The organism is Actinomadura mexicana (assembly GCF_900188105.1).
In the GTDB taxonomy this organism is placed as follows: domain Bacteria; phylum Actinomycetota; class Actinomycetes; order Streptosporangiales; family Streptosporangiaceae; genus Spirillospora; species Spirillospora mexicana.
Genome location: NZ_FZNP01000005.1, coordinates 1 through 55,437 on the forward strand (window position 1 = coordinate 1; position 55,437 = coordinate 55,437).

Consider the following 55,437-nt stretch of genomic DNA (forward strand, 5'->3'; position numbering starts at 1 on the left):
CAACGCCTCCTGCGGGAACCGCGACTCCTCATCCACCTCCGCCGCGAAAGGAGCGATCTTGGCCTCGGCCAGCTCACGCACCGAACGCCGCAGCAGCTCATGCTCCTCAGACGGCGCGTAGGCGGGGAAGTCGCTCATCGTTCCTCCAGGATGCCGGGGGTGCCGGCCGTTATTTTGACGGCCAATATTTGGACGCCAAATTAAGCGAGCGGGCGTGCGCCGTCAAGGCGGCCGCAGCTGGTCACAGGTGGCGCAGCAGCAGGGTGAGCGCCGGGTTGTCGTTGCCGCGCCGCCAGGCCAGGCTCAGCTCCACGGGGGCCGGATCGGGCAGGTCGACGGGCCGGAACACCACGCCCGCGTAGCGCAGCCGGGACGCCGCCGCGGGCACGAGCGCCAGGCCCCAGCCGCAGCCGACCAGCGCGAGGATGCTGTGCACCTGGCTGAGGTACTGCGCGTACACGGGCGAGACACGGGCCTGCCGGAACAGGCTGACCAGCAGTTCGTGGAAGTAGCGGGCCTCGACGGGCGAGTACATGAGGAACCGCCGCCCGTCGAAGTCGGCGAGGGGGACCGGTCCGTCCCGCTCCGCCAGGGGATGGCCGCGCGGAACCGCGGCGAGCAGAGGCTCGCGGTCGGCGGGGCGCTCCGCCAGGTCGGGATCGCTCACCGGCGGCCGGACGAGCCCGAGGTCGAGTCCGCCCTCGGCGAGGGCGCGCACCTGATCGCGGGTGACCATCTCCCGCAGCACGATCTCCACGTCCGGCAGCGCCGTCCGGGCGGCCTCCAGCACCCGGCCGAGCGTCGCGTGGGCGCTCGCGGCGGTGAAGCCGAGCGTGATCGTCCCGGCCTCCCCGGCCGACACCTGCCGGACGGACATCGCGGCGTGGTCGGCCTGCTGGAGCAGCCGGCGGGCCTCGACGAGGAACGCGCGCCCGGCCGGGGTGAGGCGCACCGAGCGGTTCGTCCGGTCGAACAGCCGCACCTTCAACTCGTTCTCCAGCAGCTGGATCTGGCGGCTGAGCGGCGGCTGCGTCATGCGCAGGCGCCGGGCCGCGCGGCCGAAGTGCAGCTCCTCGGCGACGGCCACGAAGTTCGCGAGCTGGGTGAGCGTGAACATCGATTCACTTCGGGTATCAGTGGATGCGTTTTCTGTGTTGGACCTGGATCGATCGACCATCCTAGCCTCGGGGCATGAAGCAGACCGCGCCCGACGAGATCGCCCGGCGGCTCGGGTCCGGGCTCCTGTCGTTCCCCGTCACCCACTTCCGCGACGACCTGTCGTTCGACGAGGACGCCTACCGCGAGAACATCGCCCGCCTCGGCGGGTACGACGTGGCGGGCCTGTTCGCGGCGGGCGGGACGGGCGAGTTCTTCTCGCTGACGCCGGACGAGGTCGGCCGGGTCGTGCGCGCGGCGGCCGCGGAGGCGCCGGACGGCGTCCCGGTGGTCGCGCCCGCCGGGCACGGGACGGCGGCGGCCGTGCGGATGGCCGAGGACGCCGAGCGCGCGGGCGCCGACGGGGTGCTGCTGTTCCCGCCCTACCTGACCGAGGCGCCGCAGGAGGGCCTGGCCGCGCACGTCAGGGCGGTGTGCCGGGCCACCCGCCTCGGCGTGACGATCTACAGCCGCGCCAACGCCGTCTACCAGGACGCGACGGTCGCCGAGCTGGCCGACGCGTGCCCGAACCTCGTCGGGTTCAAGGACGGCGTCGGCGATCTGGAGCTGATGACGCGGATCCGGTCCCGGCTCGGCGACCGCCTCGTCTACGTCGGCGGGCTGCCGACCGCCGAGACGTTCGCCCTCCCGTACCGGGAGATGGGCGTCACGACGTACTCTTCGGCGGTCTTTAACTTCGTCCCGGAGTTCGCGCTGGCCTTCCACGCCGCCGTCCGCGCCGGCGACCGGGAGGGGGTGCACCGGCGGCTGGCGGAGTTCGTCCTGCCGTACTGCGAGATCCGCAACCGCCGCAAGGGCTACGCGGTGGGCATCGTCAAGGCGGGCATGCGGGTCACCGGCCGGTCCGCCGGACCCGTCCGCCCGCCGCTGACGGACCTGACCGGGGACGAGACCGCACAGCTCGCGGAGCTCGTGAAGCGGGTGCGCTGAGGTGGCGGGCTCCCCCGCCGGTGAGGCGACCCCTGACCGGGTCGCCTGGATCGAACTGTCGTCGGTCACGCTGCCGCTCGCCGCCCCCGTCAGTGACGCGAAGGTGCTCACCGGGCGGCAGCGCCCGATGACCGAGGTGGTGTTCCTGTTCGCCGAGATCGGCACCGAGGAGGGCCACGAGGGCATCGGCTTCGGGTACTCCAAGCGCGCCGGCGGGCCCGGCCAGTTCGCGCACGCCGCCGAGATCGCCCCCGCCGTCGTCGGCGAGGATCCGAGCGACATCGGCAGGATCGGGACGAAGCTGGCGTGGGCGGGGGCGTCGGTCGGGCGCGGCGGCCTCGCCGCGCAGGCGATCGCCGCCATCGACATCGCGCTGTGGGACCTGAAGGCCAGGCGCGCGGGCCTGCCGCTCGCCAAGCTCCTCGGCGCGCACCGAGACTCCGTCCGCTGCTACGACACCACGGGCGGGTTCCTCGGCGCGCCGCTGGAGGAGGTGCTCGACAACGCGGCCGCGGCGGCGCGGGCCGGGATCGGCGGCGTCAAGATCAAGGTCGGGCATCCCGACCACGCCGAGGACCTGCGCCGCGTCGCGGCCGTCCGGGAGCGGCTCGGCGACGGGTTCCCCCTCATGGTGGACGCCAACCAGCAGTGGGACCGGCCGGCCGCGCGCCGGATGGGACGCGCGCTGGAGGAGTTCGGCCTCACCTGGATCGAGGAGCCACTGGACGCCCACGACGCCGAGGGGCATGCCGCGCTGGTGCGCGCGCTCGACACCCCGGTCGCGACCGGCGAGATGCTGACCAGCGTCGCCGAGCTTTGCGAGCTCATCGACAGGGGCGCCGCCGACGTCCTCCAGCCGGACGCCCCGCGCATCGGCGGCATCACCGGCTTCCTGAAGGTCGCCGCGCTCGCCGACCACCGGCACCTCCAGCTCGCCCCGCACTTCGCGATGGAGATCCACCTTCATCTGGCCGCCGCGTACCCGTCCGAGCCGTGGGTGGAGCACTTCGACTGGCTCGGCCCGCTGTTCGAGGAGCGGCTCGCCATCGAGGACGGGCGGATGCGCGTCCCGGCCCGTCCCGGTCTCGGCATCACGCTCAGCGAGCAGGCCCGCGAGTGGACCACGCGGCGCACCCTCGTGGGCGCCCGCCCCTGACACGCTGCCGCCGAACGCGCTGCGGGAGCAGGGGGCGAATCGAACCCGGTCCCGCTGGGTGGAAGCCAGCCGCCTCACCATTCAGGCCTGTGCGACGCGCGGAGCCGGAAGGCTCCGCCCGGTGGCCGTCCGAGGAGTCGAACCCCGTCCTCCCGGGTTTCGACCGGGCGCTCATCCCCATGAGCCAGAAGGCCGTGGATCGGGCCGGACTCGAACCGGCATCCTCCCGCTTGCAAGGCGGGCGCTCTTCCCATTGAGCTACTGACCCTTGAGGAACACGAAAGGCCGCCGGGATCTCTCCCTGGCGGCCTCCGGCGGAGCCTGACGGCTCTATCCAGAGGCGTTTCCGATAAAGGCGGGACCCTGACCCGCCCCGAACCCGGAGGGCTGCCGGGCGATGGTCGTGACCATGGCCGCTGCTCCCTCCCGCTCGCTTCCGATCATTTCCGTGCTCCCATGGTGCGGGACACCGTTCGGGCGCGCAACGCTTTTTCCATGCGACCGCCCCGGGCCCGTTCGGAGGGAATCGGGCCCGGGGCGAGCCGGATATGCGTCACGCCGCCCCGCGGCGGCTGCGGCCGCGACCGGGGGTCAGCAACCGTCCAAGAACACGGAACGGCAGGGTCACGACGCTGACGATCGTCCCGACAATGGCGCTGATCGCTGCGCTGATGCGGCGCATCTGGCTTCACTCCTTCAGCTCGGTCCTGAACGACCGATACCCGCCTGCGGAGTTTTACACCGGCTTTGCTCCGACGATTACGGTGGCATAGAAATCGTCGGACGCCGCGACCGTGGCCGCGAGGCCGCCGCCCTGCACGGCGGCGACGGCGGCGGCGACCTGCCGCTCGCTCGTCTCGAACAACAGGCGGCCGCCCGGGGCGAGCCACCGCGACGCCTCCGCGGTGACGCGGCGCAGCACGTCGAGGCCGTCCGGCCCGCCGTCGAGCGCCGAGCGCGGCTCGTGGTCGCGCGCCTCCGCCGGCATCAGCGCGACGTCCCCGGTCGGGACGTAGGGGACGTTGGCCAGAAGCACGTCGACCCGCCCGCGCAGCTCGCCCGGGACGGGATCGAAAAGGTCGCCCTGGTGGGCCGTGCCGCCGTACGGCGCGATGTTGCCGCGGGCGCAGCGCACCGCCGCGGGTTCGATGTCGGCCGCGTGCAGGGTGCACTCGTCCGTGCCGGAGGCGAGCGCGGCCCCGAGCGCGCCCGACCCGCAGCACAGGTCGAGGATCACCGGCCGGGGAGGCGCGAGGGCGTGGGCCCGCCGGACGAGGAACTCGGTGCGGGGCCGGGGCACGAACACCCCGGGTTCGACGGCGATCCGCAGCCCGCAGAACATCGCCCAGCCGAGGACGTGTTCGAGCGGCTCGCCTGCCGAGCGCCGCTCCACCATGGCGGCGGCTTCGCCGGGGGTGCGGGCGGTGGACAGGATGAGGCGCGCCTCGTCCTCGGCGAACACGCAGCCGGCGGCGCGGAGCGTGGAGACGATGGCAGGCTCGGTGAGGGGTGCTGTCATAGGAGTCCGCAACTTTATCCCGCACCGCGACTACCGCGCGTTCGCGGCATGGCCTGCCCGGCGCGACAATGGAGGCTTCGTCCAGGGAGCCGGGGGCAGGGGTGTCGGACAGATCGGATTTGAGGGCCGACTGCGCCAGCTGTTTCGGCCTGTGCTGCGTGGCGCTGCCGTTCGCCAGGTCCGCCGACTTCGCCATGGACAAGGACGCGGGCGAGCCCTGCCGCAACCTCCTGGCCGACTTCCGCTGCGGCATCCACGCCGACCTCCGGCGGCGCGGCTTCCCGGGCTGCACGGTCTTCGACTGCTTCGGCGCCGGCCAGAAGGTGTCGCGCGAGACCTTCTCGGGCCGCGACTGGCGCGGGGATCCGGAGGTCGCGCGCCACATGTTCGCGGTGTTCCCCGTCATGCGGCAGCTCCATGAGCTGCTGTGGTATTTGGACCAGGCCGCGGCGATGCCGTCCTCCGGCCCGATCCGCGACGAGCTGCTGCGGGCGTCCGACGAGGTCGAACGCCTCACCGGGGGCGGCCCCGGCGAGCTCGCCGAGGTGGACGTCCAAGGCGTCCGGGAGAGGGTGAACGGCCTGCTGTCGCGGGCGGGAGAGCTCGCCAGGGCCGGGGTCCCCGGACGCGGGAAGAGCCGGCGGGGGGCGGATCTGATGGGGGCGAGGCTCAAGGGGGCCGACCTGCGCGGCGCCGACCTGCGCGGCGCGTACCTGATCGCCGCCGACCTGCGGGGCGCGGACCTGCGGGTCGCGGACGTGACCGGTGCGGACCTTCGGGACGCCGATCTGCGCGGCGCCGACCTCAGCGGGTGCCTCTTCCTGACCCAGGCGCAGCTCGACTCGGCGCGCGGCGACGGTGCGACGCGCCTGCCGCCGGCCCTGGCGCGGCCCGCGCACTGGATGACTCCCGCGGCCTGATCTTGTTTAGTCGCCCTGTCAAGGGGCATTTCCGCCTCTCAAAGGGCATTTTCCGCAGCGCACGTCGTCGGGGGGTCGCGTGGTGCGGGTCACATGGTGGGGCACCGGCGCCGTGGCGCTCGTGCTGCTGGTCCTCGGCGCCGGGCTTCCCCTGCTCGACCGGGCCCTCGGGACCCGCGGGCAGCCGCTGGCGCCGGGCACGGTGGTGTCGGTCGGGACGCGGCGCGGCGGCGTCCGTCCCGTGACGTTCCTGGTCACCTCTCCCGGCTGGGTCCTGAATCGTGGCGCCACGTCCCTCGCCAGCAGCGCCGAACTGCTCAGCGGCGACGTGGTCTTCGACCTCAGCGTGGTGGTCCCGCTGGGCTCGGCGGACGCGCGGGCGCTGTGGGGCGGCCTCGGGCGCATCGTCGCAGCGGGCGGGCACGCGCGCCTCGGGACGGGGCCCGTCCCGTTCACGACGGCGCAGGGACTGACCGGGCTGACGGGACGGCTCGCCGGGCGCGAGCGCGTCGGCACGGCGACCGTCTTCGCCAAGGGGACGCTCGGCGCGGCGGTCACGGCGACGGGCCCGCCGCACGCCTTCGCGGACGCGGCCCCGCAGGTCGAGGCGATGGTGCGGACGATCAGGATCGCGGCGCCATGGGGATGACCCGCGGCATGGCACGCCGTCCCGCGTTCTGGCTGTGGGCGGCGGCGTGCCTGCTCGGCGTCTGGATCGCTCTGCGCGGGATCGGCGCGCACGTCGCGGCGTTCCCCGGCGGCGCCGTCGCCGGGGTGATGCTGCTCGCGCCGGCGCTGGCCGGCGGGGTGTGGCTGCTGCGGCGGCTGCACCCCGTCCGCTCGCCGCCGCTCGGCTACGCGCTGATCGCGGTGGCCTGGGGCGGACTGGCCGCGTTCGGGACGGCGCTGCCCGCCAACGCGGCGTTCCAGTCGATCGTCGGGAAGACGGCGGGGCCGGGCTTCAACGCGGCGTGGGGCGCGTCGATCGCCGCGCCGGTGGACGAGGAGATCCTGAAGCTGCTCGGCGTCGCGGCGCTGGCGCTGATGGCGCCGTCCGCGGTCCGCGGGCCGCTGGACGGCTGGGGCTACGGCGCGCTGTCGGGCCTGGGCTTCCAGTTCGCGGAGAACTTCCTGTACGTCCTGAACACGATCGTCCTGACGGGCGCCACGCACGACGCGAACGCGGCGTTCTTCTCGTTCGGCACCCGGGTGGTCTGCGGGGCGTGGTGGAGCCACTGGGCGATGACCGCGGTCGGCGGCGCGGGCCTCGGCTGCCTGATCGGGCGGGCCTCCAAGGCGCACGTGACCGTGGCGGCGGGCGCGTTCCTCCTGGCGATGGCGCTGCACTCGTGGTGGGACGCGCCCGTCCTGTCCGGGCTGGCGCTGATGCCGGTGAAGGGCGCGCCGATCCTGCTGGCGGCGGTCGTCGCCTACCGCCTGGCCCGGCGCCGCTACCTCTCGCACTTCCGGCGCACGGTGCACGCCGAGACGAGGGGCGGCGTCCTCGTGCCGGGCGAGGGCCACGTGCTCGCGTTCCGCAAGTGGCGCAGGAAGGAGCAGTGGGGCGTGCCGGCCGGGGAGTCGCGCCGGCTCCTCGACCGGCTCCGGGCCGCCGAGCTCGCCCTCATCGAGGACGCCCTCGGCGGCCTGGAACCGGATCCGCTGGCCGCCGACCGGCTGCGCACCGACATCCGCGCCCTCCGGGGCGACCTCAAGGCGTCCGGCGCGAACGTGCGCGTGGCCTGACGGCCAGGACGCAGGCGCCGACCGCCGCGCAGACGGCGGCCGCGACGAACAGCGCGTAGGCCGGGTCGCGGGAGCCGTCCCCGGCACCGACCGGCGCGAACGCCCCCATGATCGCGACACCGAGGGCGGCGCCGAACTGCCGGACGGCGTTCAGCAGGCCGCCCGCCGCACCCGCCGCACCCTCGGGGGCCCCGGCGACGACCATCGTCGCGAGCGCGGGCAGCGCGAACGACACGCCGAAGCCGGTGCACAGCAGGCCCGCGACGAGCGGCGGGTAGGACGCGCCGCCCAGCAGCACGGCGCCGAACAGCACTCCCCCGGCGGTCAGCAGTCCAAGGCCTGCGAGGACGGGGCGGCGCGGACCGGTCCGCGCGACGATGCGCCCGGTGAGCAGCGGGTTGAACGCGAACGGCAGGGTCATCGGCAGGAACGCCAGGCCGGTCTGGAGCGGCGTCAGGCCGAGGGTCTGCCGGAACACCAGCGGCAGCACGAAGAGCACGCCGGTCATGACGAAGTTGACCGCGGCGCCGGCGGCCAGCGCGGCGGGCATCCCGGGCGCCCGGAGCACCGCCGGGACCAGGACCGGCGCCTCGCTCCGGCGCTCGCGGACCGCGAACGCCGCGCCGGCCGCGACGGCTCCGGCCGCCGAGGCGGCCGCGTGGACGCCCGACCCGGCTCCCAGAGCGATGAGAGCGTCGGTCAGGAGTCCCAGCGCCGCGCACGCGAGGAGCTGTGCCGCCGCGTCGAGGCGGCGGGTTCCGCGCGGGCAGCGCACGGCACGTCCCGCCGCGAGCGCGAGGACGGCGGCGGTGAGCGGGACGTTGACCAGGAAGATCGCGCGCCAGCCGGCGAGCCCGACCAGGGCGCCGCCCGCGACGGGCCCGGCCGCGAGGGCGGCGCCGCTGGTCGCCGCCCACGTGGCCACGGCCCGGGCGCGCTCGGCGGGCGCGGGGTACAGGCGGGCGATCATCGCCATGGACGCGGGCACGCAGGCCGCGGCGGCGGCGCCGAGGAGCGCGCGCAGCGCGACGAGCGTCCACAGGTCCGGCGCCGCGGCGCACAGCAGCGATCCGGCGCCGAAGGCCGCGACGCCCGCGCGGAAGACGCGGTGCGCGCCGTACCGGTCGGCGACGGCGCCCGCCGACAGCAGCAGCGCCCCGAATACGACGGTGTAGCCGGTGACGGCCCACTGCAGGCCCGCGACCGTCCCGTGCAGGGAGTCGGCCAGGTCGGGTTCGGCCACCGACAGGACCGTCGTGTCGAGCAGCACCATGAAGTAGCCGAGTGAGATGCCGAGCAGGGCGGCGCCGCGCCTCCTGGGGGCCGCGTCCGCCGGCGCGGGTGAGAGAACCGAGGTCATGGCGCCCCAGTCTGGGATTCGGGGCCGCCGGGCTCCACCGGCGGAGCCGCACGCCGCGTTCGGAATATCCGAACGGACGCCCGAGGTTGCCACCGGCATGGAACTGCGCCAGCTGCGGACGTTCGAGGCCGTCCTCGCCCACCGGACCGTCACCGACGCCGCCAACGCGCTCGGCCTCGCGCCGTCGTCGGTGTCGGAGCAGATCCGCATGCTGGAGGCGTCGCTGGGCGTCCCGCTGTTCCACCGCGGCCCGAAGGGCATGCGGCCGACCGAGGCGGGCGAGCGGATGCGCGGATGGGCGCGGCGCCTGCTGCGGCAGGCCGAGGAGGCCCGCCGCGAGGTGACCGGGGAGCAGCCGGTGCTGCGGCTCGGGGCGCTGGAGTCGATCGCCGCCGCGCACGTTCCCGGCGTTCTGGCCAGGCTGGCCGAGCGGCGGCCGGGCCTGCGGGTCGAGGTCCGGTCGGACGCGGCCCGCGACCAGCTCCTGGACGCGGTCGCCGCCGGGGACCTGGAGGCCGCGCTGCTGCTGGACGCCGGCGAGGACGTGGGCGGCCTCGGTTTCACACCGCCGCCGGCGCCGCTGGACTTCGTCGACGTGGAGCCGGTGCCGCTCGCGCTCGTCGCCGCGCCGGACCACCGTCTCGCCGGGGCGCCGCGCCTGGCCGCCGGCGACCTGCGCGGCGAGAGGCTGCTGGTCAACGTGCCGGCGTGCTCGTTCTGGATGGCCGGCGAGCGGCTCCTCGGCTCCGCCGTCGAGCGGGTCAGGGCGGGCAGCGTCACCGTGATGGCGTCCTGGGCCGAGCAGGGCCTCGGCCTCGCGCTGCTCCCCGAGTTCGCCGTCCGCGACCGGCTGGCGGCCGGGACCCTCGCCCGGCTCGCGTTCGACGCCCCCGACCTCGGCCTCCGCCTCGTCTGGCGGGCCGACCGGGAGGCTGTTCCCGGCATGCGGGAGGTCCTCTACGCGGCCGGCGCCTGACCGGTCCGCGCGGCCGTCACGCAGCGTTTGCCCCCATCCACCCCGGGTAGCCGCCCCAGGGGGATGCCGCTCGGCAGGGGAGAACGCTATGGCAGGACGGAACGGGAGCGGAACCGCGAAGGCCGAGCGGGCGCAGAAGCTCTTCTGGGGGGTCAACGACCGGCTCGGGTCGACCGAGTTCCTGGACAGGAACCTCCGCAAGGCGTTCCCCAAGCACTGGTCGTTCCTGCTCGGCGAGATCGCCCTCTACTCGTTCGTCGTCCTCGTGCTCACCGGCGTCTACCTGACGCTGTTCTTCCACCCGAGCGGCACGGAGATCGTCTACGACGGCTCGTACGGCCCGCTGAAGGGCGTCAGGGTGAGCGAGGCGTACGCCTCCACCCTGCACCTGTCGTTCGACGTGCGGGGCGGGCTGCTGATGCGGCAGATCCACCACTGGGGGGCGAACGTCTTCGTCGCGGCGATCTGCGTCCACCTCATGCGGATCTTCTTCACCGGCGCGTTCCGCAAGCCGCGGGAGATCAACTGGGTGATCGGCACGACGCTGTTCGTGCTGGCCGTCGCCGAGGGGTTCGCCGGCTACTCGCTGCCGGACGACCTGCTGTCGGGCACCGGCCTGCGGATCTTCCAGGGCATCCTGCTGTCGGTCCCGCTCGTCGGGACCTACGCGGGCCTGTGGGCGTTCGGCGGGCAGTTCCCCTCCGCCGCGGAGTTCATCCCGCGGCTGTTCACCGTGCACATCCTGCTCGTCCCCGGGATCCTGCTGGCCCTCATCACCGCGCACCTGATGATCCTGTGGCACCAGACCCACACCATCTTCCCCGGCAGGGGGCGGCGGGAGCGGGCGGTGACCGGGGAGCCCACCTTCCCGCACTTCGCCGCGCAGAGCGCGGCGTACTTCCTCTACACGTTCGGCGTCCTGGCCGGACTGGCGGCGTTCTTCCAGATCAACCCGGTCTGGCTGTACGGCCCCTACGACCCGGACCAGGTGTCGTTCGGCTCCCAGCCCGACTGGTACGTCGGGTTCCTCGAAGGCTCGCTGCGCATCATGCCGCGCCTGTCCACGACCGTCGCCGGGCACACCGTCTCCTGGAGCGTGCTGGTCCCGGCCGTCATCCTGCCCGGCGTGTTCTTCACGCTCATCGGCCTGTACCCGTTCGTGGAGCGCTGGGCCACGGGGGACGAGCGCCTGCACCACCTGCTGGACCGGCCGCGCAACGCCGCGACCAGGACCGCGATCGGCGCCGCCGCCATCGCCTGGTACGGCGGCCTGCTGGCGGCCGGCGGCAACGACTACATCTCCGCGACCTTCAAGATCCCGCTGTTCTGGACGACCTGGTTCTTCCGTGCCGGCTTCTTCGTCCTCCCGATCGCGGCCTTCGCCGTCACCCGCCGCGTCTGCCTGAGCCTGCAGCGCCGCGATCTGCGGACGCGCGAGCAGGGCGTGGAGAGCGGACTGGTCTCGCTGACGCCGGACGGGGGGTTCCGGGAGCGGCACGAGCGGCCGTCGGAGGAGGCGGAGGCGGTGCTGGAGGCCCGGCGGCCCGGCGAGCTGGTCGCCCCCTACCCGCACCACCTGGTCCCGCTGCCGACGCCGGACCGGGCCCGCACGCAGGTCCGGACCCGCGCCAACCGCTTCTACCTCGACTACCAGGCCGAGTCGCACGGCGGCGGCCAGGGCGACCTGCGGAAGGGCTCCGCGGAGGACGGCCGGGGCGAGTGACCGGCGCCCGTCAGCCCGACGCCCCCGGCGGAGGGAGCGCCGGTTCGGCCTCCTGCGGCGTTTGCGTCGTCGGGTAGTGCAGGTCGAACGCCGGGCGCGAGGAACGGATGCGCGGCATCGAGGTGAAGTTGTGGCGGGGAGGCGGGCAGGAGGTCGCCCACTCCAGCGAGCCGCCCGCGCCCCACGGGTCGTCGGTCTCGACGCGCTCGGCGTGCCGCCAGGACCACAGCACGTTCCACAGGAACGCGAACGTCGAGGCGCCCAGGACGAACGAGCCGATCGACGAGACGAGGTTCAGCGTCGCGAACTGGTCGGGGTAGTCGGCGTAGCGGCGCGGCATGCCCTCGGCGCCCAGCCAGTGCTGGACCAGGAAGGTGGTGTGGAAGCCGACGAACAGCATCCAGAAGTGGATCTTCCCCCAGGTCTCGTTCAGCTTCCGGCCGGTCATCTTCGGCCACCAGAAGTAGAACCCGCCGAACATCGCGAACACCACGGTGCCGAACAGGACGTAGTGCAGGTGGGCGACGACGAAGAAGGAGTCGGTGAGGTGGAAGTCCATGGGGGGCGAGGCGAGGATGACCCCCGTCAGGCCGCCGAACAGGAACGTCACCAGGAACCCGAGCGCGAACAGCATGGGGGTCTCGAAGGTCAGGTGCCCCTTCCAGAGCGTCCCGACCCAGTTGAAGAACTTCAGGCCGGTCGGCACGGCGATCATGAAGGAGGTGATGGAGAAGAACGGCAGCAGCACGCGGCCGGTGGCGAACATGTGGTGCGCCCAGACCGTCATCGAGAGCCCGGTGATCGCGATGGTGGCGCCCACCATGCCGAGGTAGCCGAAAAGCGGCTTGCGGCTGAAGACCGGGAGGATCTCGGTGACGATCCCGAAGAACGGCAGCGCCGCGATGTACACCTCGGGATGGCCGAAGAACCAGAACAGGTGCTGCCAGAGCAGCGCGCCGCCGTTGGCGGGGTTGTAGATGTGGGCGCCCAGCCTGCGGTCGGCCTCCAGCGCGAACAGCGCCGCGGTCAGCACCGGGAAGGCCATGAGGACCATCAGGCTGGTCAGCAGCACGTTCCAGGTGAAGATCGGCAGCCGGAACATCACCATGCCCGGAGCGCGCATCGCGATGATCGTGGCGATCATGTTCACCGAGGTCAGGATCGTGCCGAGGCCGGACAGGATCAGCCCCATGGCCCACATGTCGCCGCCCTGGCCGGGCGAGTAGGTCTGGGTGGACAGCGGGGTGTAGGCGAACCAGCCGAACGCGGGGGCGCCGCCCGGCATGGCGAAGGAGGCCAGCACCATGAGCGCGCCGAACAGGAACAGGTAGTAGGTGAGCGCGTTCATCCGCGGGAAGGCCACGTCCGGCGCCCCGATCTGCAGCGGGACGAGCACGTTGGCGAACCCGGCGAACAGCGGGGTGGCGAACAGCAGCATCATGATCGTGCCGTGGACGGTGAACAGCTCGTTGTAGGCGTGGTTGCTCACCACCTGCCTGCCGGGCTCCAGCAGTTCGGCCCGCATCACCATGGCCATCAGCCCGGCGGCCAGGAACATCGCGAACGACGTCGCGAGGTAGAGGTAGCCGACCATCTTGTGGTCGGTCGTCGCCAGCACATGGCCGACCCTCGTCCCCTTGCGGTGCCGCGCGAGCGCGTCGGCCACGCTGGTGTCCTGCCGCCCCTGCACGGTCGTCATCCCGGCCCCCCGTCCGACCCCATCCGGCAACTTGCCGCGCACGCCGGTTTCAAACGCGGCCGCTCATACGACTGGGAACGTGCGAGGGATGAAGGCGCGAACATCGGGAAAGCGCCCGGGAAGGCACGTTCGAAGGAGCTCCCCCCGTGCGAAACGAGAAGCTCACCCCTCGGGCCCGCGAGCCCGCCGAACCCGCGCGCGTGCGGCAGGACGCCGACGGGCGGGCCGGTGTCGCGGCCGCGCGAGACGAGGCCGCTCGCGCCCTCGACCGGCTGGACGCCGCGCGCAGGAGGACGGCGCGGGCGCGCCGCGGGACCGGCGCCGGCGCGCCGCCGCCCGCGGACGAGCAGCGGCTCGCGGAAGCCGCGCACGCTCTGGCGGAGGCCGCACGCGAACTCACCCGGCTCGTCCGCGACCGCGGCCCGCGGCCCGCCGCCGGCGCGGGCACCGGGGAACGGACCAGGCGCCCGGCCGGCGACGGTCCGCTCGTGACGCTCGACCTGGCGCACAGCGTCGGGCCCGGCTGGCGGCTGTACCAGTTCACGACCGCGGACCGGGACGCCCACCGCTGGCATCTGCGGCACGACGGGCACGCCGCCGGGACCGTGACGCACGTCCTGAACGTGAACGGCCGAAGAACGGGTTGGGAGACCTACGACGCCCGCGGGTTCCGGCTGCGTCCGGCACCGGGGCCGGACGCGTACCCGCCCGCCGCGCCCACCCTGTGGTCGACCAGGACGGCGGCGGTGCGCGCCATCGCGCTGCCCCACCGCTGCCCCTGACGGCCGGCGCGACGTTTCGCCCCAGCCGCCCGGGTAGGGCCGCCTGGGACCGAGCCCGTCCCACCGGAGGAGCACGATGAAGGCTGTCACCTGGCACGGCAAGCGCGACGTCCGCGTCGAAGAGGTCCCCGACCCGGCGATCAAGGAGTCGAACGACGCGGTCATCCGGGTCACCTCGACCGGCGTCTGCGGGTCGGACCTGCACCTGTACGAGGTGCTCGGGCCGTTCATGAGCGAGGGCGACGTCCTCGGCCACGAGCCGATCGGCGTCGTCGAGGAGACCGGGCCGGACGTCACGCACATCAAGCCCGGCGACCGGGTGGTCATCCCGTTCAACATCTCGTGCGGGCACTGCCACATGTGCGGCCTCGGGCTGTACGCCCAGTGCGAGACTACGCAGGTCCGCGAGCAGGGCACGGGCGCGGCGCTGTTCGGCTACACGCGGCTGTACGGGCAGGTGCCGGGCGGGCAGGCCGAGTACCTGCGGGTGCCGCAGGCCCAGTTCGGGCCGATCAAGGTGCCGGAGGGGCCGCCGGACGAGCGGTTCCTCTACCTGTCGGACGTGCTGCCCACGGCCTGGCAGGCGGTGGCCTTCGCCGACATCCCCGCGGGCGGCTCGGTCACCGTGCTCGGGCTCGGCCCGATCGGGCAGATGTCGGCCCGCGTCGCCCGGCATCTCGGCCACCGGGTCATCGCGGTCGACCTCGTCCCGGAGCGGCTGGAGATGGCGCGCCGGCACGGCGTCGAGGTGATCGACGCCTCCGAGGCCGACGACGTGCCGGACGCGGTCCGGCAGCTCACCGGCGGGCGCGGCACCGACTCGGTGATCGACGCGGTCGGCATGGAGGCGCACGGCTCCCCCGGCGCCAAGCTCGCGCAGGCCCTCACCGGGCTCATGCCGGGCAATTCCGCCGCGCCGCTGATGGCGCGCGTAGGGGTGGACCGGCTCGCGGCGCTCACCACGGCCATCGACGTGGTGCGGCGGGCCGGGACGATCTCCCTCAGCGGCGTGTACGGAGGCATGACGGACCCGCTGCCGATGATGCAGATGTTCGACAAGGGCATCACCCTGCGGATGGGCCAGGCCCACGTCAAGCGCTGGATCGACGATCTGATGCCGCTCGTCGCCGACGACGCCGACCCGCTCGGCGTGATGGACCTCGCCACGCACCGCTGGCCGCTGGAGAAGGCGCCGCAAGCCTACGAGATGTTCCAGAAGAAGCAGGACGGCGCCATCAAGGTGCTGCTGCAGCCGGGAACGTGATGCCGCCCGCGAGGTGATCGCGGACGGGGGCCGCCCACCCTAGGCTTTCCGGCACGTCCTCGGACGTGCCGATGACCGAGGCTCTGGAGGTGGACCCGATGCACCCGTTCCGCGCCGCCATCGAGAAGGGCGACCTGGACGCTCTCCCGGCGCTGCTGGCCGAGGACGTGACGTTCCTCAGCCCGGTGGCGTTCGCGCCGTACGAGGGACGTGCGACGGCCACCGCGATCCTGCGCGCGGTGACCCGGGTCTTCTCCGACTTCCGCTACGTCCGCGAGATCGGCGACGGCCGCGACCACGCGCTGGTCTTCAAGGCGCGCGTCGGGGAGCGCGAGGTGCACGGCTGCGACTTCCTGCACCACGACGACGCCGGCCTCATCGACGAGTTCTGCGTCATGGTCCGGCCCCTGTCGGGCGCGCAGGCGCTCTCGGACGCGATGGCGGTGCAGTTCGAGACCGTCCGACGCGAGATGGGCCTCACCTGACACCCCCGCTCCCACCGGGCGTTCCCGAACACGCGGATCTCCTTCGAAACCTCAGGGCTGGGGGGAGGGGGCGTCCTCGGCGCGGTGGCCTTCGCGTTCCAGGCGCGTCAGCCGGGCCGAGGTGAGGGCGGCGCGGAAGAGCCGAAGGCCGCGCGCGGAGCCGGGGTCGACGCCGGACAGGTCCCGGATGCGGTCCAGGCGGTAGTGCAGGGTGCGGCGGTGGATCCACGGCTCCCGCGCGGCGCGCTCGCGGTCGAGGTTGCAGGCGAGCAGCACCTCCAGCGTCCGCCGCAGGTCGGTGCCGGCGTCGAGCGGGCAGAGCACGGCGGCGAGCCGGCCGCGGATCGCGGGCTGCCCGAGGATCGCCAGCTCGACGAGCAGCTCGTCGGCCTGGTAGGGGCGGTCCTCGGCGTCCGGGATGGCCTCGGCGATCGTCAGCACGCGGGAGGCCTCCTCCAGCGCGGCCGGGATGTCGGCGATGCCGCGCCGGTAGGACTCGGCGGCGTGCACCGGGCCGCGCGAGCGGGCGGCGAGGCCCGCGGTGAACTCGGCGGCCAGGTTCTCGGCGCGCGGCGGTTCGGCGGCGGGGAACGGCACGACCAGTCCTGCCGGATCGCCCGAGTACAGCACGCCCTCCCAGGACTCCAGGCGCGCGCTCTCCCGCTCCCAGTCCGCCGCCGCGAGCGCGGGGGCCTCGCACCGCAGGACGAGGTAGGCGGACGCGAGGCGGACGCCGGCGGCGTCGGCGACGGCCCCGGCGGGAGCGCCGTCGATCAGGGTCTCGGCGAGGAGCCGGCGTAGCGGGCGCGACCTCGTCCCCTCGCGGGGCGCCTCCGCGTAGCCCTGGATGCATGCCTGCCGCGCGCCGGTGGCGAGCCGGGCCGCGTGCGCGGTCAGCTCGGCCATCTCGGTGAAGCAGCCGGGCGGCGCGACCGACCGCCTTCCTGTGATCTTGCCCACAGATAAATGGCAGAATGCGGCCAGTGCTGCGGGGCCCGGCGCGGCGGCTCGCGTGAGCGTCCGCCGCGCCGGGCCCCGTTCCCGTTCCGTCCCGCTCGCGAGCGGGCGACCGGCCCCCGGCCGCGGGCTCAGGCCGGCACGTGCGCCTTCTTGCGCGTCCAGTGCCGGTGCGCCGCGACCGCCTCGACCAGCTTGGCGGGGAAGTCGCCACCCGCCCCGCGCCCGGTGACGACGCCGGCGTCGCTGACGGAGTCCCCGTCCGAGAGCCGCACGCCGTCGATACCGGCGCGCTCCAGCAGGCCGATCCCCGCGTCGAGCGCGCCGATCGCCTTGCAGTGCACGAACGCCTCGGCGACGAAGTGCACGGCGTCGCCGTCCCGCGCCAGTGCCTGCGCGCTCTGCTCACCGCCCGGGACGAGCACCGCGTCATACAGGACCGACGCGACGGTCGGCATGGCGCGGGTCACCTCGATCTGACCGCCGTTGGCCGCCTGCACGAAGCCGTCCTTCGCGGCGAGGACCTCGACCACCGCCCCCGCCTCGGTGAGCGCGTCGCCGACCGCCGCGACGGCCGCCGAGTCGGCGCCGTCCGCCACCAGCACCGCGACCTTGCGGCCCTGGACGGAGTCCGCGCGCGCGTTCGCCTGGCTCAGCGCGGGCGAGGTGCGGCCGTGGTTGGCCGTCGCCGCCTCTCGCGGCGGCTCCACCCCGACGCCCTCGGCGACCTGGACGGCGAGGTCGTGGTCGACGCGGTTGAGCTGCTCGACGACGCCCTCCCGGATGTGCCGGTGGTCGCACTTGCCGAGCTCGAACCGGAAGGCGCCGACGATGTGCCCCTTCTCCCAGTCGGACATGCTGTTCCAGAACAGCGTCGCCTGGGAGTAGTGGTCGGCGAAGCTCTCGCTGCGCTTGCGGATCTTGTTGCCGTCCACCCGCTCCTGGTAGTGGCTGTAGGAGCCCTCGCCGCCGACCGCCGGGCAGCCGCCCGACAGCGAGTTCTTGTGGTAGCTCGCCCGCCCCTGGTGGATGTCCGTCTGGTGGTAGCCGTCGCGGTGGTGGTTGCGGACCGGCGCGACGGGCCGGTTCACGGGGATCTGCGGGAAGTTCGGCCCGCCGAGCCTGATCAGCTGCGTGTCCAGGTAGGAGAACAGCCGCGCCTGCAGCAGGGGGTCGTTGGTGAAGTCGATGCCGGGGACGACGTTGGCGAGGTGGAAGGCGACCTGCTCGGTCTCGGCGAAGAAGTTGTCGGGGTTGCGGTCGAGCACCAGCGTGCCGACCGGCCGCACCGGCACCCGCTCCTCCGGAATGATCTTCGTGGAGTCGAGCAGGTCGAAGTCGAACGCGTGCTCGTCCTCCTCCGGGACGAGCTGGACCCCGAACTCGTACTCGGGAAAGGCGCCGGCCTCGATCCGCTCCCACAGATCGGCCCGGTTGAAGTCGGGATTCTTCCCCGCGATCTTCTGGGTCTCGTCCCAGGCGAGCGAGTGGGTCCCGAGCTTGGGCTTCCAGTGGAACTTCACGAACGTGGCGCGCCCCTGGGCGTTCACGAGCCGGAAAGTGTGGACGCCGAAGCCCTCCATCATCGCGTAACTGCGCGGCAGCGCCCGGTCCGACATGAGCCACATCATCATGTGCATGGTCTCGGGCTGGAGTTGCACGAAGTCCCAGAGGGTGTCGTGCGCGGAGGACGCCTGCGGGATCTCGCTCGCCGGCTCGGGTTTCACCGCGTGCACGAAGTCGGGGAACTTGATGCCGTCCTGGATGAAGAAGACCGGCATGTTGTTGCCGACGAGGTCGAAATTGCCCTGCCGCGTGTAGAACTTCGTGGCGAAGCCGCGTACGTCCCGGACCGTGTCGGCGGAGCCGCGGGACCCGGCGACGGTGGAGAACCGCACGAACACCGGCGTCGTCAGCGACGTGTCGGTCAAGAATTCGGCCGTCGTGTACTCGGCGAGGGACTCGTGCAGCGTGAAATGGCCGTAGGCGCCCGAACCGCGCGCGTGCACGACCCGCTCGGGAATCCGCTCGTGGTCGAAATGGGTGATCTTCTCGCGCAGATGGAAGTCCTCCAAGAGCGACGGCCCGCGCTCCCCCGCGGAGAGCGAGTTGTCGGTGTCGTCGACCCGGATGCCCTGGTCGGTGGTGAGCCTCGCCCCTTCCGGGCTCACCCTCCGAGGGTCCAGCTGCTCCTGCTTCCGGTCGTCGCGGCCGGTGGGGTCGCCCATGCTCTGGCTCCTCAGGTGATGACTCGGTGGTGGTGACTGCGCACGTGATGTGGCGGCTACCCCGGCATCTCCGCCGCATGCGTCGTTTGACCGGAACTTGGGCCCTGTGCCGCCGGGCCGCGCGGACGGGCGGCCGAGGCTTGTCAGGCGGCTGACAAAGGCCGCCGAGGACGGTGGAGCGGGATGAGTGTCGCGCGTCACGCCGCATGCCTAGGTTGAGGCGACGGGGCCCTGTGCCCGCTCCAGCACGGGGATGGGAGGTGTCACCGTGGAGGCGGCCTACGACGACGCGGACTCCGGATCGCCGGTCCTCGACGGCCTGGCGGACGAGCCGTGGCGGGACGTCCCGGCGGAGGAGGCGCGCTGGATGCGCCCCCGCCTGCCCGGCCTGCTCGGCGTCATGGTGGAGGGCGTGCTGCGCCACGTTCCCGAGTACGACCGGCCGGGCGACGCGGCCTACTGGCGGGTGGCCGAGGCGGCCGTCGCCAAGGCGATGGAGCACTTCGTGCAGATGATCGCCGACCCGGACACCTCGTGGAAGGAGGTGGAACAGGTCTACTTCGACGTCGGCTACGGCGAGGCCGTGGAGGGCCGGAGCCTGGAGCACCTGCAGAACGCGATGCGGGTCGGGTCGCGGCTGGCCTGGCGGCACCTGGCGGTCGAGGCCGAGCGGCTGGGCCGCCCTCCCGCGCTGGTCAGCCTGCTCGCCGAGGCGAACTTCGCCTATCTGGACGCGCTGGCCTCGGCGGCGGCGCACGGCTACGCCCGCGCCCGGGAGAAGGCCGCGGGAGAGCGCGAGCAGCGCCGCGGCCGGCTGCTGACCCTGCTGCTGTCGGACCCGCCGGCGCCGCCCGAGGTCGTCCGCGAGCAGTCGGCCCGGGCGGGCTGGCCGCTGCCGCGCCGGCTGGCGGTGATCGTGCTGCGAGCGCGGCCGGGCAGCGGCGGGGAGGGCCCGGCCGGGCTGCCGCCGTCCCTGCTGACCGGGCTCGACCACGGCCGCCCCTGCCTGGTCATGCCGGACCCGGACGGCCCCGGGCGCCTCGACGAGCTGACCGCGACGCTCGCCGGCTGGACGGGCGCGGTCGGCCCTTCCGTGCCCGCGCAGGAGGCCGGGACCTCGCTGCTGTGGGCGCGGCGCGCCCTCGACCTGGCGCCGCCCGCGCCGTCCGGTCCGGCCGGGTCCGCCCCCGGCCGGGCCGGGCGGCGGTCGCGGCGCGGCGGGCTGCTCGTGCGGGCCGAGGAGCACCTGCCCGGCCTGCTGCTGCGCGAGGGCGCCGCGCTCGCCGCGATCGTGGCCTCCCGGCGGCTGGCGCCGCTGGACGCGGCGGGCCCGCGGCAGGGCCGGCGGCTCGCGGTGACGCTGCTGGAGTGCATGAAGCACGGCTTCAACGCCACCGGGGCGGCCGAGGTCCTCTGCGTGCATCCCCAGACCGTCCGGTACCGGCTGGCGCAACTCCACGAAATGTTCGGCTTCGACATCGAGGACCCGGAGATCCGGCTGGAGATGATGCTGCTCCTGCACACCTGGATCCAGCGCCGCGGCGGCTGACGCGCGCCCTTCTTTCCGCGCTCCCCGCGCGTCCCGCCACCATGTCCGCCCCCGGAATCCGCTACGGTCAAGGTCGCCGCGTCGGCGAGGGGAAGGAAGACACAGAACACATGGCCGAGAAGGTCATTCGGGTGGACGACATCGACGGCTCCGAAGGGGCCGATGTCGCAAAGCGGGACTTCGAAGTCCTGGACCGGACGTTCACGATCGACTTGAACGATGACAACTACAAGCGGCTGAACGAGATGCTGGACGCCCTCGCGCCCTTCATCGAGAACGCCGCCGAGGTGAAGCCGGCCGGGAAGGGCCGCAAGTCCCGCACGGCGAAGATCAAGGGCTACACGAACGGCGATGTCCGTGCGTGGGCATTGCGTGAGGACATCGAAGTCTCCGAACGTGGCAAGATATCGGATGAGGTCTATGCTGCATTCATCGAGGCACATCCGGACGCCAAGCCGGACGCATAGCTAGAGGGAGTCCCCGCATGGCACAGAAGGTCGAAGTCCTTCTCGTGGACGACATCGACGGCGGAGAGGCTGACGAGACCGTCAGCTTTTCCCTCGACGGCACGTCATATGAGATCGACCTGAGCAAGAAGAACGCCGCCAAGCTCCGCAGCGGCCTGGAGCCGTTCGTGGCCGGCGCCCGCAAGGCGCGCAAGGCCGCCGGCCGGGCCGGTCGCGGGACGCGCACCGCGGGCAGCCGCGAGCGCTCCGCCGAGATTCGCGAGTGGGCGAAGAACCGCGGCATCAAGGTCAATGAGCGGGGTCGTATCCCCGCCAATGTGATCGAGCAGTACGAAGCCGCGCACTAGCGGCGCCGCGCGGCCGGCGGTGTTCCGGCGCGCGGCGAGGGGCCGGGGCGGATTTATCCACGCCCCGGCCCTCTTGCGTGCGCATCGGGCAAATCCTCCCCCCATTGCGGGAGAGAATGCCAGTAATGGTGCGAGACAACACAATAGGCTGGCGCCGGGGGCGACGGCGGAGGGGGCGGCCCGTTGACACGCGTGACGCGGCGGGACAGGGTCCGGTACTGGTTCGACCGGACGATGTCGAAGGGGACGCCCGCTCTCATCGGCTGGCTCGGGCTCGCGTCCGGGGCGCTGGTGCTCGTGGTGGCGACCGCGGCGGTCGTGATCGCACCCGACGACAGCGAGTCCAACGGCCACTGGCCCGGCATGGTCTGGCGCAGCCTGCTGCGCACGCTCGATCCCGGGACGATGGGAGACGACGCCGGCACCGCGCCGTTCCTCGGCCTGATGCTGGTCTCGACCATCGGCGGGATCTTCATCGTCAGCTCGCTCATCGGCGTGCTCACCACCGGCCTGGAATCGAAGATCACCGAGTTGCGCAAGGGCCGGTCGCGGATCGTCGAGCACGACCACACGGTGCTGCTCGGCTGGTCCGAGCAGGTCTTCACCGTGGTGGCCGAGCTCGTGGAGGCCAACCAGAGCCGGCGCAGGTCGTGCGTGGCGATCCTCGCCGACCGCGACAAGGTCGAGATGGAGGACGCCATCCGCGCCCGGGTCGGCGACCTCGGACGCACCCGGATCGTGTGCCGCACCGGCGACCCGCTGAAGGTCGCGGACGTGGAGCTGGTCAGCCCCGGCACCGCGCGGTCCATCATGGTGGTCGCACCGGAGGTCGAGGAGTCCGACGCCCGCGTCATCAAGGTGCTGCTGTCGCTCGGCGCCCGCCCCTGGGGGCGGGGCCGCCCGCACGTGGTCGCCGCCGTGCACGACTCTGCGAACCTGCCCGCCGCCCGGCTCGCGGGCGGTCCCGCCGCGCACGTCATCGACGCCGACGACGTGGCGATCCGGCTGATCGTCCAGTCGCACCGCCAGTCGGGCCTGTCGCAGGTCTGCACCGACCTGCTGGACTTCGCCGGGCACGAGTTCTACATGCGCGCCGAGCCGGCCCTGGCGGGCATGCCGTTCGGCGCCTCGCTGTCGGCCTACGACCTCGGCGTCCCGGCCGGGCTGCGGCGGGCGGACGGGACCGTGCTGCTGAACCCGCCGATGGACACCGCGATCCGCTCCGACGACGAGGTCATCGTCCTGGCGGAGGACGACCTGCTGATCCGGCTGGCCACCGGGCCCGCGCCGCCCGTCCGGGAGGCGGCGATCACCACGGCGACCGCGCGGCACCCGGTGGCCGAGCGCACGCTGATGCTCGGCTGGAACCACCGCGCACCGAAGATCATCGAACTGCTGGACGAGTTCCTCGCCCCGGACTCGGCGCTGGTCGTGGCCGCACCGCGCGAGGACCCGACCGGGGCGCTGCCCCCGGCGACCAACCTCAGGGTCGACTTCGTCCGGGCGGAGCCGACCGAGCGTCCGGCGCTGGAGTCCCTCGACCTCGGCTCCTTCCAGCGGGTCATCGTGCTGTCGGACGCCCGGCAGGACCGGGAGCACGCCGACGCCCGCACCCTCGTCACGCTGCTGCACCTGCGCGACATCGAGGACGGGCTCGGCGACCCCTTCGCCATCGTCAGCGAGATCAACGACGACGCCAACCGGGAGATCGCGCAGGTCACCAAGGCCGACGACTTCGTGGTCAGCGAGAAGCTGATCAGCCTGATGCTGACCCAGCTGAGCGAGAACCGGCACCTGTACGAGGTGTTCGCCGACCTGCTCGACCCGGCCGGTTCGGAGATCTACCTCAAGCCGGCCTGCGACTACCTGGCGCCGGACGCCGAGGCCGACTTCGCGACGCTGATCGAGTCGGCGCGGCGGCGCGGCGAGGTCGCGCTCGGCTACCGCCTGACGGAGCGGTTCCACGAGCCGCCCGGCTACGGGGTGGTGCTGAACCCGGACAAGACGGCGCCGCTGACGCTGTCGGCCGACGACCGCGTCATCGTGCTCGCCGAGAACTGAGCGGGGCCCCGCAGGGTGTCGGCTGGGGCCGCGCGCGGCGTTGCGGGGCGCGGGGTCATCGCAGCGGCGGGCCGAGATCGTGCCCGGCCCGCACGGCGCCGGCGACGCGCTCGCGCAGCGCCAGCTCGGCCCCGCGGGCGTCCTCGGCCATCCCGCGGATCTCCTCGCCGGCCATCGCGTCCCCGACGGTGCTCGCCAGCAGGTCCCGGTAGCGGGCGTTCTGCTCGGGCAGCCCCCGCAGGACGCCGGACTCGTGGTAGGCGTCGTCGGCCTCGGCCGCCCGTCGCGCGTAGGCCTCCAGCGCCTCGATCCGCCCGGTGACCGAGCTGATCGACAGCTCCAGGGCGCGGTCCTGCGGCTCCAGCAGGGCCCGGACGCGCGCCGAGAGGCGTTCCGGCTCCTGGGCGCGGCGCTCCCGGCGCAGCCGCGTGTGCTCGGCGAGGACGCCCGCGATCGCCCACTCCTGCCGCGGCAGGACGACCGAGTTGTTGATGTCGTCGAGCAGCCCGGCGCCGTGCGCCCGCGACCCGAGCACGGCGTCGACGGCGCGCTGGGCGCGGACGAGGAGCCCGGAGGCGGGCTGGTCGAAGTCGGCCGGCAGCAGGTAGCGGCCGTGGTGCTCGCGCGCGGCGCGGGCGGCGGCGGGCTCCCGGACGTACCGCAGCGCCCCGGCGACCCAGCCGGCGAAGCTCGCGGCCGCGAGGACGACGGCGGCCTCCACCTGGCCGAGCAGCAGCAGGAGGACCTGCAGGGCCGGGGTGAGCATCATCGCGAGCACGGGCAGCCTCCCCCAGCGCACCGCGCCGCCCACCAGCTCGTCGTCGTCCAGCGAGGCCACGAAGCACACGCGCAGCCACCCGCCGGGCAGGACGCCGTAGAAGAGCGCGAAGGCCGGGATCCACACCAGCCGTGCCGCGACCGTGGCGCCGCGCAGCCGCGGGGGCGCGGGAGCGGGCAGGCAGGCGGGGACGAGCCGCTCGGGTGCGGCGGCCAGCAGGGCGCGCTCCTCGCCGATGCCGGGATCGAACACCGGGCGGGGACGGTATCGCTCGGTCATCGCCACTCCCTCCGCGTCGGGAACCCTGTGCCGGGCGGTTCCGAGCCTTCCACGCGGGACCCGGACCTCTCCGGGTTGTCACGAGATCCGGACATTCCTGCCGTCTCCAGGCATCCCTCCTCCGGTACCGGCTAGTCCTGCAGCTCCGCCCAGATCTCCCGGTCGCGCTCGGCCGTCCAGATCCGGGGGCGTTCGATGCCGTCCAGCTCGTCCCAGAGGCGGGAGACGTCGAAGGGCAGGCAGTGCTCGAAGATCGGCCAGCCGCCGTAGGCCGGGGCCAGCGCCGCGTGCACGGCGGCGAACGCGTCCCTGAGGGCACCGCCCTCCCGCCGGACCCGTTCGACCTCGCCGATCATCGTGGTGAGGAAGTCGCGGGTCTGCCCGACGGCGGCCTGGACCGCGTCGCGGCCGTGCGCGACGGCGCCGCGCCCGCCGACGAGCGTCTCGGCTCCGAAGGAGTGGACGTGGTCGAGCGTGCCGGACGCCCACTCGCGGTGGAACGCGTCGCCGGTGTAGAGCGCGGCCTGGGTCTCCACGAGGTCGCCGGCGAACAGGATCCGGTGCCGGGGCAGCCACGCCACGATGTCGCCCTCGGTGTGGCCGCGCCCGCAGTAGGCCAGGTCGAGGTCGCCGCGGTCGCCGCCGAGGTCGATGGTGAGGGTGCCGGAGAACGTCGCGGTCGGCCAGGTGAGCCCCGGGATGCCGTCCGGGTCCTTGAACAGCCGGGGCATCCGGCCGTACTCCGACTCCCAGTCCTGCTCGCCGCGCTCGGCGATCAGCGCGCGCGTCAGGTCGTGCGCGACGACCACCGGGGCGCCGAACGCGCTCGCGCCGAGCGTCCGGACGGCGTGGTAGTGCGACAGGACCAGGTAGCGGATGGGCTTGTCGGTGTGCTCGCGCAGGACGGCGAGCCAGTCGCGCGCGGCGGCGGGCGTGGCGAGGGCCTCGAAGCAGACGAGGAAGTCCTCGCCCTCGACGGCCCCGACGTTCGGGTCGCCCTCGGCCGTGAGCGCGTACACCCCGTCGGCGAGGATCTCCAGCGTCTGCGCCTTGTCGCCCCGGTCGGCGGACGACGCGAACGGTCTCGGCATGGGCGCCCCCTCGCGGTCGTGGCCCCGGCCTCTTCACCTGCAGTGTGGTTCATTCCACGCAGAGCGGTCGATAACCGTCTCACTCCTCGGGGAGGGACGCCCGGGCGGGGGTAGGAGGGATCTCAAGCGACGCCGCGCGCGTGAGGAGGATTCCCAGGTGAACGCCGCGCTCGGACTGCTGGCCGTCCTCGTGCTGACCGCCGCGACCGGCTACTTCGTGGCGCAGGAGTTCGCGTTCGTCACCGCGGACCGCCCGGCGCTGGACCAGCGGGCGGCGGAGGGCGACCGGGCCGCGGGGCGCGCGGTGCGGGTGATGGGCCGGCTGTCGTTCATGCTGTCGGGCGCGCAGCTCGGCATCACGGTCACCGCGCTGGTCGTGGGCTTCATCGCCAAGCCGGCCCTGGCCGACCTGATCGCGCCGGTGCTGCGCGCGGGCGGGGTCCCGGACGCGGCGTCCGGCGGGGTGGCGGTCGCACTCGGGTTCGTCCTGGCCACCGTGATCCAGATGCTGCTGGGCGAGCTGTTCCCCAAGAACCTGGCGCTGGCGAGGGCGGAGTCGCTGGCCCGCGCGCTGGCCGGGTCCACGCTGGTCTACCTGACCGCGGCCGGCCCGCTGATCCGGCTGTTCGACGTGTCCGCGAACCGGCTCGTCCGCGCGGTGGGCATCGAGCCGGTGGAGGAGCTGCGGCACGGCGCGACGCTGGAGGAGCTCGGTCACATGATCGGCGAGTCCGGGGAGCAGTTCCAGGCGGGCCACGCCGACCTGCTGGAGCGGGCCCTGGTGTTCTCCGAGCGGGACGCCGAGCAGGTCATGGTGCCCCGCGTCGACGTGGTGACCGTCCCGGCCACGGCCCGCGCCGCCGAGGTGAGCGACGTGATCGCGGCGAGCGGGCACACCCGCTACCCCGTCCTCGGCGAGGGCGTCGACGACGTGGTCGGGGTGGTCGGGCTGGAGGAGCTGGTCGCCCTCGGCCCGGCCGCCGCCGCGCGCACCGAGGTCCGCGCGCTCGCCCGGCCGCCGCTGCTGCTGCCGTCGTCGCTGCCGCTGCCGGAGGTGGTACTGCGGCTGCAGGGCGCCGGCGAGCCCCTCGCCTGCGTGGTGGACGAGTACGGCGGCTTCGCCGGCATCCTCACCTGGGAGGACGTCGCCGAGGAGCTGGTCGGGGAGATCGCCGACGAGAACGAGCCGGGCGAGGACCTCGCGATCCGCAGCGGCGAGTGGTGGACGACGGACGCGGGGCTGCGGATGGACGAGGTCGCCCACGAGACCGGCATCGCGCTGCCGGAGGGCGACTACGAGACCGTCGCCGGCCTGCTGATGAAGCGGCTCGGCCGGGTCGCGCGGCCGGGCGACGTCGTCCGGGTGGGACTCGCGCCGGCCCGGCTGGACGAGCCGGCCCGCACGGCCGTGGTGGAGGTCCTGACCGTCCACCGGCACGTGCCGGAGCTGATCCGCATCCGCACCGTGGAGGAGGGCCGGTGAACCTCGGGCTGGGCGTTCCGGTCACGCTGGCGCTGCTGGCGGGCAACGGGTTCTTCGTCGCCGCCGAGTTCGCACTGGTGGCGGCGCGGCGGCCGCGGCTGGAGCGGGCCGCCGCGCGCGGCGGGCGGGGGGCGGGCGCGGCCGTCGCGGGCATCGACGAGCTGTCGCTGACCCTCGCGGGGGCGCAGCTCGGCATCACGATGTGCTCGCTCGGCCTCGGCCTGGTGTCCGAACCGGTGTTCGCGGGGGCCCTCACGCCGCTGTTCCACTCCGCCGGGCTGCCGGAGGGCGCGGCGCACGCCGTCGCCTTCGTGCTGGCCCTGGCGCTCGTGACGTTCCTGCACATGGTCGTCGGCGAGATGGCGCCGAAGTCGTGGGCGATCGCCGACCCGGAGCGCTCCGCAAGCGTCCTGGGCCTGCCCTTCCGCGCGTTCGCGACCGTCGTGCGCCCGCTGCTCGCGGCGCTGAACGGCGCGACGAACCTGCTGCTGCGGCTGGTGGGCGTACGCCCGGCCGACTCGCGGGAGGTGTCGCGCACCCCCGAGCAGCTGCGCAGCATCGCCCAGGAGTCGCGGCGGCTGGGCCTGATCGGGCAGAGCGAGCTGACGCTGCTCACCGCCGCGCTGGACGCGCCGCGCGCCCCGCTGGCCGGCCTCGTCGTGCCGGTCTCCGACATCGTGTCGGTCCCGCCGTCCGCGACGCCGCAGGAGGTCATCGACGCCGCCGCCCGCACCGGCCGCCTACGGCTCATGGTGCGGGGCTCCGCGCGGCCGGGCCAGGCCCGCATGGTGCACGTCCGGGACGCCTTCGTGGCCCGCGCGCGAGGCCGCGCCACCCCGGCCGGGCAACTGGCGCGCCCCGTCCCCGCCATGCCGGTCGGCACGCCCGTCGGCGAGGCGGTCGCCACGTTGAAGGCGGGCCACAGCCACCTCGGTCTCGCCGTCGCGCCGGACGGGCGCGTCGCCGGCCTGGTCAGCCTGGACGACCTGCTCACCACGCTGCTGGCGGTGCGCTGACCCCTCGGGGGCGTCAACGTTGGTTGACAGGTTCCGGATGTCAACCTACATTGACATCCATGAGCGATGGAGTGACGCTCGCCCAGGAGGCGAGCAGCCGGGATCCCGCGGTGGGGCTGCGGGCCGTGCGCGCGCTGCGCGAGCTGGCCGAGCGGCTGGAGGCGCTGCAGGTCGCCAGCGCCCGCGACCAGGGGTGGTCCTGGCAGGAGATCGCGGTCTGCCTCGGCGTGAGCCGGCAGGCCGTCCACAAGAAGCACGGCTCCGGCCGCCGCCTACTCAAGAAGGAGCAGTAGAGGATGTTCGAGCGTTTCACCGCGGACGCGCGGCAGACGGTCACCGGAGCCCAGGCCGAGGCGCGGGCGCTGCGCGACCGCCGCATCGGCACCGAGCACGTCCTGCTCGCCCTGGCGGGCGCCGAGGACGCCACGGGACGGGCGCTGCGCGAGCACGGGCTCGCCCCGGACGACCTGCGGGCCCGGATCGTCCGCGTCGACCGCGCGGGCGGCGACGTCCTCGACTCCGACGCCCTGCGCAGCATCGGGATCGACCTGGACGCCGTCCGGGAGGCCACCGAGCAGAGCTTCGGCGAGGGAGCCCTGGACGTGCCGGCCGGGAAGCTCGACCGGTTCCGGCGGGGCCACATCCCCTTCACGCCCCAGGCCAAGAAGGCGCTGGAGCTGAGCCTCCGGCACGCGCTCCGGCTCGGCCAGAAGGAGATCCGCAGCGGTCACCTCCTGCTCGGCGTCCTGCACGACGGCGACTTCCCGTCGGTGCGGCTGGCCACCGAGGCCGGGGTGGACGTCGAGGCACTGCGCGCCGAGGTTTGCCGGCTGCTGACCTCCAAAGCGGCCTGATCAACCCGGCGGAACCCGCCGGGACGCTCTCCGGCCCACCCTGACCGCCCGGTCAGCCGAAGGCGCCGGTGAGGGCGCCGACGCAGGCGGCGCCGCGGGCGGGATCGTAGGGGAAGCGCCGTTTGCACTCGCCCGAGACCCACGGCGGGGGCGTATGGCGGGCCCGCGGCGGCTTGCGCGCCGCGGGCCTGTGGTGCCGCCGCACGGGGCGGTGGTACCGGCGCGGCGGGGCGGCGTGTCCGCCGCGGCGGGCACGCTTCTTGTGCCCGGCGTGGTGGCGGGACGGGTTCGCACGGGGCTCGGCCACGTCCCGTCCCGGCGGCGGCGACGAGGCGGGCGACGGCGCGGCGGACGACGCCGGCGCGGTGACGCGGTCGGCCGGGCGGGCCGGCGCGAGCCGCGTCGCCCCGTAGGCGATGACGAGGAGCAGCCCCGCGGCGAGGGCCAGCGCCGCGATGACCACCGACAGGCGGCTCGGGCGGCGGACGGGCGGCCGGGGCTCGCCGCGGGTGAACCCGGCGGGCGGAAGGCTGGAGGAAAGGCGCACCCCACGATGGTCACGCTGCGCAGCCGTCCGGACACGGAGACGCGCCGCAACCGTTGCCACCTCGATACATTGCCCGGACCTTCCGGACGGCTCCGCGACCACGCCGGACTTCGCGGCGGGCCCGCTAGCCGCCGGTCGGGGCTACGGTGAAGCGGCGCAGGCCGAGCGCCGGGTTCTTCGCGCGGACGGCCTTGACGCGCTCGGGCGAGACGTCCCCGGACACGACCCCTGTCCCCTCCCCCAGCGCGGCCACGACGACGCCCATCGGGTCGACGACCATGCTGTTGCCGGCGCCGGTCGGGGCGCACTGGTCGGCGGCCGCCACGTAGATCGTGTTCTCGATCGCGCGGGCCCGCACCAGCGTCCGCCAGTGGTCCTCCTTGAGCGGCCCCGGCACCCACTCGGCCGGCAGCGCCAGGACGTCGGCGCCGGCGTCCACGATCCGCCGCGTCACCTCGGGGAACCGGACGTCGTAGCAGGTCTGCATGCCGAACGTGACGCCGTCGACGGCGAAGGTCCGCGGTTCGGCGATCTCGCCGGGCCGCACCAGCGCCGACTCCTCGTACCCGAACGCGTCGTACAGGTGGATCTTGCGGTACTCGGCGACGACGTCCCCGCCGGGGTCGACGGCGACGAGGGTGTTGGAGATGCGCTCCGGGTCGTCCAGCCGCTCGTTCACGCCCGCGACGACGTGGACGCCGTGGCGCCGGGCCAGGTCGCCGAGGCCGGCCACGAACGGGCCGTCCAGGGGCTCGGCCGAGTCGACGATCCGCCGGTCCAGCCTCGGCGCGGTGAACATGGCGAACTCCGGCAGGACCACCACCCGCGCGCCGTGCCCGGCCGCCTCGGCGGCCAGGCCGCCGATCGCGGCCAGGTTCTCGTCCTTGTCGGTTCCGGGCGCGAACTGCGCCACCGCGACCCGCACCATACGCCGCCTCCTACATCCGGTCGACGCCGGTCACCCGGACGACGGCCTCGCCCTCCTGGTCGGAACCCGCGAGGTCGACCTCGGCGCTGACGCCCCAGTCGTGATGCCCCTCGGGGTCGTCGAACACCTGCCGGACGCGCCACAGCGCGTCCTGCGGGACCTCCTCGATCTGCAGCAGCTTCGGCCCCCGCGCGTCGGGCCCGGTGAGCAGCTCGTCGTGCTCCTCGAAGTAGCGGTCCATCGCCTGCGCCCACGCGTCGGCGCCGAAGTCGGGGTCCAGGCCGCCCAGCTCGCCGTAGCGCTCCAGCGCCGCCAGCTCCACCCGCCGGAACATCGCGTTGCGCACCAGCACCCGGAACGCGCGCGCGTTCGCGGTGACCCTGGTGACGCGCTCCTCGATCGGCTCCTCCAGGTCCCCGGCGGCGGGGTTGGCGAGCTGCTCCCACTCGTCCAGCAGGCTGGAGTCGACCTGCCGGACCAGCTCGCCCAGCCACTCGATCAGGTCGATCAGGTCGTCGGTCTTGATCGACTCCGGGACGGTCTGCTGCAGCGCCTTGTAGGCCCCCGACAGGTACCGCAGGACGAGCCCCTCGCCCCGCGCCAGCTCGTAGTGACCGATGTACTCGGTGAACGTCATCGCGCGCTCGTACATGTCGCGCACGACCGACTTCGGGCGCAGCGGGTGGTCGCCGACCCAGGGGTGCCCGGCCCGGTAGATCTCGTAGGCGGCGCCGAGCTCGTCCTCCAGCGGCTTCGGGTGGTCGACGTCCTGGAGCAGCTCCATCCGCTCCTCGTACTCGATGCCCTCGGCCTTCATCTCCTGGACGGCCTCGCCCCGCGCCCGGTTGACCTGCGCGGCCAGGATCTGCCGCGGGTCCTCCAGCGTCGCCTCGATCACCGACAGCACGTCCAGCGCGTACGACGGCGACGCGGGGTCGAGGATCTCGAAGGTCGCGAGCGCGAACGTCGACAGCGCCTGGTTGAGCGCGAAGTCCTCCTGGAGGTCGACGGTGATGCGCGCGTGCCGGCCGGCGTCGTCCGGCTCGGGCAGCACCTCGACGACGCCGCCCGCGAGCAGCGACCGGTAGATCGCGATGGCGCGGGAGATGTGCCTGCGCCGCGCCGCGGGCTCCTCGTGGTTGTCGGTCAGCAGCCGCTTCATGGCCTGGAACGCGTTGCCCGGCCGCGCGATCACCGACAGCAGCATCGCGTGGCTGACCTGGAACCGGGACCGGAGCATCTCCGGCTCGGCCTCCTGCAGCTTCGCGAAGACGTCCTCGTCCCAGCCGACGAACCCCTCCGGCGCCTTCTTGCGCTGGACCTTCCGCCGCTTCTTCGGGTCGTCGCCGGCCTTGGCCAGGGCCTTCTCGTTCTCCACCACGTGCTCGGGCGCCTGCGCGACGACGAAGCCGACCGTGTCGAACCCGGCCCGTCCCGCCCGTCCGGCGATCTGGTGGAACTCCCGCGCCCTGAGCCGCCGCACCCGGTGCCCGTCGTACTTGCTGAGCGCGGTGAACACGACGGTCCTGATGGGGACGTTCACCCCCACTCCCAGGGTGTCGGTCCCGCAGATGACCTTCAGCAGCCCGGCCTGCGCGAGCCGCTCCACCAGCCGCCGGTACTTGGGCAGCATCCCGGCGTGGTGGACCCCGATGCCGTGCCGGACGAACCGCGACAGGTTGCGTCCGAACTTCGTGGTGAACCGGAAGTTGCCGATCAGCTCGGCGATCCGCGCCTTCTCCTCCTTGGTGCACACGTTGATGCTCATCAGCGCCTGCGCCCGCTCGATCGCCGCCGCCTGCGTGAAGTGCACCAGGTACACCGGCGCCTTCTGCTCGGCCAGCAGTTCCTCGATCGTCTCGTGCAGCGGCGTCACCCGGTAGTCGTAGATGAGCGGCACGGGCCGCTCGGCCGACGTCACCAGGGCCGTCGGCCGTCCCGTCCGCCGCGTCAGGTCCTTCACGAAGAACGTGACGTCCCCGAGGGTGGCCGACATGAGCAGGAACTGGGTCTGCGGCAGTTCCAGCAGCGGTATCTGCCACGCCCAGCCCCGCTCGGGCTCGGCGTAGAAGTGGAACTCGTCCATCACGACCACGCCGATGTCGGCGTCCGCGCCGTCCCTGAGCGCGATGTTCGCCAGCACCTCGGCCGTGCAGCAGATGATCGGCGCGTCCGCGTTCACGCTGGCGTCGCCCGTCATCATCCCGACGTTGTCGCGCCCGAACATCTCGCACAGGTCGAAGAACTTCTCCGACACCAGCGCCTTGATCGGCGCCGTGTAGAACCCGACCTGGTCCTTGGCGAGCCCCGCGAACAGCGCCCCCGCCGCCACCAGGCTCTTACCCGATCCGGTCGGCGTGGACAGGATCACGTTCGCGCCGGAGACCACCTCGATGAGCGCTTCCTCCTGGGCGGGGTACAGCGTGATCCCGCGCCCCGACACCCACCGTTCGAACGCCTCGAACAGCGAGTCGGCGTCGGTGTCGTTTCCGGAAGGCAGCTCATCGATAAGGCTCACCCCTCCATCCTGCCCCCGATCACCCACTGCCCGCGCCGGGCGATGCCCCGCCCCCTAGACCAGCCCGTGGCCGTACTTCTCCAGGAGGGGCCGGAGGTCGGGCTCGCCGAACGACTCGCGCATCGCCTCGAACACGGGGACCTTCTCCTCCCCGTACCGCCGGACGTGGCCGGCGTAGGCGGCGGCGGACACGAAGGTCGGCGGATCGGTCTTGCTGTGGAACTTGTCGGCGTACATGACGAGCCGCTCCTCGCCGCTCACGGCCACGTAGTCGCCGGCGGGCACGGGAAGCCGCTGCCGCACGATGTCGTCCCGGGTCAGCCCCACCCCGGTGTGGCACGAGCAGAACCGGCAGATCTCCTCGGGGAACCCCTCGTCCCGGAGGATCGCGTGACCGAGCACCCCGTGCCGGACGTAGCCGCTGTGATCGAGCGCCCCGGACGGGCCGTACAGCCGGTAGACGCCGAGGTCGTGCAGCAGGCACCCGGCCCGCACGAGGTCCGCGTCGACCGCGAGCTCCGCCCCGTCCATGATCCGCTCGGCGATCTCGCACACGATGACGCAGTGCGTCCACACGGTCTCGAACGCCGCCTCCCCGGGCGCGTACCGCTCGTGCAGAGCCCGGATCTCCTGGTCCCCCGGAATCTCCACCCCACGACCCTAAGCCCGGGCGCCCGCGCGGGTGGTTAGGGACGGACCGTGCGGCAACAAAGGGCTGAACGAATCGAGGAGCACGAGAGGAGCCGGGCGGATGGCCAAGAAGGAGCCGGAGGAGCAGGGCCCGGGGGCCAGTTCCGGGCTGGAGGACCAGCCGCACGAGCGGGTCGTCCCGGGCAGCGAGAGCGCCGAAGAGGGATACGAAGGGGACGCCGAGAGCGGAACCCGCGACGGCAATCCGATCGCGGGTGTGGAGCTGGACGCGGACGACGAGGGATGAGCTGAGGCCGCGTCGCCGTAGTCACGGCCGCCTGTGTCAGGGCCGCCTGTGTCACGGCGGCCTTTGCGTGGCCGCCACTGTCACTGGGCCCGCTCGGAGACCTGGGAGGCCGACCTCGGTCGGCCTCCCCGGCGGGTCCGGGAGGCCGGCCGTCAGGCGCTCACCTCGGTGCGGTCGCCGCCCCAGAGGGTGTGGAAGGAGCCGTCGCGGTCGGTGCGGCGGTAGGTGTGGGCGCCGAAGAAGTCGCGCTGGCCCTGCGTGAGCGCGGCCGGCAGGCGGTCGGCGCGCAGGGAGTCGTAGTAGGCCAGGGCGGTGGAGAAGCCGGGCACGGGGACGCCGAGGCGCGCGGCGGTGGCGACCACCTCGCGCCAGGCGTCCTGGGCGTCGCCCACGGCCTCGGCGAAGTGGTCGTCGGTCAGCAGCGTCGGCGTGTGCGGGTCGGCCTCGTAGGCGGCGCGGATGCGGTCCAGGAAGCGGGCCCGGATGATGCAGCCGCCGCGCCAGATGGTGGCCATCGCCCCGAGGTCGATGTTCCAGCCGTACTCGGCGCTGCCCGCCTGGATCTCGTGGAAGCCCTGCGCGTACGCCACGATCTTGGAGGCGTACAGCGCCTTCTCCACGGCGTCGGGGAAGCCCGGGTCCGCGACGGCGGTGCGGGACGGGCCGGGCAGGTGCCGCGCGGCCTCGCGCAGCGCGGCGTGGCCGGAGACGGACCGGGCGAACACGGCCTCGGCGATGCCGCCGACGGGGACGCCGAGGTCGAGGGCCGTCTGCACGGTCCAGCGGCCGGTGCCCTTCTGCTCGGCCTGGTCGAGGACGACGTCCACGAACGGCCTGCCGGTCGAGGCGTCGGTGTGCGCGAGGACCTCGGCGGTGATCTCGATCAGGTAGGACTCCAGGCGGCCGGTGTTCCAGGTGCGGAACACCTCGGCGATCTCGGCGGGCGCGAGTCCTGCGGCGTGCCGCAGCAGGTCGTAGGACTCGGCGATCAGCTGCATGTCGGCGTACTCGATGCCGTTGTGCACCATCTTCACGAAGTGCCCGGCGCCGTCCGGGCCGACGTGCACGCAGCAGGGGGTCCCGTCGACCTTGGCGGAGATGTCCTCCAGCAGCGGGCCCAGCGCCTCGTAGGACTCGGCGGAGCCGCCCGGCATGATGCTCGGGCCGTGCAGCGCGCCCTCCTCCCCGCCGGAGATGCCGGTGCCGACGAAGTGGACCCCGCGGTCGCGCAGCGCGGACTCGCGGCGGCGGGTGTCGGCGAAGTTGGCGTTGCCGCCGTCGACGATCATGTCGCCGGGCTCCAGCAGCGGCGCGAACTCGTCGATGACCGCGTCGGTCGGGCCGCCCGCCTTCACCATGACGACCAGCCGCCGGGGCCGCTCCAGGGACTCCACGAACTGCTCCGGCGTTTGCGCTGGCAGGAACGTTCCCTCGCCGCCGAACTCCTCCACCAGCGCCTTGGTCTTGGCGTACGTGCGGTTGTGCACGGCCACGGGATGCCCGTGCCGGGCCAGGTTGCGGGCCAGGTTCCGTCCCATCACCGCCAGTCCGGTGACACCTATTCGCGCCTTCTGCATTGGCTCACTCCTCCTCGTGTGCGACCCTGACCAAGGGGTTGTACGCGGCTCATGATCCCCCCGTTCGAGCGCCCGGGCCCGCATGCCCGCGCTCGGCGCGGGAACGGGTCGCGCGTTGAGGACCACTTTCGATGGTGCCATCTACCAGGGGGTGCGATGCTGGGACTGCCGGACGAGGCGGCCGCGTGTCTTTTCGATCTCGACGGGGTGCTGACCCGGACCGCGGCCGTTCACGCGGCGGCGTGGAAGGAGATGTTCGACGGCTACCTGCGCGAGCGGGCGGAGCGGACCGGTGAGACGTTCACCGAGTTCGACCCCGTGCGCGACTACGGCCGGTACGTCGACGGCAAGAGGCGCGAGGACGGGACGCGCTCGTTCCTGGAGTCGCGCGGCATCTCCCTGCCCGAGGGCGATCCGGACGACCCGCCCGAGAAGGAGACCGTCAGGGGCCTCGGGAACCGCAAGAACGCCCTCGTCCTGAAGCTCATCCAGGAGAAGGGCGTCGAGACGTTCGACGGGTCGATCGACTACGTCCGCAAGGCGCGCGAGGCCGGCCTGAAGACGGCCGTGGTCTCCTCCAGCGCCAACACCGTCCAGGTCCTGCGGACGGCCGGCATCACCGACCTGTTCGACGCGCGCGTGGACGGCGTCGTCGCCGCGGAGCGGAACCTGCCCGGCAAGCCCGCCCCGGACACCTTCCTCGCTGGAGCCGAGGAGCTGGGCGTCCCGGCGGACAAGGCGGTGGTCTTCGAGGACGCGCTCGCCGGCGTCCAGGCGGGGCGGGCCGGACGGTTCGCCTACGTCGTCGGCGTCAACCGCGTCGGCGACGAGCACGCGAAGGAGCTCGCCGAGCACGGCGCCGACGTGGTGGTCGACGACCTGTCCGAGCTGCTGGAGGCGCCGTGAGCGAGCGCGAAGGCCGGACCGGCGCCGACCGGCCCGTGTTCTCGGTCGAGCCGTGGTGCGTGCGGGAGCCGGAGCTGCGGCTGGACCGGCTGGCCCAGACCGAGTCGGTGTTCGCCCTGTCCAACGGGCACGTCGGCATGCGCGGCAACCTCGACGAGGGCGAACCGCACGGGCTCCCCGGCACCTACCTGAACTCCTTCTACGAGCAGCGGCCCCTGCCGCACGCCGAGACCGCCTACGGCTACCCCGAGATGGGCCAGACGGTCATCAACGTCACCAACGGCAAGGTGATCCGGCTGCTCGTCGACGACGAGCCGCTCGACGTGCGCTACGGCCGCGTGCACCACCACGAGCGGATCCTCGACCTGCGCGCGGGGACGCTCACGCGGCACGTGGAGTGGACCTCCCCGGCCGACCGGAGGATCAAGGTGACCTCGGTCCGGATGGTGTCGCTGACCCAGCGGGCCGTCGCGGCGGTCTGCTACGAGGTCGAGCCGGTGGACGAGGCGGTCCGGGTGGTCGCCCAGTCGGAGCTGGTGGCCAACGAGGCGCTGCCCGGCGGCGGCAAGGACCCGCGCGCCTCGGCGATCCTGAGCAGCCCGCTCGCCGGCGAGGAGCACGTCGCCAACGGCACCAAGGTGCTGCTGCTGCACCGGACGCGGCAGAGCGGCCTGCGGATGGCCGCCGGGATGTCGCACGACATCGAGGGCCCGGAGTCGATGGCGATCGACACCGAGAGCTCCAAGGACGTGGGGCGGCTGACGGTCGCGACGCGGCTGGAGCCGGGGCAGCGGCTGCGCATCGTCAAGTACATCTCCTACGGCTGGTCGAGCCGGCGGTCGCGTCCCGCGCTGCACGACCAGGTGGTCGGGGCGCTGGCGGGCGCGCGGCAGACCGGCTGGCAGGGCCTGCTGGACGAGCAGCGCGAGTACCTCGACGACTTCTGGGAGGGCGCGGACGTCGAGGTCGACGGCGACGCCGAGATCCAGCAGGCGGTCAGGTTCGGGCTGTTCCACGTCCTGCAGGCCGGCGCCCGCGCGGAGCGCCGCATGATCCCGGCCAAGGGGCTGACCGGGCCGGGTTACGACGGGCACACGTTCTGGGACACCGAGACGTTCGTGCTGCCGGTCCTCACCTACACATCCCCCGGCGCCGCGGCGGACGCCCTCGGCTGGCGGCACATGACGCTGCCGCTGGCCCGGGACCGTGCCAATCAGCTCGGCCTGGAGGGCGCGACGTTCCCGTGGCGGACGATCCGCGGGCACGAATGCTCGGGTTACTGGCCCGCCGGCACCGCCGCGTTCCACATCAACGCCGACATCTCCGACGCCGTCGTCCGGTACGTGGACGCCACGCAGGACGAGCAGTTCGAGCGGGAGATCGGCCTGGACATCCTGGTCCAGACGGCCCGGCTGTGGCGGAGCCTCGGCCACCACGACGTGGGCGGGGTGTTCCGCATCGACGGAGTCACCGGCCCCGACGAGTACAGCGCGGTGGTGGACAACAACGTCTACACCAACCTGATGGCGCGCCGGAACCTCCAGGAGGCCGCCGAGACGGCGATGCGCCACCCGGACGTGGCCGACCGGCTCGGCGTGAACGCCGAGGAGGCGGCGTCGTGGCGGGACGCGGCGGCGGCGATGCTCATCCCCTACGACGAGCGGCTCGGCGTCCATCCGCAGAGCGAGAGCTTCACCAACCACGCCCGCTGGGACTTCTCGGCGACCAAACCCGACCACTATCCCCTGCTGCTGAACTACCCCTACTTCGACCTCTACCGCAAGCAGGTGGTCAAGCAGGCGGACCTGGTGCTCGCCCTGCACCTGTGCGGGGACGCGTTCACCGACGAGCAGAAGGAGCGCGACTTCGCCTACTACGAGGGCCTGACCGTCCGCGACTCCTCGCTGTCGGCGCAGACGCAGGCGGTCGTCGCCGCCGAGGTCGGCCAGCTGGAGCTGGCGCACGACTACCTCGGCGAGACCGCGCTGATGGACCTGCACGACCTCAACCACAACACCCGCGACGGGCTGCACATCGCCTCGATGGCGGGCGCGTGGAGCGGGCTCGTCGCCGGGTTCGGCGGGATGCGTGCGGGCAGGGGCACGCTGCGGTTCGCGCCGCGGCTGCCCGGCGGGATCAGCCGGCTGGCGTTCCGGATGCGGTACCGGGGCAACCGGATCAAAGTCAGCGTGACCGGCGAGGCGGCCCGCTACGAGCTGCTGGACGGCCGGGGCCTCACGCTGTGGCACCACGGCGAACGGTTCACCCTCGCCGACGAGCCCGTCGAGCTGCCGATCGAGCAGATCCCGGTGCGCCCGCCGGTGGCGCAGCCGGCGGGGCGGGAGCCGGCCCCCCGGCGCATCGACCCGCACGGGCGCGACCCCCGCCGCCGCTAGGCGGGGCCGCTCCCCGGTTCGCAGACGGGCGCGCAACCGTTCGCCTGGGAGGTCCGCGCCCCGTCCGCCGGGCGGGACGCGGGCTCCCCGGCGCCGGCCGGTACGAGCAGGCGGCGCGGTCCCGGTCCCTCGTCCCCGAGCCGGTCGTAGGGGTTGGCGAGCGCGCACTTGTTGATCGACAGGCAGCCGCAGCCGATGCAGTCGGTGAGGTCGTCGCGCAGCCGTTCGAGCTGCCGGATTCGCGCGTCGAGGTCGCCGCGCCACGTCTCCGAGAGGCGCGCCCAGTCCGCCACCGTGGGGGTGCGCTCCTCGGGGAGGGTGGCGAGCGCGTCGCGGATGTCACCGAGCGGGATCCCGACGCGCTGCGAGACCTTGATGAACGAGACCCGGCGGAGCGTGTCCCGGCTGAACCGCCGCTGGTTGCCCGCCGTCCGGCGGCTCCTGATCAGCCCCTTGGACTCGTAGAAGTGCAGGGCCGAGACGGCCACGCCGCTCCGCTCGGCGAGCTGCCCGACGGTCAGTTCGTGCACCCGGTGCTCCAGCCGCGTCATGCACGGCATCCTACGCGTTCCTCAACTGCGCTTGAGGTAGTGCCCGTAGGCCCGGCGCGGGGCCGGGGTCAGTAGTGGGGAGCGGGGCTCGTCCCGCCCGGTCGCTCGGCCGCCTGGCCGAGCCGGCGCAGCCGGAACGCCGCGCCGACCATGGCGGCGCCGGTCAGGACGGCCAGCAGCCCGATCAGCCAGACGATGGCGATCGCGCCGGAGACGGGCCACGCGAACAGCATGATCCCGAAGATCAGCGAGACGGCGCCGGTGAGCACGTACGCCCACTCGCCCTTCAGCTCCTTGCGCATCGCGAGCGCGACCCCGATCTCCAGCACGCCGGTGGCGACCGCCCAGGCGGCGATCAGCATCAGCAGGACGAACGCGGTGATGCCGGGCCACACCAGCGCCGCGATGCCGAGCGCGACCCCGGCGGCCCCCGACAGGGCCAGCACGCCGCGCGGCGCGCCGGACGTGCCGCGGATCGCCTGCGCCACCGCGAACACGCCGTCCACCAGGGCGTACGCGCCGAACAGCACCACCAGCGCCCAGACCGTGATGCCCGGCCAGACCCAGGCGACGATGCCGAAGATGATCGCGAACGTGCCGCGCAGCGCGAGCACCCACCAGTGGCGGGTCATCAGGTCGAACATGCCGGCCTCCCTGGGACTGGGACTCCTCCAGTGTCGGCCCCCGCTCCCTGTGGAGAACGTCAAGGCCGGTCGCGAACTTCGCAAAGTTCGCGACCGGCCCGTGCGCTCCGGCCGCGGCCCGGCTGCGCCCGCGCGTCAGTTCTCCAGGCGGCGTACCAGGTCGTGGTACTCGTCCCACAGGGCCTTCGGCGTGTGGTCACCGAACTTCTCGAAGAACTCCGGCACCAGCGCGGCCTCCTGCTTCCACACCTCGGTGTCGACCGACAGCAGCGTCTCCAGGTCGGCGTCGTCCAGGTCGAGGCCCTCGGTGTCGAGCGCCTCCCTGGTCGGCAGGTGCCCGATCGGCGACTTGACCGCGTCGGCCTTGCCGTTGAGGCGCTCGACGATCCACTTCAGGACGCGGCTGTTCTCGCCGAAGCCGGGCCAGACGAACGCGCCGTCGGCGTTCTTGCGGAACCAGTTGACGTAGTAGATCCGCGGGAGCTTCTCCGGGTCCGTCGCCTTGCCGATCTCCAGCCAGTGGCCGAAGTAGTCGCCCATGTTGTAGCCGCAGAACGGCAGCATCGCGAACGGGTCGCGGCGCAGTTCGCCGACGGCGCCCTCGGCGGCGGCGGTCTTCTCGGACGCGACGTTGGCGCCGAGGAACACGCCCTGCTGCCAGTCGAACGACTCGGTGACGAGCGGGACCGCTGAGGCGCGGCGGCCGCCGAACAGGATCGCCGAGATGGGGACGCCCTTCGGGTCCTCCCACTCGTCGGCGATGATCGGGCACTGCCCGGCCGGGGTGGTGAAGCGGGCGTTCGGGTGGGCGGCCGGGCTCGTGGAGTCCGGCGTCCAGTCGTTGCCCTTCCAGTCGGTCAGGTGCGCGGGCGGCTCGTCGGTGAGGCCCTCCCACCACACGTCGCCGTCGTCGGTGAGGGCGACGTTGGTGAAGATGCTGTTGCCCCACAGCGTCCTGACCGCGTTGGCGTTGGTGCTCTCACCGGTGCCGGGCGCGACGCCGAAGAAGCCGGCCTCGGGGTTGATGGCGTAGAGGCGGCCGTCGTCGCCGAAGCGCATCCAGGCGATGTCGTCGCCGATCGTCTCGACCTTCCATCCGGGGATGGTCGGCTCCAGCATGGCGAGGTTGGTCTTGCCGCACGCCGAGGGGAACGCGGCGGCGACGTAGCGGGTCTCACCGGTGGGCGGCGTCAGCTTCAGCACGAGCATGTGCTCGGCCATCCAGCCCTCGTCGCGGGCCATCGTCGAGGCGATGCGCAGCGCGTAGCACTTCTTGCCGAGCAGCGCGTTGCCGCCGTACCCGGACCCGTAGGACCAGATCTCCCGGGTCTCGGGGAAGTGCGTGATGTACTTGGTGGAGTTGCACGGCCACGCGACGTCCTCCTGGCCCGGCTCCAGGGGGGCGCCGACGGAGTGGACGGCCCTGACGAACGACCCGCGCTCCTCGATGAGACGCAACGCGCCCTCGCCCATCCGCGTCATGATCCGCATGGACACGGCGACGTAGGCCGAGTCGGTGATCTCCACGCCCAGCTGCGAGATGGTGCCGCCGAGCGGACCCATGCAGAAGGGCACCACGTACATGGTGCGGCCCTTCATGCAGCCCTCGAACAGGCCGCCGAGGGTCTCCCGCATCTCGCCGGGCGCGGTCCAGTTGTTGGTGGGACCGGCGTCCTCCTGCCTCTCGGAGCAGATGAACGTCCGGTCCTCGACGCGGGCGACGTCGGTGGGGTCGGAGGCGGCGTGGAAGCTGTTGGGCCGTTTGGCCGGGTCGAGCCGCGTCAGGGTGCCCTGCTCGACGAGGAGGCCGGTGAGCCGCTCCCACTCCTCCTCGGAGCCGTCACACCACTCGACCCGGTCGGGTGCGGTCAGCTCGGCGATCCCGCGTACCCACTCAATCAGTTCGGTGTGGCCGGTAGGGGCCTGGTCGAGGCCGGGGACCTGGTTGGACACGGGCGTCTCCTTCAGCTGTTCGCGAGATGTTTGCATGATGAACAAGACCCGTCGTTTTTGCCATTTGGTCTGGACCAATCCCGTCCGCTTTTGGGGCATGATGCCCGATTTTGTGAGGGATATCACTGGGAGGTGCCGTCGACCGGCCGCACGCGCCCGCCGGGCGGTGCGGGGGCGTTCAAGCTGGGTAAACGTGGGTCTCGGTGGCCTTCACGGCCGCCCATATGGGGCTGCCCTCCGACAATTGGAGCTCCGCGACCGCCGCCTGAGTGATGTCCGCAACCGCGTCGAAAGGCGGGCCCGACAGCCGTACCCGGACGCGGTCCCCCTGCCGTTCGATCGCGCCGACACGGGTGCGCCAGAGGTTGCGCGGGCTACCGTCGGGACGGGTCCGGTACAGCGCCACCGAAGATGGCGCGAAGGCGATAAACACCTCACCTGCGAGTGAGTCGACACTGTCGAGGGTTGCGCCGCCGCCCAGCACCACCGTGCCTGCCTCGGCCCTGCCCCGGTACAGGTTCAACCCGACCAGGCGCGCGACGTAGTCGGTGCGGGGGCGGCGCGCGACGTCGGCCGGGGTCCCCTGCTGGACGAGCCGGCCGCCCTCGACGACGACGAGGCGGTCGGCGAGCACCATGGCGTCCAGCGGGTCGTGCGTGACGAGCACGGCGGCGCGTGCGAACCCGGCGAGGTGGCGGCGCAGCGCGGCCCTGATCTCCAGCCGGGTGTGCGCGTCGAGCGCCGCGAGCGGCTCGTCCAGCAGCAGCAGGCGCGGGTCGACGGCCAGCGCGCGGGCGAGGGCCACCCGCTGCGCCTGCCCGCCCGACAGGGCCCGCGGGCGCGCGGACGCGTGCTCGGCGAGCCCCACCCGCTCCAGCCAGCCCGTAGCGATCCGCCGGGCGGCGCGGCGCCCGGCGCCCTGGCAGCGCGGCCCGAACGCGACATTGTCCAGCGCCGTGAGGTGCGGGAACAGCAGGTATTCCTGGAAGACCATGCCGATGCCGCGGCGGTCGGGCGCCAGCGGGCGCAGGTCCGCCCCGTCCACCCGCACGTGCCCGCCCGCCATCGGCACGAGCCCGGCCAGGGCGCGCAGCGCGGTGCTCTTGCCCGCGCCGTTCGGGCCGAGCAGCGCCACGACCTCACCGGGCCCGGCGGTGAGCGCGAAATCGAGGTCGAACGCGGCGCGGCGCACGACGAGCCGGGCGTCCAGCCCCCGGGGGCCGCTCCCCGCCCGCGCCCCGGCCGCTCCGCCCACCTCCCCGCCTCCGCTCATCCCGCGCCGCCCACCCACCGGTCCCGGAGCGCGGCCAGAACGGCGACCGAGACGGCGAGCAGGACGAGGCTGAGCACGATCGCCGCCTGCGGGTCGGTCTCCAGCGCCAGGTACACCGCGAGCGGCATCGTCTGCGTGCGGCCGGGGAAGTTGCCCGCGAAGGTGATCGTCGCCCCGAACTCGCCGAGCGCCCGCGCCCAGCACAGGATCGCCCCGGCAGCGACGCCCGGCGCGACCAGCGGCAGCGTGACCCGCCGGAAGATCGTCCAGCGGCCGGCGCCGAGGGTGGCGGCGGCCTCCTCGTAGCGCAGGTCGGCGGCGCGCAGCGCGCCCTCCACGCTGATCACCAGGAACGGCATCGCCACGAACGCCTCGGCGAGCACCACGCCGGCGGTGGTGAACGGGAACGTGAGGCCGAAGGCGCGGTCCAGCCACCCGCCGACCAGCCCGCGCCGTCCGAGCACCAGCAGCAGCGCGACGCCGCCGACCACCGGCGGCAGCACCAGCGGCACGGTCACCAGGGCCCGGACGAGCCGGACGCCGGGGAACCGGACCCGGGCGAGCGTCCAGGCGAGCGGGACGCCGAGCAGCAGGCACAGGCCGGTGGCGAGGGTGGCGGTGAACAGCGAGAGCCTGAGCGCCTCCAGGACCTGGGTCTGCAGGAGGCGTGTACCGAGCGTCGACCACGGCGCCCTGACGAGCAGGCCGAGCAGCGGCAGCACCAGGAAGGCGAGCCCGAGCAGCGCGGGCGCGAGCAGCACCCAGGGCGGCCTGCCCGGCAGCCGGTCCGCCTTTCGCGCCGCCCGGGACGCCCGCCGCGGTCGCGTCACGGCCCCTCGAAGCCCGCCCGGCCCAGCACCGACCTGCCCTGCTCACCGGTCACCAGCTGGATGAACTCCCTGGCGAGCGCGCTGTGCGGCGCCTTGGCGACCTCGACGACCGGGTAGTCGTTGATCGCCCTCGCGGCCTCCGGGAACTCGATGCCCGTGACCTTGCCACCGGCGGCCCTCACGTCGGTGCGGTAGACGAGCCCGGCGTCGGCCTCCCCCAGCCCCACCTTCGTCAGGACGGCCTTGACGTCCTTCTCCCGCGACACCGGCTCGACCTCGACCCCGGCCGCGGCCAGGGCCGTCTCGGCCGCGGCGCCGCACGGCACCTGGACCGCGCACAGCACGACCTTCAGCCCCGGCCCGTCCAGGTCGCCCACCTTCGCGACCTTGCCGGGGTCCCCCTTCGGGACGGCGATGACCAGGCGGTTGCGAGTGAACACCCGCGGCCGCCCCGAGGCGTCCCCGGCGCCGGTCACCGTCTTCATGGTGGCGGGGCTCGCGGCCGCGAACACGTCCGCCGGCGCACCCTGCGTGATCTGCTGCGCCAAGGTCGAACTGCCGCCGAACTGGAACCTGACCCTCACCCCGGGACGCGCGCCCTCGAACGTCTTCCCGAGCGCGGTGAACGCCTCGGTGAGCGAGGCCGCCGCGAACACCGTCAGGGTCGTGCCGCCGCCCGGCCTGCCCGTCCCGGAGGAGCCCTCGCCGCCGGCGTCGCCGCAGCCGGCCAGGACGGTGAGCGACAGCACCGCCACCGCCGCAGTGCGCTTGAACACGCCGCCTCCTCAGCCCTGGTCCGGCACTTCGACGACGACGTTCGTGGACTTGACCACGGCGTCGGCGACCACGCCCGCCTCCAGACCGAGGTCGTCGGCCGCCTCGCGGCTCATCAGCGACACGACGCGGAACGGCCCCGCCTGGATCTCGACCTGCGCCATCACCCCGTCCCGGAGGACGTCGGTGACGATCCCGCGCATCCGGTTGCGCGCCGAGGAGAAGCGTTCGGCCTGGCCGGACGGGCCGCTGCCGCGCGCCTGGTCGCGCACGAAGGCGGCCAGCTCGGCCCCCGGCACGCGCCGGTGCCCGTGCTCGTCCCGGGACGCGGGAAGCCGGCCTCCGTCCACCCACCGGCGGACGGTGTCCGCGCTGACCCCGAGCAGCGCGGCGGCCTCACTGATCCTGAACGTCGTCACCCGGAAAAGCTTAGACAGCCGCATATGCAAGGGGAAGACCGGCAAGAAGCTTGATGCTGCGATATCTCTCTCTTGAGACGCCTCGCAGGTGCGGTAGGCGAATCCCTGCCTTCCCCACCGCTCGCCGCGGATGTCACCATCTACTTACATCCCCCGACCGCGAGGAGGACCCGTGACGGCACAAGACCCCGCGACCCTGGTGATCGAACGGCACGGGACGGCGAGCCTGCGCTCCCGGGCGGTCTCGGCGGGCGTCCGGCGGCTGGTCCGGCCCGGCCTCGCCCGGTTCGCGGGCCGGCCGTTCGACGACCGGGCGCTGCGGCGCGCCGCGCTCCTCGACCGGCTCGCGGCGCGGGCCGGGACGCCGCGGCGCATCCGCGTGGAGAAGGTCCGCTTCGACGGCTTCGGCGGCGAGTGGGTGTCGGCGCCCGGCGCCGCCCCGCCGCGCGACAAGGCGATCCTCTACCTGCACGGCGGCGGCTGGATCTCCTGCGGCCTCAACACGCACCGCCGGATGATCGCCTCGTTCGCCGCCGCGTCCGGCGCCACCGCGCTGTCGGTGGACTACCGGATGATCCCGGTGGTCCCGTTCGAGCGGGAGGTCGAGGACTGCGTCACCGCCTACCGGTGGCTGCTGGAGGAGCGGGGGATCGACCCCGGGCGCATCGTGATCATGGGCGACTCGGCGGGCGGGCACCTCACCTTCGCCGCGGCGCTGCGCGCCCGCGAGGAGGGTCTGCCCATGCCCGCGGCGCTCGCGGCCCTCTCCCCCATGCTCGACATGGACCTGGCCGGCAAGCTCGCGCACGCCAACATGGGGCTCGACCCCTCCGACCCCGGGGCGCTGCTGGAACGCCTCGTCGAGGGGTTCCTCGGCCATCTCGACCTCACCGACCCCGCGATCTCCCCCGTCCGCGCCGACCTCGCGGGGCTGCCGCCCGTCCTGCTCACCGCCGGGTCCACCGAGCTGCTGTACTGCGACTCCGAGCTGATGGCGCGGCGGCTCGCCGAGGCCGGGGTCCCGGTCACGCTCCAGGTGTGGGACCGGCAGCTGCACGTGTTCCAGCTGTTCGGGCCGTACCTGCCCGAGTCGCGCGCGGCGATCGCCGCGCTCGGCGCGTTCGTCCGCGACGCGCTGGACGGCTGAGTCAGCGCGCCTCCAGCAGCGCCTCGGCGATCATTCCGAGGTTGGCGGCGTCCACGAGCCCCTCCCGCCTGATCCGCCCGAACGGTGCCACCACGACGTAGGTGCGCTCACCGTCCGCCGCCACCCCGTGCGGGCCCGACCCCCGGATCCGCTCCAGTTCGGCGGCGGTGACCTCGGCGGAGAACAGGTGCGCGCGGTGGGCCGACAGGCTCGCGTTCACCTGCCGGGAGCGGTGCCCGCGCAGCCGGTCGGGCGCCAGCACCAGCCCGGTCTCCTCGGCGACCTCCGCGAGCGCGACCTCGGGCGGGCCGCCCGGCCCGGAGCCGCCCGGCAGCTCGTGCACGGCCCCGTCCGCGCCCGCGCTCCGGAACTCCCGGACGAGCACGACCTGCGTCGCGTCGAGCGTCGCGCCGGGCCGGTACAGCACCACCGCCGAGATGTCCGGCCGCCCGATGACGATCTCGTTGTCCTTGACCCGGTCCTCCGCGGTCACGCGGACCCGGACGTGCAGGCCCCAGCACACACCGAACCGGAACACCACCCGCGCCCCGAGCAGCACGTTCCCCGCGTCCCGCTGCCCCGCGTACCAGCGCTGGAACGCCGCGTCCCGCCACAGCAGCAGCGGGACCTCGCGCTCCCCGGCGGTCCGGGGCGCGCCGGCGCCGATCCGGCGCAGCGCCGCCGCGACCGTCTCCGGCAGGCCGGGGGCCGTCGGCACCGCGGACTTCTCCGCGTAGTGCAGCAGGTAGCCGTTCCTCGGCGCCTCCGGCGGCGCGCCGAACACCACCCGGCCGCTGTCGTGCCACATCCCCCACTCCACGTTCGTGGTGAAGGCGGGCATGGTCGCGAGGTCGCGCGGGACCCAGAAGACGACCTCGTCGGCCAGGTGCAGGCAGCGCTCCTCCCAGTCGATCTGCCCGTCGTAGTCGTCGTAGCGGCCCTCCCGGTGCTCGGGGTCGAACACCACGAGCCGGCCGCCGCCGCGCCAGCGGGCCCGCAGCTCGGCGTGCGCGTCCGGCCGCCATGAGGCGACCCCGGGCCTCCGGGGCGTGGGGCCGGCGAGGAAGACGGCGGCGTCCCAGCGGTCCGGTGGCTCCTCCCGCGCGTGGACGAGGGTGACGCCGGTGTCCATACGGCACGTCCCTTCCGGTCGTGTGGACCGCCTACTAACGGGTAAACGCTGCTGATAACAGAATCACACTCCCGGTCAGGAGGAATCGATCATGGCTGGGACCATGCGAGTTCCGCGCACCCGAGGCGCCCTCAGCGGAATCCTGCTGATCCTGCTGGGGCTGTGGGGCGCACTGCTCCCCCTCGTCGGCCCCTACTTCCACTTCGGGTTCACGCCGGACGACACCTGGGTCTACAACACCGACCGCCTGCAGCTCAGCATCGCCCCCGGAGCCGCCGCCGCGCTGGGCGGGCTGATCCTGCTGCTCAGCGCCAACCGCGCCGTCGGGATGCTCGGCGGGTGGCTGGCCGCGCTCGCCGGCGCCTGGTTCGCCGTCGGGCCGACCCTCGCCACGCTGTGGAACGTGCCGGGCGTCGGCGCCCCGCTCGGCGCGGGCGAGGGGCGGCACATCGCCGAGCAGCTCGCCGGCTCCACCGGCCTCGGCGTCGTGATCGTGTTCCTCGCCGCGCTCGCGCTCGGCAGGTTCGCGGTGGCCGGCGTCCGGGAACGGCGACCGGACGAACCCGAGCCGCCCGGGTCGAACACCACGCAACCGCTCGTGTACGGACGCTACGCGCGCGACAACCAGCCCGGGCAGGGCCCGCCGCCGACCGGCGACCAGCACGTCGCGGGCGACACGCGCCGGGACCGCTAGCGGCCCCGGCGGCGCATGTTGCGGACCGACTTGGTGGTCTCGTAGCTGCCGCGCTCGTCGTCGAGCCGCACATCGTCGCGGTCGGTGAACATGGCGACGAAGGCGACCAGCAGTCCGACGCCGCCGATCCAGGGCTCCCGCCATGCGAAGCTGAGCGCCACGCAGGCGACGGCGACGGCGATGAGCAGCAAGAGCTTCACGTCACACCCCTCGACCGCGTCCCGGCGCCGGGGGGCCCGGACGCCCGGACGTTGCGAACGCGTCCGTCGCGGAATCAGTGAGTAATGGAAGACTTACCGTCCCGCAGATGCATCCTGCCACGGAGGCGGCCCGCCGGGGAAGATCCACGGCGGGCCGCGCGCGTGATATTTCGGCTACTTCTTGCCCTTGCCGCGCTTTTCGCGGATCTTCATGGTGATGTCGAGGGGCGTCCCGTCGAACCCGAACTCCTCCCGCAGCCGCCGCTCGATGAACCGCCGGTAGCCCTCCTCAAGGAAGCCCGACGTGAACAGCACGAACCGCGGCGGCCGCACCCCCGCCTGGGTGGCGAACAGCACGCGCGGCTGCTTGCCGCCCCGCACCGGGTGCGGATGCGAGTTCACCAGGTCGGCGAAGAACTGGTTCAGCTTGGACGTCGGGACGCGGGTGCCCCAGCCGTCCAGGGCCGTCTCGATGGCCGGCACCAGCTTCTCCATGTGCCGGCCGGTCCGGGCGGAGATGTTCGCCCGCGGCGCCCAGCGCGCGGTGTGCAGCTGCCGGTCGATCTCGCGTTCGAGGTAGTGGCGGCGCTCCTCGTCGAGCAGGTCCCACTTGTTGTAGGCGATGACCAGCGACCGGCCCGACTCGATCACCATGGAGATGATCCGCAGGTCCTGCTCGGCGAGCGGCTGGTCGGCGTCCACCAGCACGACCGCGACCTCGGCCCGCTCCAGCGCCGACCGCGTGCGCAGCGTCGCGTAGAAGTCGGCGCCCTGGTTCTCGCGGTGGCGGCGCCGGATCCCGGCGGTGTCGATGAACCGCCACGTCTTGCCGCCCAGTTCGATCAGCTCGTCGACCGGGTCGCGGGTCGTGCCCGCCACCGAGTCCACGACCGCGCGGTTCTCCCCCGCCAGCTTGTTCAGCAGGCTCGACTTGCCGACGTTCGGGCGGCCCAGCAGCGCGACCCGGCGCGGCCCGCCGATCTCGCCGAACGTCTCCGCCGGGGGCTCCTCGGGCAGCGCGTCCAGCACCGCGTCGAGCAGGTCGCCGCTGCCGCGCCCGTGCAGGGCGCTGACCGGGTGCGGCTCGCCGATGCCGAGCGACCACAGCAGCGACGCGTCGGACTCGGCGCCCACGTCGTCGACCTTGTTGGCGACCAGCACCACCGGCTTGCCGGACCGGCGCAGGATCTCCACCACGGCCTCGTCCACGTCCGTGGCGCCGACGGTCGCGTCCACCACGAACATCACCACGTCGGCCAGCTCGACCGCCAGCCGCGCCTGCTCGGCGATCGCCGCGGCCAGGCCGGAGGAGTCCGGCAGCCAGCCGCCGGTGTCGACGACGGTGAACCGGCGCCCGCTCCAGGCCGCGTCGTAGGCGACCCGGTCGCGGGTCACGCCCGGGACGTCCTCCACGACGGCCTCGCGGCGGCCGAGGATCCGGTTGACCAGGGTGGACTTGCCGACGTTCGGCCGCCCCACCACGGCCACGACCGGCGCGGGGCCCGCGTCCTGGTCGACGTCCTCGACGGCGTCCACCGTTTCGATCTCGAAATCGCTCACTGTCACATTCCCCGGCGGGGACCGTCAGGCCGCCCGCTCACTCATGCTCTTTGGCGAGGCGGACGACCGCCTCGATGACCTCGTCCAGACTCAGCCCGGTCGAGTCGATCTCGTGCGCGCCCGCCGCCTTGGCCAGCGGCGACGCCTTGCGGGTCGAGTCCAGCCGGTCGCGCCGCTCCTGCTCGGCCCGCGTGACCGTCACCGACGCGCCCGGGTCGGCGGCCAGATCCTTCGCGCGGCGCGCGGCGCGAACCTCGGCGCTCGCCGTCAGGAACACCTTGACCGGCGCCTCCGGCGCGACGGCCGTCCCGATGTCGCGCCCCTCCACCACGATCCCGCCCGCCCCGATGATCTCGCGCTGGAGCTCCACGAGCCGGGTGCGCACCGCCGGGACGGAACTGACGGCGCTGACCGCGTTGGTCACCGCGCGGGTGCGGATCGGGGCGGACACGTCCGTCCCGTCCACCGTGATCGTCGGCGCCGCCGGGTCGGTGCCGGACTCGATCACCGGGTCCTGCGCGCGGGCCGCGACGGCGGCGCCGTCCTCGACCGGCACGCCCTTCTCCAGCATCCACCACGTCATGGCGCGGTACATGGCGCCCGTGTCCAGGTAGCGCAGCCCGAGCGTCCGGGCCACGCCCTTGGACGCGCTGGACTTCCCCGACCCGGACGGACCGTCCATGGCGATGACGAGCGGCACGATCGCTCCCTCTCTGTTCGTCGTGAAGCGGGCGGCGCTCGTCTGCGCGCCGGCGCGCAGAAGCCCCTTGGAACCGGTCTTCGGCGCTCCAGATTACCGGCCCCCCGGTACCACTGCGGCCTAGCCGGGCACCGACCAGCCGCGGCCGCGCAGCTCCTGCGCCAGCCGCTCGGCCGCCTCCGGGACGACCGACAGCTCCAGCACGCCGAGCGGGCGGCCCGGTGAGTGCTCGATGGTCACGTCCTCGATGTTGACCCGCGCGATCCCCGCCGCCTGGAAGATCATCGCCAGTTCGCCCGGCCGGTCGGGGATGACCACCTGGACGGTCGCGTAGGCGGGCTGGTCGCCGCCGTGCTTGCCGGGGATGCGGGACCGGCCCGCGTTCCCGCGCAGCAGCAGGTCGGCGACGTGCGTGGCGGCCTCCTCGCTGCCGTCGCGCAGCAGCGACGCCGCCACGGCGAGATCGGTGGCGACGGCCTCCAGCACGTCGGCGACGGGCGCGGAGTTGGCCGACAGGATCCCGATCCACAGCCGGGGATCGCTCGCCGCGATCCGGGTGACGTCCCGCACGCCCTGCCCGGACAGGCCGAGCGCCACGTCGTCGGCGCCGGTCAGGCGGGCGGCGACCGCGGCCGACACCACGTGCGGGGCGTGGGACACCAGCGCGACGGCCCGGTCGTGCTCGGCGGCGTCCACCCGCACCGGCATCGCGCCGCACGCCTTCGCCAGGCCGGTGACGACCTCGACCGTCTCCGGCGTCGCCTCCGGGGTCGCGCACAGCGCCCACGGGCGGCCGAGGAACAGGTCGGGCCGCGCCGCGCCCGGTCCGGACCGCTCGCTCCCGGCGAGGGGATGGCCCGCCACGAACGTGGTCAGGTCACAGCCCAGCTCGGCCGCCTGCGCCAGCGGCAGCGCCTTCACGCTGGCCACGTCGGTGTAGGCGGTCGCCAGGCCGCGCTTCTGCGCGTCCAGCAGCGTCACCGCCACCGCCGCCGGCGGCACCGCGAGGACCGCCAGGTCGGCGGGCTCCCGCCGCGCCCCGTCCGGCAGCGCCTCGCCCGCGCCCAGCTCCACGGCCAGGGCCAGCGCCGCCGAGTCCCGGTCGGTCAGCAGCACCTCGGCGCCGCGCTCCCGCATCGCCAGGGCGATCGACGTCCCGATCAGGCCCGTCCCGACCACGACGATCCGCCGCGCCACCACGTCCTCGCTCACGTCCGAAACCCTACTGTGCGATGTCCAGCCGGAGCGCCGTCGCGCCGCGCAGGTACACGTGCTGGACGTCGGAGCGGGGACGGTCCGTCGCGATGTGCGCCATCAGCCGTATGACCCGCGGCAGCGCGCCCGGGACGCCGATCTCGGTGGCGCACAGCAGCGGCACCTCGTGGAACCCGAGCTTGCGGGCGGCGAGCGCCGGGAACTCGGCCGTCAGGTCCGGCGTCACCGTGAAGACGACGCTGATGACATCGTCGGTGGTCAGCTCGTTTCGGGCCATCACCTCGGTGACGAGCTCGGTCGTCGCCTCCAGGATCTGGTCCCGGTCGTCGGCGTCGATCTGCGTCGCGCCACGAACCGCGCGTACCGCCACAGTCGTACCTTCCCTTCGCGTCCGGTGTCCCGGTGCCTCTACAGCCCGACGGCCTTGTACAGCTCGCCGACCTCCTGGACGGTGAGCGCCCGCATGCCGCCCGGCTTCAGCTGGCCCAGCTTGATCGGCCCGAACTCGATGCGGGCGAGCTGCTGGACGGGGAAGCCGACCTCCTTCAGCAGCCGCCGCACGATGTGCTTGCGCCCCTCGTGCAAAGTGATCTCCACCAGGACGCGCCGGCCGACCTGGTCGAACACGCGGAACTTGTCGGCCTTCGCGGGACCGTCGTCCAGGGTGACCCCGGCCCTGAGCCGCTTGCCGAGATCGCGCGGGATCGGGCCGTGGATCTCCGCCAGGTAGGTCTTGAACACCCCGTAGGAGGGGTGGGTCAGCCGGTGCGACAGCTCGCCGTCGTTGGTGAGCAGGATCAGGCCCTCGGTGTCGGTGTCCAGCCGCCCGACGTGGAACAGCCGCTCGGGCACCTCCACGTAGTCGGCCAGGGACTTGCGGCCCCGCTCGTCCGCCATCGTCGACACCACGCCGCGCGGCTTGTTGATGGCGTAGTAGCGCATCTCGGACCGGGTCTCGACCCGCTTGCCGTCCACGTGGATGACGACGCGCCGGGGATCGACGCGCTCGCCGAACCGGAACACCTTCTTCCCGTTGACGGTGACGCGGCCCTCGCCGATCAGCTCCTCGCAGTGGCGGCGGCTGCCGATCCCGGCCTCGGCCAGGACCTTCTGCAGGCGTACGCCCTCGTTCTCGCTCACGCGTCCTCAACTATCTCGTCTGGAAGGTCATCGGGAAGGTAGGGGGCGAGCTCGGGCAGCTCGTCGAGGTCGCGCAGCCCCAGGCGCTCCAGGAAGTACCCGGTGGTCCGGTAGAGGTGGGCCTGCGACTCCGGGTCCTGCCCGGCGTCCTCGATCAGGCCGCGCAGCGTCAGCGTCCGCATGACGCCGTCGCTGTTGACGCCGCGGATCGCCGACACGCGGGCCCGGCTCACCGGCTGCCGGTAGGCGACGACGGCGAGCGTCTCCAGCGCGGCCTGGGTGAGCCGCGCCTGCTGCCCGTCGGTGACGAACCGCTCCACCACCGGGGCGCAGACGTCCCGGGTGTAGAACCGCCAGCCGCCGGCGACCTCCCTGAGATCGAACCCCCGGCCCTGCTCGGTGTATTCCGCGGCCAGCTCCCGCAGCGTCCCGGCGACCTCGCCGCGGGGCCGCTCCAGCAGCTGCGCGAGCGTCATCTCGGTGACCGGCTCGTCCACCACGAGCAGGATCGCCTCGATCGAGGCGCGCAGCCCCGGAAGCTCCGGCGCGGCAGCGCCGGGTTCCTCACTCATCGTCTCCCTCGTCCTTCCGGCTCTTCTCGTCGGGTCCGGCGGCGTCCCCGGCGGCGCCCTCGGCCGGGTCCTTCTTCGGGGCGCCCTCGTAGTCGTCGCCGACCTCCACGTCGCCGTCGTCGGCGCCGGTCCAGGTGACGTGGAGCTCGCCGAGGGGCTCGTGCTGCTCGAACGTGACGGCCTGCTCCCGGTACAGCTCCAGCAGCGCCAGGAACCGGGCGACCACCTCGTAGGTGCCCTCCGCGTCGGCCGCCAGGACGCGGAAGGTGGTCCGGCGGAGCCGGCGGAGCCGCTCCACGACGATCGCGGCCTGCTCCTTGACGCTGGCCCTCGGCTGGTACATGTGCTCGACCGAGACCGACGGCGGCGCCTTCGGCGCGAGCGCCTTGGCGGCGAGCCGGGCGAACTCCTGCGGGCCGAGGCCGAGCAGCACCTCCGGCAGCAGGTTGGCGAACTTCGGCTCCATCGGGACCAGGCGCGGGAACCGGCGGCTCGCGTCGGCGACGCGAGCGGCGATCACCCGCGCGACCTCCTTGTACGCCCGGTACTGCAGCAGCCGCGCGAACAGCAGGTCGCGGGCCTCCAGCAGCGCCAGGTCCTCCTCGTCGTCGACCTCGCCGGACGGCAGCAGCCGGGCGGCCTTGAGGTCCAGCAGGGTCGCGGCGACCAGCAGGAAGTGGCTGGCCTGGTCGAGGTCCCACTCCGCGCCGTGCGAGCGGATGTGGGCGATGAAGTCGTCGGTGACCTTGTGCAGCGACACCTCGGTGATGTCGAGCTTGTGCTTGGAGATCAGCCCGAGCAGCAGGTCGAAGGGGCCCTCGAAGTTGTCCAGGCGGACGCGGAACCCCTGCTCCTCCTCGGTCTCCCGCCCCGGCTCGGGCGACGTCGCGTCCACGTCGCTCACGGTAGCGGAGAGCTCCTCGTGCGCTGTGCTCACCGGCCCCATCGTCCCATGCCCCGGCCCGCGCTCGCACCAGCCGCGATCACCGGCGGTGACGGGGCGCCCGGCCGCGCCGCTACTTCCCGATCATCCGGTGCACGAGGTTCTCGGTGTAGGCGCGGGTGAACCTGTCGGCGGGCCCGTTGATCTCTACCCGGCCGCCGCTGATGGCCTGCATCACCTGCGCGGGCTCCGACACGAGGGTGCCGCCCACGAGCATCGCCATCCGCCCGGCGGGCTCCCGGGCGGCGAAGGCGTCGGCGGCCCTGCGGGTCAACTCGGCGAAGGCGGGCGTGTCCGCCGAGGTCAGCGTCAGCGCGACGGACCAGCCGGGACTGCCGCGCGCCGGGTCGGGCGGGACTGCTTCGATCCCCTCCAGCCGGCGCACCGCCAGGGTGTCCGGACCCAGCGTGTAGCACTCGGAGGCGCCGGTGACGGTGACGGCGCCGCCCGCGCACGGCGGGGCGGACACGCCCGCCACGAGCCGGAACGTCAGCGGCACGCGCAGGTCGACCGGGCCGGACGAGGCGGCGGCCGGGGAGTCGTCGCCGTCGGCGCGCAGGGCCAGGTAGGCCCCGAGGCCGCCGACCGCGAGCACCACCACGGCCACCACGGCGACCAGCACGATGACCAGCGGGCCCGGCCCCCGGGCGGGCGAGGGCGGCGGCAGGGCGCCGGGTGGCGTGCCGTACGGGATGGGCGGGGGGTGGCCCATGATGCGCTCCGTCGGGGTCAGCGGCCGCTGGGCGGCCTCACTCGAACTCCGCCCATCTGATGAGGACCTCCCGGGCCAGGCTGCGGTAGGCGTTCGCGCCCATCGAGTTCGGGTCGAAGAAGGTGATCGGCTCCCCCGCGACGGTCGCGTCGGGGAACCGCACCGTGCGGTTGATCACGGTGTGGAACACCTTGTCGCCGAACGCCTCGACGATGCGCCCGAGGACCTCGCGCGTGTGCAGCGTCCGCGAGTCGTACATGGTACCGAGGACCCCGTCGATGACCAGGCCCGGGTTGATCCGGCCCTGCACCTTCTCGATCGTC

The 55,437-nt window shown here is 73.4% G+C and carries 56 protein-coding genes and 2 tRNA genes (1 of these 58 only partly in view); 23 read left to right on the plus strand and 35 right to left on the minus strand.

Features of this window, described 5'->3' with window-relative positions; all coding sequences use genetic code 11:
- Both CHC11_RS13985 and CHC11_RS13990 read right to left on the minus strand, forming a co-directional pair.
- On the minus strand, positions 1–138 hold a 138-nt coding region (locus tag CHC11_RS13985), incomplete at its 3' end, for an acyl-CoA dehydrogenase family protein (RefSeq protein ID WP_179278848.1).
- A 103-nt stretch (positions 139–241) separates the two neighbouring features.
- A complete protein-coding gene (locus CHC11_RS13990) occupies positions 242–1,117 on the minus strand; it encodes a LysR substrate-binding domain-containing protein (protein ID WP_089312157.1) in 876 nt (291 codons plus the stop codon).
- A 74-nt stretch (positions 1,118–1,191) separates the two neighbouring features.
- Here CHC11_RS13990 and kdgD point away from each other — a divergent pair, with 74 nt between their 5' ends.
- The gene (gene kdgD, locus CHC11_RS13995) at positions 1,192–2,106 is read left to right on the plus strand and encodes a 5-dehydro-4-deoxyglucarate dehydratase (RefSeq protein ID WP_089312158.1); all 915 of its coding nucleotides are present in this window, start codon (positions 1,192–1,194) and stop codon (positions 2,104–2,106) included.
- A gap of 1 nt (position 2,107) precedes the next feature.
- A complete protein-coding gene (locus CHC11_RS14000; protein ID WP_089312159.1) occupies positions 2,108–3,262 on the plus strand; it encodes an L-talarate/galactarate dehydratase in 1,155 nt (384 codons plus the stop codon).
- 122 nt (positions 3,263–3,384) lie between these two features.
- Here CHC11_RS14000 and CHC11_RS14005 read toward each other — a convergent pair.
- The 4 genes from CHC11_RS14005 to CHC11_RS14015 all read right to left on the minus strand — a co-directional run bounded on the left by CHC11_RS14005 (position 3,385) and on the right by CHC11_RS14015 (position 4,781).
- A tRNA-Phe gene (locus CHC11_RS14005) sits at positions 3,385–3,456 on the minus strand.
- 1 nt (position 3,457) lies between these two features.
- Positions 3,458–3,530 (minus strand) — tRNA-Ala (locus CHC11_RS14010).
- A 285-nt stretch (positions 3,531–3,815) separates the two neighbouring features.
- Positions 3,816–3,944, minus strand: a complete 129-nt coding sequence (locus CHC11_RS43425) for an LPFR motif small protein (RefSeq protein WP_268248260.1) — start codon at positions 3,942–3,944, stop codon at positions 3,816–3,818.
- 54 nt (positions 3,945–3,998) lie between these two features.
- Complete coding sequence (locus tag CHC11_RS14015; protein ID WP_089312160.1) at positions 3,999–4,781, minus strand: putative protein N(5)-glutamine methyltransferase; 783 nt, start codon at positions 4,779–4,781, stop codon at positions 3,999–4,001.
- Between the two features lie 68 nt (positions 4,782–4,849).
- Here CHC11_RS14015 and CHC11_RS14020 point away from each other — a divergent pair, with 68 nt between their 5' ends.
- From CHC11_RS14020 to CHC11_RS14025, 3 genes are all read left to right on the plus strand, one after another.
- Positions 4,850–5,701, plus strand: coding sequence for a pentapeptide repeat-containing protein (locus CHC11_RS14020; protein WP_089312161.1), 852 nt, complete (start codon positions 4,850–4,852; stop codon positions 5,699–5,701).
- Positions 5,702–5,780: 79 nt separating this feature from the next.
- Positions 5,781–6,350: a hypothetical protein gene (locus CHC11_RS41310; RefSeq protein ID WP_179278849.1), complete on the plus strand. Its 570-nt coding sequence runs from the start codon at positions 5,781–5,783 to the stop codon at positions 6,348–6,350.
- 8 nt (positions 6,351–6,358) lie between these two features.
- Positions 6,359–7,447 carry a PrsW family intramembrane metalloprotease gene (locus tag CHC11_RS14025; protein ID WP_179278850.1) on the plus strand — a complete coding sequence of 363 codons (1,089 nt, stop codon included), beginning with the start codon at positions 6,359–6,361 and terminating at the stop codon, positions 7,445–7,447.
- On the opposite strand, the gene CHC11_RS14030 is transcribed toward CHC11_RS14025, so the two are convergent.
- Positions 7,413–8,807 (minus strand): MFS transporter, encoded by a 1,395-nt coding sequence (locus CHC11_RS14030; protein WP_218826092.1) that lies wholly within the window; start codon positions 8,805–8,807, stop codon positions 7,413–7,415. The two genes, CHC11_RS14025 and CHC11_RS14030, sit on opposite strands and share 35 nt — an antisense overlap.
- A gap of 97 nt (positions 8,808–8,904) precedes the next feature.
- Between CHC11_RS14030 and CHC11_RS14035 the strand changes: the two genes are divergently transcribed.
- Both CHC11_RS14035 and qcrB read left to right on the plus strand, forming a co-directional pair.
- Positions 8,905–9,783: a LysR family transcriptional regulator gene (locus tag CHC11_RS14035; RefSeq protein ID WP_089312163.1), complete on the plus strand. Its 879-nt coding sequence runs from the start codon at positions 8,905–8,907 to the stop codon at positions 9,781–9,783.
- Positions 9,784–9,871: 88 nt separating this feature from the next.
- A complete protein-coding gene (qcrB, locus tag CHC11_RS14040; protein ID WP_089312164.1) occupies positions 9,872–11,506 on the plus strand; it encodes a cytochrome bc1 complex cytochrome b subunit in 1,635 nt (544 codons plus the stop codon).
- 10 nt (positions 11,507–11,516) lie between these two features.
- Here qcrB and ctaD read toward each other — a convergent pair whose 3' ends face one another.
- Positions 11,517–13,205, minus strand: a complete 1,689-nt coding sequence (gene ctaD, locus CHC11_RS14045) for an aa3-type cytochrome oxidase subunit I (RefSeq protein WP_089312165.1) — start codon at positions 13,203–13,205, stop codon at positions 11,517–11,519.
- Positions 13,206–13,351: 146 nt separating this feature from the next.
- On the opposite strand from ctaD, the gene CHC11_RS14050 reads away from it, so the two are divergent.
- The 3 genes from CHC11_RS14050 to CHC11_RS14060 all read left to right on the plus strand — a co-directional run bounded on the left by CHC11_RS14050 (position 13,352) and on the right by CHC11_RS14060 (position 15,736).
- Complete coding sequence (locus CHC11_RS14050) at positions 13,352–13,987, plus strand: hypothetical protein (RefSeq protein ID WP_089312166.1); 636 nt, start codon at positions 13,352–13,354, stop codon at positions 13,985–13,987.
- 76 nt (positions 13,988–14,063) lie between these two features.
- On the plus strand, positions 14,064–15,251 hold the full coding sequence (locus CHC11_RS14055; protein ID WP_089312167.1) for a zinc-dependent alcohol dehydrogenase: 1,188 nt from the start codon (positions 14,064–14,066) through the stop codon (positions 15,249–15,251).
- Between the two features lie 98 nt (positions 15,252–15,349).
- Positions 15,350–15,736 (plus strand): nuclear transport factor 2 family protein, encoded by a 387-nt coding sequence (locus CHC11_RS14060; protein ID WP_089312570.1) that lies wholly within the window; start codon positions 15,350–15,352, stop codon positions 15,734–15,736.
- Positions 15,737–15,787: 51 nt separating this feature from the next.
- Here the strand turns inward: CHC11_RS14060 and CHC11_RS14065 are convergent, their stop codons facing one another.
- Complete coding sequence (locus tag CHC11_RS14065) at positions 15,788–16,696, minus strand: PucR family transcriptional regulator (RefSeq protein ID WP_143227065.1); 909 nt, start codon at positions 16,694–16,696, stop codon at positions 15,788–15,790.
- Between the two features lie 128 nt (positions 16,697–16,824).
- The gene (locus CHC11_RS14070) at positions 16,825–18,921 is read right to left on the minus strand and encodes a catalase (RefSeq protein ID WP_089312169.1); all 2,097 of its coding nucleotides are present in this window, start codon (positions 18,919–18,921) and stop codon (positions 16,825–16,827) included.
- A 268-nt stretch (positions 18,922–19,189) separates the two neighbouring features.
- Between CHC11_RS14070 and CHC11_RS14075 the strand changes: the two genes are divergently transcribed.
- The 4 genes from CHC11_RS14075 (at position 19,190) to CHC11_RS14090 (ending at position 23,345) form a co-directional block, all read left to right on the plus strand.
- On the plus strand, positions 19,190–20,470 hold the full coding sequence (locus CHC11_RS14075) for a PucR family transcriptional regulator (RefSeq protein WP_245919195.1): 1,281 nt from the start codon (positions 19,190–19,192) through the stop codon (positions 20,468–20,470).
- Between the two features lie 110 nt (positions 20,471–20,580).
- A complete protein-coding gene (locus CHC11_RS14080; RefSeq protein WP_089312171.1) occupies positions 20,581–20,937 on the plus strand; it encodes a histone-like nucleoid-structuring protein Lsr2 in 357 nt (118 codons plus the stop codon).
- A 17-nt stretch (positions 20,938–20,954) separates the two neighbouring features.
- Positions 20,955–21,284 (plus strand): histone-like nucleoid-structuring protein Lsr2, encoded by a 330-nt coding sequence (locus CHC11_RS14085; RefSeq protein ID WP_089312172.1) that lies wholly within the window; start codon positions 20,955–20,957, stop codon positions 21,282–21,284.
- 183 nt (positions 21,285–21,467) lie between these two features.
- Complete coding sequence (locus CHC11_RS14090; protein WP_245919197.1) at positions 21,468–23,345, plus strand: CASTOR/POLLUX-related putative ion channel; 1,878 nt, start codon at positions 21,468–21,470, stop codon at positions 23,343–23,345.
- Positions 23,346–23,400: 55 nt separating this feature from the next.
- Here CHC11_RS14090 and CHC11_RS14095 read toward each other — a convergent pair whose 3' ends face one another.
- Positions 23,401–24,402 (minus strand): hypothetical protein, encoded by a 1,002-nt coding sequence (locus CHC11_RS14095; protein ID WP_089312173.1) that lies wholly within the window; start codon positions 24,400–24,402, stop codon positions 23,401–23,403.
- A 131-nt stretch (positions 24,403–24,533) separates the two neighbouring features.
- Positions 24,534–25,493 (minus strand): MBL fold metallo-hydrolase, encoded by a 960-nt coding sequence (locus CHC11_RS14100; RefSeq protein ID WP_089312174.1) that lies wholly within the window; start codon positions 25,491–25,493, stop codon positions 24,534–24,536.
- A gap of 157 nt (positions 25,494–25,650) precedes the next feature.
- Between CHC11_RS14100 and CHC11_RS14105 the strand changes: the two genes are divergently transcribed.
- Genes CHC11_RS14105 through CHC11_RS43870 form a run of 4 tightly spaced genes read left to right on the plus strand, consistent with a single transcriptional unit; the run spans position 25,651 to position 28,846 of the window.
- Positions 25,651–26,976 carry a hemolysin family protein gene (locus CHC11_RS14105; protein ID WP_089312175.1) on the plus strand — a complete coding sequence of 442 codons (1,326 nt, stop codon included), beginning with the start codon at positions 25,651–25,653 and terminating at the stop codon, positions 26,974–26,976.
- Positions 26,973–27,992: a hemolysin family protein gene (locus CHC11_RS14110; protein WP_089312176.1), complete on the plus strand. Its 1,020-nt coding sequence runs from the start codon at positions 26,973–26,975 to the stop codon at positions 27,990–27,992. The genes CHC11_RS14105 and CHC11_RS14110 overlap by 4 nt, the downstream gene beginning before the upstream one ends.
- A gap of 59 nt (positions 27,993–28,051) precedes the next feature.
- The gene (locus CHC11_RS14115) at positions 28,052–28,285 is read left to right on the plus strand and encodes a helix-turn-helix domain-containing protein (RefSeq protein WP_179278852.1); all 234 of its coding nucleotides are present in this window, start codon (positions 28,052–28,054) and stop codon (positions 28,283–28,285) included.
- Positions 28,286–28,288: 3 nt separating this feature from the next.
- Positions 28,289–28,846 carry a Clp protease N-terminal domain-containing protein gene (locus CHC11_RS43870; RefSeq protein ID WP_089312178.1) on the plus strand — a complete coding sequence of 186 codons (558 nt, stop codon included), beginning with the start codon at positions 28,289–28,291 and terminating at the stop codon, positions 28,844–28,846.
- A gap of 52 nt (positions 28,847–28,898) precedes the next feature.
- Here CHC11_RS43870 and CHC11_RS14125 read toward each other — a convergent pair whose 3' ends face one another.
- The 4 genes from CHC11_RS14125 to CHC11_RS14140 all read right to left on the minus strand — a co-directional run bounded on the left by CHC11_RS14125 (position 28,899) and on the right by CHC11_RS14140 (position 33,490).
- On the minus strand, positions 28,899–29,393 hold the full coding sequence (locus CHC11_RS14125) for a hypothetical protein (RefSeq protein WP_089312179.1): 495 nt from the start codon (positions 29,391–29,393) through the stop codon (positions 28,899–28,901).
- Between the two features lie 124 nt (positions 29,394–29,517).
- Entirely contained in the window at positions 29,518–30,321 is an 804-nt protein-coding gene (locus CHC11_RS14130) for a carbon-nitrogen hydrolase family protein (RefSeq protein WP_089312180.1), read from the minus strand.
- Positions 30,322–30,331: 10 nt separating this feature from the next.
- Positions 30,332–32,839 carry a DEAD/DEAH box helicase gene (locus tag CHC11_RS14135; RefSeq protein ID WP_089312181.1) on the minus strand — a complete coding sequence of 836 codons (2,508 nt, stop codon included), beginning with the start codon at positions 32,837–32,839 and terminating at the stop codon, positions 30,332–30,334.
- Positions 32,840–32,893: 54 nt separating this feature from the next.
- Positions 32,894–33,490: an HD domain-containing protein gene (locus tag CHC11_RS14140; protein WP_089312182.1), complete on the minus strand. Its 597-nt coding sequence runs from the start codon at positions 33,488–33,490 to the stop codon at positions 32,894–32,896.
- A gap of 100 nt (positions 33,491–33,590) precedes the next feature.
- Here CHC11_RS14140 and CHC11_RS14145 point away from each other — a divergent pair, with 100 nt between their 5' ends.
- Positions 33,591–33,776: a hypothetical protein gene (locus CHC11_RS14145; RefSeq protein ID WP_089312183.1), complete on the plus strand. Its 186-nt coding sequence runs from the start codon at positions 33,591–33,593 to the stop codon at positions 33,774–33,776.
- Positions 33,777–33,928: 152 nt separating this feature from the next.
- On the opposite strand, the gene gndA is transcribed toward CHC11_RS14145, so the two are convergent.
- Positions 33,929–35,353, minus strand: a complete 1,425-nt coding sequence (gndA, locus tag CHC11_RS14150; protein ID WP_089312184.1) for an NADP-dependent phosphogluconate dehydrogenase — start codon at positions 35,351–35,353, stop codon at positions 33,929–33,931.
- A 156-nt stretch (positions 35,354–35,509) separates the two neighbouring features.
- Here gndA and CHC11_RS14155 point away from each other — a divergent pair, with 156 nt between their 5' ends.
- Both CHC11_RS14155 and CHC11_RS14160 read left to right on the plus strand, forming a co-directional pair.
- A complete protein-coding gene (locus tag CHC11_RS14155) occupies positions 35,510–36,259 on the plus strand; it encodes an HAD family hydrolase (RefSeq protein ID WP_089312185.1) in 750 nt (249 codons plus the stop codon).
- The gene (locus CHC11_RS14160) at positions 36,256–38,655 is read left to right on the plus strand and encodes a glycoside hydrolase family 65 protein (RefSeq protein WP_089312186.1); all 2,400 of its coding nucleotides are present in this window, start codon (positions 36,256–36,258) and stop codon (positions 38,653–38,655) included. Before CHC11_RS14155 ends, CHC11_RS14160 begins: the two co-directional genes overlap by 4 nt.
- On the opposite strand, the gene soxR is transcribed toward CHC11_RS14160, so the two are convergent.
- From soxR to CHC11_RS14195, 7 genes are all read right to left on the minus strand, one after another.
- Entirely contained in the window at positions 38,652–39,206 is a 555-nt protein-coding gene (gene soxR / locus CHC11_RS14165) for a redox-sensitive transcriptional activator SoxR (RefSeq protein WP_089312187.1), read from the minus strand. The two genes, CHC11_RS14160 and soxR, sit on opposite strands and share 4 nt — an antisense overlap.
- A gap of 68 nt (positions 39,207–39,274) precedes the next feature.
- Positions 39,275–39,850: an HdeD family acid-resistance protein gene (locus CHC11_RS14170; RefSeq protein ID WP_089312188.1), complete on the minus strand. Its 576-nt coding sequence runs from the start codon at positions 39,848–39,850 to the stop codon at positions 39,275–39,277.
- 135 nt (positions 39,851–39,985) lie between these two features.
- Positions 39,986–41,803, minus strand: coding sequence for a phosphoenolpyruvate carboxykinase (GTP) (locus CHC11_RS14175; RefSeq protein ID WP_245919199.1), 1,818 nt, complete (start codon positions 41,801–41,803; stop codon positions 39,986–39,988).
- A 178-nt stretch (positions 41,804–41,981) separates the two neighbouring features.
- On the minus strand, positions 41,982–43,076 hold the full coding sequence (locus tag CHC11_RS14180) for an ABC transporter ATP-binding protein (RefSeq protein WP_089312573.1): 1,095 nt from the start codon (positions 43,074–43,076) through the stop codon (positions 41,982–41,984).
- Positions 43,073–43,906, minus strand: a complete 834-nt coding sequence (modB, locus tag CHC11_RS14185; RefSeq protein WP_089312189.1) for a molybdate ABC transporter permease subunit — start codon at positions 43,904–43,906, stop codon at positions 43,073–43,075. The genes CHC11_RS14180 and modB overlap by 4 nt, the downstream gene beginning before the upstream one ends.
- Entirely contained in the window at positions 43,903–44,682 is a 780-nt protein-coding gene (gene modA, locus CHC11_RS14190) for a molybdate ABC transporter substrate-binding protein (RefSeq protein ID WP_089312190.1), read from the minus strand. Before modA ends, modB begins: the two co-directional genes overlap by 4 nt.
- Before the next feature lie 9 nt (positions 44,683–44,691).
- Complete coding sequence (locus tag CHC11_RS14195; protein ID WP_089312191.1) at positions 44,692–45,099, minus strand: TOBE domain-containing protein; 408 nt, start codon at positions 45,097–45,099, stop codon at positions 44,692–44,694.
- Positions 45,100–45,271: 172 nt separating this feature from the next.
- Here CHC11_RS14195 and CHC11_RS14200 point away from each other — a divergent pair, with 172 nt between their 5' ends.
- On the plus strand, positions 45,272–46,246 hold the full coding sequence (locus CHC11_RS14200; RefSeq protein ID WP_089312192.1) for an alpha/beta hydrolase: 975 nt from the start codon (positions 45,272–45,274) through the stop codon (positions 46,244–46,246).
- Between the two features lies 1 nt (position 46,247).
- Here the strand turns inward: CHC11_RS14200 and CHC11_RS14205 are convergent, their stop codons facing one another.
- The gene (locus CHC11_RS14205) at positions 46,248–47,378 is read right to left on the minus strand and encodes a nucleoside 2-deoxyribosyltransferase domain-containing protein (RefSeq protein ID WP_089312193.1); all 1,131 of its coding nucleotides are present in this window, start codon (positions 47,376–47,378) and stop codon (positions 46,248–46,250) included.
- A 91-nt stretch (positions 47,379–47,469) separates the two neighbouring features.
- On the opposite strand from CHC11_RS14205, the gene CHC11_RS14210 reads away from it, so the two are divergent.
- The gene (locus tag CHC11_RS14210; protein ID WP_143227066.1) at positions 47,470–48,072 is read left to right on the plus strand and encodes a hypothetical protein; all 603 of its coding nucleotides are present in this window, start codon (positions 47,470–47,472) and stop codon (positions 48,070–48,072) included.
- On the opposite strand, the gene CHC11_RS14215 is transcribed toward CHC11_RS14210, so the two are convergent.
- The 10 genes from CHC11_RS14215 to CHC11_RS14260 form a co-directional block, all read right to left on the minus strand.
- Positions 48,069–48,272: a hypothetical protein gene (locus CHC11_RS14215; protein WP_089312195.1), complete on the minus strand. Its 204-nt coding sequence runs from the start codon at positions 48,270–48,272 to the stop codon at positions 48,069–48,071. The two genes, CHC11_RS14210 and CHC11_RS14215, sit on opposite strands and share 4 nt — an antisense overlap.
- Before the next feature lie 174 nt (positions 48,273–48,446).
- Positions 48,447–49,832 carry a ribosome biogenesis GTPase Der gene (gene der / locus CHC11_RS14220; RefSeq protein ID WP_089312196.1) on the minus strand — a complete coding sequence of 462 codons (1,386 nt, stop codon included), beginning with the start codon at positions 49,830–49,832 and terminating at the stop codon, positions 48,447–48,449.
- Between the two features lie 37 nt (positions 49,833–49,869).
- Positions 49,870–50,532 (minus strand): (d)CMP kinase, encoded by a 663-nt coding sequence (cmk, locus tag CHC11_RS14225; protein WP_089312197.1) that lies wholly within the window; start codon positions 50,530–50,532, stop codon positions 49,870–49,872.
- A 120-nt stretch (positions 50,533–50,652) separates the two neighbouring features.
- Complete coding sequence (locus CHC11_RS14230; RefSeq protein WP_245919201.1) at positions 50,653–51,744, minus strand: prephenate dehydrogenase; 1,092 nt, start codon at positions 51,742–51,744, stop codon at positions 50,653–50,655.
- Between the two features lie 10 nt (positions 51,745–51,754).
- A complete protein-coding gene (gene aroH, locus CHC11_RS14235) occupies positions 51,755–52,117 on the minus strand; it encodes a chorismate mutase (RefSeq protein WP_089312198.1) in 363 nt (120 codons plus the stop codon).
- 38 nt (positions 52,118–52,155) lie between these two features.
- Positions 52,156–52,887: a pseudouridine synthase gene (locus CHC11_RS14240; protein ID WP_089312199.1), complete on the minus strand. Its 732-nt coding sequence runs from the start codon at positions 52,885–52,887 to the stop codon at positions 52,156–52,158.
- Complete coding sequence (gene scpB, locus CHC11_RS14245; protein WP_089312200.1) at positions 52,884–53,459, minus strand: SMC-Scp complex subunit ScpB; 576 nt, start codon at positions 53,457–53,459, stop codon at positions 52,884–52,886. Before scpB ends, CHC11_RS14240 begins: the two co-directional genes overlap by 4 nt.
- Positions 53,452–54,354, minus strand: a complete 903-nt coding sequence (locus tag CHC11_RS14250; protein ID WP_245919281.1) for a segregation and condensation protein A — start codon at positions 54,352–54,354, stop codon at positions 53,452–53,454. The genes scpB and CHC11_RS14250 overlap by 8 nt, the downstream gene beginning before the upstream one ends.
- Before the next feature lie 121 nt (positions 54,355–54,475).
- Positions 54,476–55,114 carry a hypothetical protein gene (locus CHC11_RS14255; RefSeq protein ID WP_089312202.1) on the minus strand — a complete coding sequence of 213 codons (639 nt, stop codon included), beginning with the start codon at positions 55,112–55,114 and terminating at the stop codon, positions 54,476–54,478.
- A gap of 37 nt (positions 55,115–55,151) precedes the next feature.
- Positions 55,152–55,437, minus strand: partial view of a ParA family protein gene (locus tag CHC11_RS14260; protein ID WP_245919283.1) — the final stretch only. 581 nt of this gene lie beyond the right edge of the window; only the last 286 of its 867 coding nucleotides appear in the window; its start codon lies off the right edge, out of view; its stop codon occupies positions 55,152–55,154.

Excerpts from the sequence above, each read along its gene's own strand:
- CHC11_RS14070 (WP_089312169.1), bottom strand. The coding sequence starts at position 18,921 with ATGGGCGACCCCACCGGCCGCGACGACCGGAAGCAGGAGCAGCTGGAC.
- CHC11_RS14025 (WP_179278850.1), top strand. The coding sequence starts at position 6,359 with ATGGCACGCCGTCCCGCGTTCTGGCTGTGGGCGGCGGCGTGCCTGCTC.
- CHC11_RS14030 (WP_218826092.1), bottom strand. The coding sequence starts at position 8,807 with ATGACCTCGGTTCTCTCACCCGCGCCGGCGGACGCGGCCCCCAGGAGG.
- CHC11_RS14255 (WP_089312202.1), bottom strand. The coding sequence starts at position 55,114 with ATGGGCCACCCCCCGCCCATCCCGTACGGCACGCCACCCGGCGCCCTG.
- CHC11_RS43870 (WP_089312178.1), top strand. The coding sequence starts at position 28,289 with ATGTTCGAGCGTTTCACCGCGGACGCGCGGCAGACGGTCACCGGAGCC.
- CHC11_RS14155 (WP_089312185.1), top strand. The coding sequence starts at position 35,510 with ATGCTGGGACTGCCGGACGAGGCGGCCGCGTGTCTTTTCGATCTCGAC.
- CHC11_RS43425 (WP_268248260.1), bottom strand. The coding sequence starts at position 3,944 with ATGCGCCGCATCAGCGCAGCGATCAGCGCCATTGTCGGGACGATCGTC.
- CHC11_RS13990 (WP_089312157.1), bottom strand. The coding sequence starts at position 1,117 with ATGTTCACGCTCACCCAGCTCGCGAACTTCGTGGCCGTCGCCGAGGAG.
- CHC11_RS14145 (WP_089312183.1), top strand. The coding sequence starts at position 33,591 with ATGGCCAAGAAGGAGCCGGAGGAGCAGGGCCCGGGGGCCAGTTCCGGG.
- qcrB (WP_089312164.1), top strand. The coding sequence starts at position 9,872 with ATGGCAGGACGGAACGGGAGCGGAACCGCGAAGGCCGAGCGGGCGCAG.
- CHC11_RS14115 (WP_179278852.1), top strand. The coding sequence starts at position 28,052 with ATGAGCGATGGAGTGACGCTCGCCCAGGAGGCGAGCAGCCGGGATCCC.
- gndA (WP_089312184.1), bottom strand. The coding sequence starts at position 35,353 with ATGCAGAAGGCGCGAATAGGTGTCACCGGACTGGCGGTGATGGGACGG.
- CHC11_RS14180 (WP_089312573.1), bottom strand. The coding sequence starts at position 43,076 with ATGAGCGGAGGCGGGGAGGTGGGCGGAGCGGCCGGGGCGCGGGCGGGG.
- CHC11_RS14035 (WP_089312163.1), top strand. The coding sequence starts at position 8,905 with ATGGAACTGCGCCAGCTGCGGACGTTCGAGGCCGTCCTCGCCCACCGG.
- CHC11_RS14210 (WP_143227066.1), top strand. The coding sequence starts at position 47,470 with ATGGCTGGGACCATGCGAGTTCCGCGCACCCGAGGCGCCCTCAGCGGA.
- scpB (WP_089312200.1), bottom strand. The coding sequence starts at position 53,459 with ATGAGTGAGGAACCCGGCGCTGCCGCGCCGGAGCTTCCGGGGCTGCGC.
- CHC11_RS14020 (WP_089312161.1), top strand. The coding sequence starts at position 4,850 with ATGGAGGCTTCGTCCAGGGAGCCGGGGGCAGGGGTGTCGGACAGATCG.
- CHC11_RS14080 (WP_089312171.1), top strand. The coding sequence starts at position 20,581 with ATGGCCGAGAAGGTCATTCGGGTGGACGACATCGACGGCTCCGAAGGG.
- ctaD (WP_089312165.1), bottom strand. The coding sequence starts at position 13,205 with ATGACGACCGTGCAGGGGCGGCAGGACACCAGCGTGGCCGACGCGCTC.
- soxR (WP_089312187.1), bottom strand. The coding sequence starts at position 39,206 with ATGACGCGGCTGGAGCACCGGGTGCACGAACTGACCGTCGGGCAGCTC.
- CHC11_RS14130 (WP_089312180.1), bottom strand. The coding sequence starts at position 30,321 with ATGGTGCGGGTCGCGGTGGCGCAGTTCGCGCCCGGAACCGACAAGGAC.
- CHC11_RS14170 (WP_089312188.1), bottom strand. The coding sequence starts at position 39,850 with ATGTTCGACCTGATGACCCGCCACTGGTGGGTGCTCGCGCTGCGCGGC.
- CHC11_RS14100 (WP_089312174.1), bottom strand. The coding sequence starts at position 25,493 with ATGCCGAGACCGTTCGCGTCGTCCGCCGACCGGGGCGACAAGGCGCAG.
- CHC11_RS14055 (WP_089312167.1), top strand. The coding sequence starts at position 14,064 with ATGAAGGCTGTCACCTGGCACGGCAAGCGCGACGTCCGCGTCGAAGAG.
- kdgD (WP_089312158.1), top strand. The coding sequence starts at position 1,192 with ATGAAGCAGACCGCGCCCGACGAGATCGCCCGGCGGCTCGGGTCCGGG.
- CHC11_RS14095 (WP_089312173.1), bottom strand. The coding sequence starts at position 24,402 with ATGACCGAGCGATACCGTCCCCGCCCGGTGTTCGATCCCGGCATCGGC.
- CHC11_RS14085 (WP_089312172.1), top strand. The coding sequence starts at position 20,955 with ATGGCACAGAAGGTCGAAGTCCTTCTCGTGGACGACATCGACGGCGGA.
- CHC11_RS14205 (WP_089312193.1), bottom strand. The coding sequence starts at position 47,378 with ATGGACACCGGCGTCACCCTCGTCCACGCGCGGGAGGAGCCACCGGAC.
- CHC11_RS14015 (WP_089312160.1), bottom strand. The coding sequence starts at position 4,781 with ATGACAGCACCCCTCACCGAGCCTGCCATCGTCTCCACGCTCCGCGCC.
- CHC11_RS14060 (WP_089312570.1), top strand. The coding sequence starts at position 15,350 with ATGCACCCGTTCCGCGCCGCCATCGAGAAGGGCGACCTGGACGCTCTC.